This is a genomic window from Peribacillus sp. NPDC097264 (assembly GCF_050277925.1).
In the GTDB taxonomy this organism is placed as follows: Bacteria; Bacillota; Bacilli; order Bacillales; family DSM-1321; genus Peribacillus.
Genome location: NZ_JBNNSR010000008.1, coordinates 115,343 through 173,013, shown reverse-complemented (window position 1 = coordinate 173,013; position 57,671 = coordinate 115,343). Strand labels below are relative to the sequence as shown.

The following is a 57,671-nucleotide window of genomic DNA, read 5'->3' as shown; positions in this document are numbered from 1 at the left end:
CTTCCACCTGAGCCTGTGACATGCCGTATTTCTTCGCCAACATCTCACTTTGGCTCATATTGATATCCCGTTCCGCTTCCGGATTCAACTCAAAACTACGGAATTCAACCTCGACCTGATCCTTATTTTCAAATTGATTCAACGCATCCTCGAAACGACGCTTTCCAATATAACAAAACGGACATTGATAATCCGACCAAATTTCCACCTTCATGTTAAGACCCTCCTTGAATTAAATGCAATTACTTTAAGCACATTATATAGGGCAGAATATCCTTCTGCAAGGATATTAGCCTAGGTACGCACTTTCGGAAAAATCAATTTTGTCCATGAACTGTTCTAGCGTGTACCCTTTCAAGAGCTTCAGGGTTTCCTGTTCTGCCTCATTCATGATTTCTTCCAAAGCACGATCAAGCTGTTTCCCGACTTCCCCGCATTCACTCGTATCCAGGAAATCAAGACATTCCGGTCGCACTGCCAGATATACATCTGCCAAGGTCAGGATATCGGCGGGTACATGAAGACTATATCCACCTTCACGCCCTTCCTTGGTCTCGACGATTCCAGCTACCGCAAGCTGGGCCATCACCCTCCGTAAAAACGTAGCATGTGAATGGACCTTTGATGCAATCACGGAACTCGTCAGCAGCTTCCCACTTTGCGCCAGCCAAACCAGAGAGTGAATAGCAACGGCAAACCGAGCGGGACCGATTTGGTTATTTTTAGTACTTGATGACATCACTATTTCCTCCTATATCTTCTATGAACTACTGTGAGACTAGTATACTATGTTCCTATCTCCCGAACAAATGGCCTTTCTCTTCGATTTTCGCTCAAATAGTATGGTAAAATTATCAGAATAATGAATCTATACCAATAGGAGAGAGTAAATGAGGGATAAGTCTGGGTATCTGTTCGTCATCATGGGTGCCATGCTGTGGGGAACGACGGGTACCGCCCAATCATTCGCCCCGGATGGCGCCCATCCCTTTGCAATTGGTGCGGTCCGCCTCGCTTTCGGAGGAATTGTTCTCGTACTTATCGCTTTCTTGCAAAGGAAAGTAACGGTCCATAATTGGCCAGTAAAGGAAACACTCTTGGCCACGCTAGGCATGGCTTGTTATCAACCGCTTTTTTTCATGGGTGTCAGCCTCACCGGAATCGCCATTGGTACCATCATTACACTGAGCAGCGCTCCGATCATTGCCGGTTTCCTTGAATGGGTGATTGAAAAAAAACAACCTTCCATGATTTGGTGGTTGGCGACAGGTTTATCGATTGCGGGATGCTTACTTCTGTTTGCCAATGAAGGGCAAGGACCAATTGACCCAATCGGCATCCTACTTGCACTTGGTGCCGGGGCGTCCTTTAGCGTGTATACACTCGTAAGCAAGAAAATTCTGGGCAAACAGCCTCCAGAAGCAACGGCTGCGGTCATCTTTACTTTAAGCGCCTTGCTATTGTCGCCTATGCTATTCATCTTTGATAGTAGCTGGATCATAACCACTAATGGGTTGGCCATCAGCCTTCACCTTGGCCTTTTTGCGACAGCTTTGGCTTACTTGCTTTTTAACAAAGGTCTTCTATCCGTCCCATCATCAACTGCCGTATCGCTGTCATTGGCGGAACCATTGGTAGCGGCACTTCTTGGTGTCTTTCTTGTCGGCGAGAGCCTGAGCTTGTTGAACTGGTTTGGTGTTGGACTGCTTTTATGTGGAATTGTTTCACTGACCTTTTCACCGAAGGCACCTGCTCCAATCGAGAAGACTTCCCTATCATAAATAGAAAGAGCACCGCTTTCGGCGCTCTTTCTATTTATTTTTCACCATATAATACAAAAACCACACGGCGTGGTTTTGCTCATCTGCGGCAGCACGACGAAATGCCTTTCTTACCGACCGGTCTGCTGCACCATCTGCTGTTTCCAAATAAAAATCCACGGTTTTCTGTTCATCCACAAGGGCAAACTCCAAGCCTGCTTTATATGAATCCGGGCATGTTTCCGTCACTTTCGGTGTTGGCTGGTATCCTGTCAGATTGATGTAGATTTGTGAAAACACCTGAAAATGTTTCATCTCATCTTCCCTGATCTCAAGGATTTGCTTCCGCTCTGTTTCGTTAGGAGCCATCCTAGCTAGTTTCTCGTAACACAAGATGGCGCTATACTCCCCATTAATCGTCTGTTCTAACTTGTGTATCAAGTCCTGCTGGCGATTCTCTTCCTGATCATTCGCTATATAATCATACATCTAAAAAGACCTCCCCATTCCATATACCCTTATCTTATGACAAGTGACGGAACATGTGCCTAGTATATTAACGACCAATCTCGCATTTGTACGGCTGGTAAAAAGGATTCTTCTATAAAATTAGCTTTTCCATCCCTTTTTCACCGATTACCCGGACTATCATTAGCTGTACAAATGTTAAACGCATTTATATATGAATAAAAAAGGCAGAAACGTTGACTCACCTCACCAACGTCTCTGCCTCATGACAACCTCCCACTCTAATCAACCAGCACCATCTGGTTTTTTGGAAAGACCAGAACGATTTCTTGACCTACATAATATGGTTCTGTCATCTCCCTATTCACGATAAAATCCCCGAAAGGTGTCCCCACACTATATTGATAACTTCTTCCTAGATATGTACGAACCTTAATTCTTCCCGGTAAACAATTATGTTGCAGATTTCCCGAAGGACTTTTTGCTTGCATCATTAAAGCATCCGGCCTGATCGTACCTGTTTTCCCAGTCAAGTTAGACATATGCGCATCCTTTTGGAGAACAAATACGTACCCTGATTTAATCAGTACGATATGGTCTCCGTCATCATTCCGCTCATCGAAGGAAATGAAATTCTTATACCCGATAAAGTCTGCGACAAATTTTGTTCGAGGATAATTGTAAATCGCCGCCGGACTATTAAACTGCTCGATGGCACCTTGATTCATGATCGCCACCTGATCGGATATCGCTAAACATTCTTCCTGATCATGAGATACGTACACCGTGGTAATCCCTAAATTTTGTTGAATCCGCCGTATTTCCGTCCTCATGTTCACCCGTAAGTTTGCATCGAGGTTACTCAATGGTTCGTCAAATAAAAGGATATCCGGTTCGATGACGATGGCCCTTGCAATCGCAATGCGTTGCTTTTGTCCACCGGAAAGCTCATGCGGATACCTCATTTCAAACCCTGACATATTTACGATTTCCAGCACATCCATGACACGTTTTTCTATCTCCATCTTGGAACATTTCCTAAGCCTCAGTCCGAATGCAATATTATGAAAGATCGTCATATGCGGAAATAAGATATAGTTTTGAAACACAAAGCCAACATTCCGCTTCGTAACAGGGACTTTCGTATAATCTTTCTCGTTATATAGAACCTTCCCTTCACTAGCTTGTACAAGCCCCGCAATTAAACGCAATGTCGTTGTCTTCCCACATCCGCTTGGCCCCAGTAGGGAAACCAGCTGTCCTTTTTCAACTTCAAGTGTGAGATCTTTTAAAATCCTTTGTTTGTTATACGCTACCGCTATCTCTTGCAAAGCAAGTAAAGCCATCAGCTCTTCTCCTTTTTTATCGTTACCCGAAATTAACCTATCATCCCGAACGTAACAGCCATCCGACTATGTAGTAGTATGGACTTTTTTAATGAAACGCATGTAAAAAAACCCCATTTTACACTAACCACTTATTCGATTAGTGATTGTGACCAATAATAAAAAGAAATTTCAGACAATTCATCTAAAGAATTTCCAATGGATCCATGATAATCTAATAGTATGTTATATAAACTTACATGAAAAGTTACTTAACAAAACATATATTGATAAAAATCGTCCATGAAAGGAATGAATAGATCATGAGCATAGAAACATTAACCAAACAAGTTAGAACTGATTTGTCCTACCTTTCGATTGGTAGCAACGATCGAGTGGATCCATCCAAGCAACCGGCAGGACATATCTATGATGCAATCATTGTTGGGGGCGGACAAAGTGGGTTAGGTACGGCTTTTGGACTTTTCCGTGAGAAGATATCCAACATTCTTGTCATCGATGAAAATAGCGAAGGGTTGGAAGGACCATGGAGAACCTATGCTCGCATGGTGACATTGCGGACGCCCAAGCATTTGACTACCATCGACCTCGGCATCCCTTCCTTGACTTTCCGTGCATGGTGGGAAGCGCAATTTGGTCAAGAAAGCTGGGAAGCGATGGATAAGATACCCCGGCAGGAATGGATGAATTATCTTCAGTGGTATCGGGAAGTCCTCCAATTGCCTGTCATCAATAAGGTGAAATTAAAGCTGGTAGAGCCTACAGAAGAAGGAATCCACAAATTGCATATCGAAGGCCAAGGAGCCCACACGCCCCTACTGCTTGCTCGCAAGGTCATTTTAGCCACTGGGATTCAAGGTGGGGGCGAATGGCATATTCCACCCATGATAACAGAGAACTTGCCTCGCCACCTCTATGCACATACCTCGGAACCGATTGACTTTTCCACCCTCAAAGGGAAAAGGGTCGCTATTTTGGGTGGCGGAGCCTCTGCTTTTGATAATGCCCATTTTGCCCTCTCTGAAGGCGTCGCAAAAGCCCATGTCTTCATCAGGCGCAAAGAGATTCCCCGCATCAATCCGATCCGGCATATGGAGGCTTCCGGCATAATCGAGCGTTTCCATACCCTACCCGATGCTGATAAGTATGCCGTGATGAGCCATTTCTTTAAGCATAATCAACCACCGACCACAGATATGTTTCAACGTGCCTCCTCATGGCCCGGATTCGACATGCACCTGGGCTCCCCATGGCTTCAAGTAAAGAACGTAAATGATCAAGCTGTCGTGACAACGCCTAAGGGGACATTCACTTTTGATTTCTTGATCATCAGTACCGGCCTTCTCACAGATCCTTCTTTACGGCCGGAATTACGGCTTGTGGAAGAGCACATTGTCCGCTGGAGCGACCGCTATCACGCCCCGGAAAATCTGGCTAATCCTACAATTGATGCACACCCTTACCTAAGCCCCGGCTTTGCTTTCCAAAGCCGTGATGATAAAGGAAAAGGGCGACTGCATGGAATTTTCGCCTTTAACTATTCCGCCTTGATCAGTTGCGGCATTTCAGCTTCAGCACTTTCAGGATTGAAGTTCAGCATACCAAAACTCGTAGCGGCGGTAGCTGAACAGCTCTTCACCGACAATCGAACAGACATCCTCACAACATTCTTTGACTATGACCAAGTAGAATTCACCGAAGAATGGCCAAGAAAAGAACAAAGGACGGACTCCACACCCCAATCGTTCATACACTCGATACCCAGTTGACGATTCGGATAGCCCACCTGATATTCTCAAATAAATGGCTTGCTGGCACATTTAAGGCAGCAAGCTTTTTATCATCCTGGAGAAAAAGCCAAAGGCATTTCATCCATTATTCATTTCTTTCAACACTAGATTCCCACCCTGTTGTACAATGAAGGTAACGCTTACATTCCATTTACTTTCCTTACATCATCTGAACACAGGAGGTTCTCATGGGTTTTCTAGAGATTAGTCTATTATTTGAAACAAGGAATCAATTAATCGAGGAAATTTCAGGATTGAACAGTCCCATGATGGATTACAAGGCTTCACCTGAAAGCTGGAGCATCGCCCAAATTTGTCATCATCTATTCCTTTCTGAAACTGTTTTTACCGAGGCCATTATCCGCGGCTTAAAAGATCGGGACTATAAACAGATCATCCAAAAAGACATCTATTTAACTGCCGATCTGACAAAAAGATTCAAAGCCCCCAAAATGGTGGTCCCTTCAAAAGAACGTTTGGAATTACCAAAATTACTGGATCGTCTATTTGAATCAAGAAACCATTTATTGAATGTAATTTTCGAACAGGAAGACCGGAGCGTTTTCCGTAGAAAAAAAGCAAAGCATCCACTATTCGGCCATCTTTCTTTAGATCAATGGATCGAATTATTATCCTTACATGAGCAACGGCATATTGCACAAATAAAAAGCATGAAACTCCAATTCGGGTAACCCCGATTGCATCCTAAAAACATCCAGGCCATCACATAAAAAAACCGCCCCTCATCATCCGGTGCGGTTTTCCTTATTAGTTCACTCTTATTCTTTCTCCAACAAACTCTACGGCATTCATGAATTCGGAGACAAAACCTTCCCGGTCGACACCGTGCAGCACATGGACATTTGGCGTTTTGCCACTGCGCCTTGCATAATCCACGACGGTTGTCCCTGCCGTTAAACGACCTTCCAATTCAACTTGCACATAATAGTCCTGTCCCATGAACAGCTCTGGCTTTATTACATACATCATGGCACAAAGGTCGTGAAAACGTAACACTTCTGCAAAATGGTCTTCGTTAAATGGCGTTTGTTCCGCAACATTCAGGTAGAATGTTAGCATTTGGTACACTTTATCCGAAAAGTCCGTCCCCATATCCAAAATGAGATGGGCTTCTTCCAACGTTACATAGGCTTTATGCGTTACATCCAATCCGCTCATTACGATAGGGACACCTGAACGGAGAACGATTTCGGCTGCATGCGGGTCGACATACGCATTGAACTCAGCGGTCGGTGACATATTGCCGCCGACTGCCGCACCTCCCATCCAGGAAACACACTTGATTTTCGGTTTTACTTCAGGGTGTGCCAACAATAGGGCTGCCACATTCGTCAACGGTCCTGTAGCAACGATTGTCACTTTTTCCTCACTCGCCATAATGGTCTTTAGCATCGCGAATATGGCTGGACGCTCACTGACCAGCAATGTCGGCTCCGGAAACACAACATTCGCAAAACCACTTTCACCATGAACATCCTCAGCCACTTCTAGATCACGGAATATCGGGTGCTCCAGTCCCCTGGCTATTTCTACGTCCGCACCAATGTAGCTGAGGAAGGTCCGGGCATTGTAATTCGTTTTATCCTGCGAAATATTCCCTGAACAGGTTGTGACTAAACGTACGTCTATCGCCTCACTTGCAAAGGCAAGTGTCAGCATCATGGCATCATCAATTCCAGGATCTGTATCGATGATGACGGGCATTTTACTCATATAAGAAACCACCTTTTTAATAATTCACATACTTCTCCCATCAAGGGGCTCATCACCTTTGTGATGCTGTTTTATCTTTTGGGCAACCTTAGAAAAAAGACGTATGTGAACCTGTGTTATACCTTTTTAACAAATTGGGATTTTAACTTCATCGCACCAAAACCATCTATTTTGCAATCGATGTCATGATCGCCTTCCACCAATCGGATACTTTTCACTTTTGTCCCCATTTTCAAGACGGATGAACTTCCCTTGACTTTAAGGTCCTTGATGACCGTTACGGAGTCACCATCATTCAAGACATTGCCGTTGGCATCTTTAATGGTCTTGATCTCTTCCGTTTCTGATTCTATGGACCACTCATGTGCACACACCGGGCAAACATAGAGGCTTCCATCTTCGTATGTATATTCTGAATGACAGGTTGGACAATTAGGTAAATCGGACATTATTTTCATTCCTCCATTCAACATTGCTCATTCTAATATAACAGCATCTTCCAGGCAATAGGTATTGGAGAAGGGAACCATGCACATATGGTTCCCTTCTTTGGCATTTTGGCCTTATTTAAATTCACCTTTAAGTAAATACACCACATCGAAATCCTTTAACTCATCCATATTGCTTTTTGGATCTTCATAAAAATCACTGGATAGGGAAGTTGCACCTTCCTCATCAAGTGTATAACAAATACTCGCTAGCACCATTTCATCCTTTATGGGAAGGGTTTCTGATATTTTTCCCGTTGTAATCGAAGCCTTTTCAAGATCCCTCTGCTCTGTCACTAAACTGCTAAAACTCGAATGATCACTTTCATCATCACCCTCCGTTTTTATTCCAGTCATGAAGGTAAACTGGTTCTCATTGTCCGGATTTTGGGTTCTGGCGAACATCAATGAACCATTTCCGTAAACCGGAGCAGTAGCATCATTGATCTTTTTACCAACCAATTTACCAGATTCATATTTTTCAATCCAAAAAGAAACTTCTTGATATGTATCATCGATATTGAAATCGAATAAGAATGCGTCACTCGTGGTCAGGGAAAGAATATCCTCTTCCCTATCCGTCAAATCCGCCACCGAGATGGTATTTGTTTGATTACCGGTACATGCCCCCAAAACGATGACCAGCATGGTCAATAGTGCCGTGTATAAAATCTTCTTCATGCGTTTTCCTACTCCTTTATCAACTAAAATTCACAAAATCTTACATATTATATCATTGACTGAATAATTATGCATTATCTTTCAGAATAGGTACTTTTCCATATGGAACAGGGAGCTGGTTCGTCATCCCTTCCGTAAAAAAAAGCAGCACAGTGTCAACTGTACTACTTTATACCATAGGCTCGATGATGATTGATCAGATGAATAGTTTAATGGTAAGAATCACTCCGATCGTTATAAAGATCGGTCCCCAAAATTGCATTGGAATGAAGAATAGACTATGGCGGGTCCCCATTCTATAGGCAGTACCTGTTTCTTGATCGACAAGAACCTTTTCAGAACCCCCATTTAGTTTTCTACCCAGAAACCAGACAATGATCCCGGCCACAAACAAACCGATGATTAATGAAGTATCTTCGGGCAGCGACCGGTCAACCGTCATCTCCAAGATCCAACCGAATAAGAACACCAATGGCACCATAATGACAAATACTAAAAAACCTAGTCCTCTCCATATAATCATACACGAACCTCCCTTTCACCTCCGAGTCGTTTATTATATTCACCCACCAATCATTTTATGGATGGGGTCAATCCTTTATGTTAGATGGCGAGTTCCCCTGTAGAACAAATATGTTCCCATTTTCAGGCATAGCCCCCCCCTACGTAGCAAAAATGATTACATAAGCCTTTTGTTATGCAGGGGAGATACACTAAAATTATTCAAAGACTATGTTAAGTCAGGCGCTTTTTTCAATTTCTTCATTTCTTTGAAAGACGGGTTTATATTTATTGATAATCCATTTGAAAGGCAATATACAATAGTCTACTATTTTCCCTTCAATTAACGGCCTCATAATCCAAGTCACAGGCTTCGAGCTGAGTATTAGTACTAGTAGAACGGCATAAACAGGAAGCTGTATATAATCCCAAATTGAATTGAAATCTTCCGGTCTAATGTAATGCACATAAAGTGTTTTAACAATAGCACCGTGAAGTATATAAATATAAGCCGTTCTTTGCCCTAATTTAGTAAAGAATGTCTTTTTCTTCGGAACAAAACATAAAAAGGCAAAGCCCACTAAAAGTGAAAATGAATAGAACATCGCCCGCTTCAAGCCGATATACCATTCTTCGTGTCCATTCGCAACATATGAACGGTTTGCTGCCAACCAAGATTGGACTTCTGCTGGTGGGATTTGAGATACAAGAAACCACACTATTAAAACGATGACCATTCCTATTAATTTAGACGATTTCTTTTTAACGATTTCGAATTGTTCCTTCTTCAAATAAAAACCTAGCAGGAAGTACGGGAAATAGGTGAATGTTCTCTGGATATTCATATAATGACCAGCTGATTCAACATATCCTATTCCAACCCCAAAAACAAATGCCCAAATGAGTGGATGCGAGAGCCTAGTAAATATGAATAGAAGCATTTTCCACATAAATAAACTAAATATAAACCATAAAGAAAATTGCGGTTGGAAAAAGTCATATGTAAAGATACTTTTGTCATATAAAATATAATAATAATATGCAAATATTATTTGAAATAATAAGTAGGGCACAAGAATTGCTTTGACATTTTTCTCAATATACCCTGGCCGATTAAAACCCTTGGATAAAAAACCTGTAATGACTACTAGCGAAGGCATTCTAATTAAAGAGAGGAAATTATTGAATTCGAAGATTAACCAATGATGATGTTTCACTTGTACAATAAAGTGACCTAATACAACTAGAAATACGAGAATAAATCTAGCGTTATCATAAAATGGATCACGTTCTTTAACCGTTTTAATATTTAGCACCCCTTAAATACTTTTTTACAAGTTTAGCCCACAATAAAAAAAAGACGTCAATCTTGAGTCTTAAAAAGAGCTATTATATTGTATAAAATTATCATTTCAATATAATTATAACTTTAATAGAATTCATTTCAATGGAAAAAAATAGTAATAAGTATCATACCCAAAGCCTATTTTCATTATTCCTATTTCTTCTCATAATTGAATTAAGTCGGTATAAAATGGACTTTTCTTTTCAGTATTTCCTTACCAGATATACCGCGTCACCATTTTTTGTGGATCTTTGCTTCGGTCCTGCGATAAAAATGAATACGTCTTACAAATCTATTTGGGAGAGTTGTACACTTCCGATATCCCTCTTTTATCAAGTTGATCTCGTTGAATAGAATTATATTTCGACTGCATCTCCTCACTCCAAGTTATAATACTTCTACTTTAAAACAAAAAGACTGTAGCAAAGTCGATTTTCAACGAATTTGTCTACAGTCTGATTTATTCTTCATAACATTAATTGCTCTTTGTAATATTTGGAAACACCCTCTAGTCCCTAGGAGAATCAAGGGCTTGATAGGCCTTCTGGTACTTTCCGCCATCAGCAACCTCTGCATGATATAAAGCCTTAAGGGCAAAATTCTTCTCTAGATTGTGTTCTTTCATCAACACTTTCAGTTGCGTTTGTAGTTCCGAGTGTTCTTTCATTAGCTGTTTCATTTGCGTCTTGAAGTACTTCATTATTATCGTTACTTCCTTTCAGGTGCTAAAAACTCACCCATCAAGTATACCATTTACGCATTTTTTCACCAGCAACCCTAAAGTTTTCTCAAAAGGGAAAAGTAGTTTCATACTATTGATAACATCACAAAGTTCAATCGTAGTGGCTTTTCTAAAAGAAAATCCAGTAAATGCTATGTTATAATGGATAATAAAAATCACATGAATTCGCATACGATCAAAAGGGGCTGTGTTACATATGAATAATGAACTTATTATGCCAGTTGAAATTTCCATCAAAGAAAAAAAGAAACTCTCACAAGGGAAAGTGATGCAAGTCGTCGTATTCTCACGATGTACGATGATTGAAGTAGAATCATCATTAAATGAAAATTATTATCTCATTTACTATAAGAATAATCTTGTATATGGTGAAAAGGTAGAAAAGATAGAGAAACATTCATTTATCGATAAAATACGGAAAATGGGTATCGTCTTACACTCAGACCATCCGTTCCTCTCCGCAATAATCCCCAGCCAAACCGCCACTATTCCAAATAAGAATAAGCTTTTCTCCCAACTTCAAAATCAATATTCCCTCCAGGAAGTAGCCTACATCGCTACGACGCTCGACTCATTTTTCACAAAGAAACAACTGAGCAATGTCATATACAAAATCTTTTACCACTATAGAAGAAACGGCAACTTCATGCAGGCCTTTCAAATCATTAAGATCTTGGCAAACTTCGCTCCCGACCTGAATTCTGCGAGAGAGATTAAAAACTCATTGGAGTTCCATTCCTATATGGAATTTTACACATCCTCGTCACTATCTACCATCCAGGAGAAAGATTCCCTTTTTGTTGAATGGCATTGCTTCAAATATCGCTTACAACCTGATGAAGGAAAAATGTTAGAAGGTTTATTGAGGAAACAGGACTCTTTCTTGACCCTTCTCTTATTCTGGATGGAGAAAGTCGAAAAGTATTCGAAGGTGACTTCCATTGAAGCATATACCACGATGGCCTTGCAATTCGTATCCATGGAAAAGTGGATCGTAACCTTAGACTATTTACACATCAACCCATTTCAGGTGCTACCACAAACCAAATCCATGATTGAAGAGATGCTTCAGGAGGAACACTATGAAACAGCCGCTCTCTATTTAATGAATTTCCTTAATGCCCTCCCGGATACCTATGAGGAGATCTTGCATACATTATGGGAACATTTAGATCCGACGTTTATTGCCACCCATATAGATACCTTCATGGTTATGATTCAACAGCTCGTCCTAGAAGATGGCGAGAAGCAATCCGAACAAAGGTTACTACAACTTATTGGTAAATTGCTTGAAACCTATGATCTTAAAGAGGTACATGAAAAGCTGCTGCCTATCCAAAAATCAGCTCCCCATTCTCCGGTGTTCCGGAAAATAAACAAGATGATGACCTTGCTGGATGATCCCGATCAAATGATGGAACTCGGACAATATTATGCAGAGTTTAAGCAATACGATGAAGCCATCGAATGTTTCTCATGGGAGATGGAATTGTACCCGGATGACCCCGCTCCCGTATCGCAGCTGTCCAAAATGTATCAAAACAAAGGGATGGTTAAAGAGGCCTTTGCTTACCATCAAATATTAGATCAAATGAAATAACGTGCAATGAAATATAAAAAGGATTAGAACTCACCCTTCTAATCCTTTTTTATACGGTTTAAGAGTTTATTTAAGAAATAAAGCTCATTTCATATGGCTCGCTTAATTGATCCGAAATATGGAATACTATCCATGTGAGGCTTTGAAGATTTATAAAACGTACACATAATTCGACAAAAAATGCACTATATCGACAAATCTATTTGACATTTAATCCGTTAATGTTTAGAATCTTTATGATATTCAAAAAAAGAATTGAGTGTTTAAAATGAAAACGAACTTATTTCGAAAAAAATCCGTGAATCAACTTTTACAAAATCATGGAAAAGTACAATTACAAAAGACACTAGGAGCGTTTGATTTAATCCTACTCGGTGTCGGTGCCATTGTGGGTACAGGAATTTTCATCCTTCCAGGTACCGTTGCAGCCCAGCATGCAGGACCTGGGATTGTGTTCTCTTTTATCATTGCCGCCTTTGTTTGTGCATTTGCCGCAATGTGCTACTCTGAATTTTCTTCATCCGTTCCAGTTACAGGGAGTGCATACACATACTCCTACATTGTCTTTGGGGAGATCATTGCTTGGCTAGTCGGCTGGTCCCTATTACTTGAATACGGCTTGGCTGTTGCTGCCGTTGCTACAGGCTGGTCATCCTATTTTAGCTCGCTACTTGCCGGGTTTAATATTTTGCTTCCTCACGAAATATCCGGTTCATTTGATCCGGCCAACGGCACATACATTAACCTGCCAGCTATATTGATCATTTTCCTTATTGCCGCCTTGTTGACATTAGGCATTAAAGAATCGACAAAATTCAATACGATTATGGTATGTGTGAAAGTGGCCGTTATTTTACTATTTATTATAGTCGGCGCATTCTACGTTGAACCGACAAACTGGAAGCCATTCACCCCATTTGGTACAAGCGGGGTCCTAAGTGCCGCGGCCTTAGTATTTTTCGCCTATCTTGGCTTCGATGCAGTATCATCTGCAGCCGAAGAAGTTAAAAATCCACAGCGTAACATGCCAATCGGTATTATTGGTTCGCTCTTTATCTGTACCTTATTGTATGTTGCTGTATCCCTTGTATTGACGGGTATGGTTTCTTACACACAGTTAAATGTAAGTGACCCTGTAAGCTTTGCCATGAAAGTGGTTAACCAAGATTGGGTGGCCGGTATTATCTCCATAGGTGCCGTCGTTGGGATGATGACCGTAATCCTTGTTATGCTTTACGGTGGTACTCGCCTAGTATTCGCATTCGGTCGTGACGGCTTACTACCAAAATTATTATGCGAAGTTCATCCGAAACGTAAAACACCAGTAAAAAACACATGGATTTTTGCGACTCTCATTGCCTTATGCGCAGGCTTCGTCCCATTGGATAAGTTAACAGAGCTTGTAAACATGGGTACTCTTTTAGCCTTCACTGTTGTATCAATCGGCGTCATTTACTTACGAAAAAACAAAGAGATTCCGAATGATGGATTTAAGGTACCTTTCTTCCCAGCCATTCCAGTCATTTCATTTATCCTATGCATATTCCTGATGACCCAACTATCCGCACACACCTGGATTGCGTGCCTTATTTGGATGATCATCGGTATAATCATTTACTTTACTTACGGTAAAAAGCACAGTATTTTGAACAAATAACAAATATGGCTGTTGCAGTGTGGACGTTCACATCTGCAGTAGCCATTTATTTTTGGAATCATACATGACCAATCAACTACGCACTTTCGTACACGGCAATTTATGGAATTGCTACCAATTAGTGAAGAGCGCCTACAAGCGCAAAAAAACTAGACACCCTGTGTGCCTAGCTTTTCCATCATTTATTAAAAGCAATGTTCTCTGTACCTTGTCCCAGATTAATGGTCGTTTCCCTTGGCTTTGTTTCGGCTATCACGTTCCCGTTTCTGAAGGAATAGCGTACCATGGCCTGTTTACGGACTGCTTCGTATTCATTTTCTGCCGCTAAAACAATAAAGTTGGCAGGTTTTCCCGCCTCGATTCCATAGTGGTCCTCGATTTGCAAGGTTTTTGCACTATTGGCGGTAATTAAATCGATAGAATTGACGATTTGCTCGTAACCCATTAGTTGAGAAGCATGAATGCCCATATGCAGCACTTGCAGCATGTTTCCCGTTCCTAGTGGATACCATGGGTCGAATATGTCATCGTGACCAAAGCATACGTTTAGTCCTGATTCCTGTAATTCTTTGACACGTGTTAAGCCTCTTCGTTTCGGATATGTATCGAATCTTCCTTGAAGATGAATATTCACCAATGGATTGGATACGAAGTTAATGGACGAAAGCTTCAATAAGCGAAACAACTTATAGGTATAGGCATCATTATACGAACCCATTGCCGTCGTATGGCTGGCTGTCGTTCGTGTACCTAGTCCCCGCTCGTAAGCTTCTTTTGCGACGACTTCGACAAAACGTGATTGCTCGTCATCGATTTCATCACAATGTATATCCACGAGGCGATCGTATTTTTCCGCTAAATCAAACGCAATCTTCATCGATTCCACGCCATATTCGCGAGTGAACTCAAAGTGGGGGATGCCCCCTACAACATCGGCCCCCATTTTTAGCGCTTCTTCCAGTAATCCCGTTCCATTCGGATAAGAGAGAATTCCTTCCTGTGGAAAAGCCACTAACTGCAAATCAACGAAATCCGACATTTCTTCTTTTACTTCGAGCATGGCTTTTAGTGCCGTAAGTTCCGGATCGGTCACATCGATATGTGTACGGACATGCTGGATTCCTTGAGCGATTTGCCATTTTAAAGCCGTTTTTGCCCTGGTTTTCACATCTTCATTCGTCAAAGACTCTTTTCGTTGGGACCACCGCTGGATTCCTTCAAATAACGTCCCACTTTGGTTCCACTCTGGCTCTCCTGCAGTCAACGTCGTGTCAAGGTGGATATGCGGTTCAATAAAGGGAGGGAGAACAAGTGACCCCTCCACATCATAAATCGGCTGATTCAACTCGTTCTCAACGTTCTCATTTAGGCTCTGCGTAACCGATTCTATCATTCCTTCTCTGACGACAATATTCCAAAGACCTTCTTTTCCTCTTAATTTAGCATGTTTAATAAGCATCTGACTGTACACCTCTTCTTAGTATTTTGTTGACAGGTACATATTTCATCAAGGCAACATACAGGATGATGGTCCCGATTAGAGCATTAATTGGCACGATCCCAGGTGCGAACTGGGCCAAAGCGACGCCTCCTGCCCAAGCAATCATCGATAACCAATTGACCTTTTTGAAAGACATCTCTTCGAATTTCCCATATTTTCTACGTTTCACGATAAAGTAGTCTGCTAAAATGATGGCCCCAATGGACGGGACTGCTGCTCCTAGTACATTCAAAAAACCGACGAAATTAGTATACAGCCACATTGCTAGCAATGTGCCGATGATTCCATTAACCACGACAAGTTTCTTCTTGGAAATTTTCGTAACATTGGCAAATCCCAATCCCGAAGCGTATAGCGCATTATCATTCGTTGTCCAAATATTCAGTCCCAATACAATGATTGCCGGCAAAATCAGCTCTTGCAAGAACATGACTTCAGAAATATCCGAAACACCGTACGTCATTGCCCCAATCGCCCCAAATATGAACATAAGTGAATTGCCTAGAAAAAAGGCAATCACCGTTGCGACAACGGCTGACCGGGTCGTCTTGGCAAAGCGGGCAAAGTCTGGCGTCAAGGTACCCCCGCTGATGAATGAACCAATGCAGATGGTTAAGGCAGCGCCCACTCCCATCATTTCAGTAGGCTGATAATCTAATAACCCCTGAAACCCACCGATTGTTTCGGTTGCCTCAAATACCGAGTAGCTACCCAGAATGGCAATGGCCGGCACAGCAACGAACCCTAACAGCACGAGTGCCTTAATTCCATAGATGGCTGATATCGTCATCATTATTCCGAAACCCAAAATCAATAGATAGATATTAATCCCTGTTGCCTTTTCGACCGGAACCGCGAACATCGCTACCCCCACTCCAAACCAACCTACTTGCGTTAACCCCAGCAATAAGGAGGGCACATAAGAGCCTTTATCACCAAAGGCATACTTTGCAAGCAGATGTGTAGAAAGGCCGGTCTTCGCGGCAATATGGGCCAACGCCCCCGTATACAGGCCCAGTACACAATTGCCCGCCAATACGATGAGAAGGAATTGAACCAATGTTAATCCCGTTCCCAATTCCCCTCCCGACCACATGCTTGCCGAGAAGAAAGTGAACCCCAGCATAATGGAAAGAATCTTCCAAAAATTATTACGATTTCCTTGCGGTACAGCTTGCCATGAAAACTCTGCATCTACTTTTCCCATAACGTTTCCTCCATTTTTAAACTGATACCCACAAAGAAAAAAGAGGTCTATTGTCATCAACCGACAATAAACCTCTTCTGCATTATGACGAGTAGTAGTAGCCAGGCAAAAAATGCATGGACGTCTCCCACATCATAAAAATCCGTTGTCCTTGTCAGCCTCACGGGACTGAATTAAAGATACCAATATTTGATTATTAACATTATTCCAAAAAAGAGACGGTAAGTCAATACTAATTTTCTATGCGATTCCTTTACAAACCAAAAAGGACTACATACAGAGACTCAGATGAAATTCAAACATGGGTGTTTTTTTCAGGAAATGGATGTCACCTTTTGTAACTAGATCCCACCCTAAATCTCTTTCTCCTCTAGAACCTTAAATGAATTTACTATATACTTTCATTAAATTGATGAAAAGCGTGGTGACCCTTACTTGTTTAAACTATTGTTAATTGAAGATGATACAACATTATTCAATGAGATTAAAGATAGATTGGCACAATGGTCCTATGATGTATATGGAATCAACGATTTCAGTAAGGTGATGCAGGAATTCACTGCCATTAAACCCGACTTGGTCCTCATCGATATCCAATTGCCAAAATTCGACGGGTTCCATTGGTGCAGGATGATTCGCACCCACTCGAACGTACCCATTCTCTTTTTATCATCACGCGATCACCCGACCGACATCGTGATGTCCATGCAGTTTGGGGCAGATGATTTCATCCAGAAACCCTTTCATTTTGATGTACTGATTGCCAAGATACAAGCGACGCTTCGTCGTGTCTATAATTACAATACAGAAAAGATCGAACTAAAAACCTGGTGCGGCGCCACCTTGGATTATGAGAAGAATACCGTTGTAACCGAGACAGGAACAATCGAGCTGACAAAGAATGAAGTGTTCATCCTAAAAAGGCTGATTGAACAGAAGAATAAAATAGTGAGCCGCGATGATTTAATCAATAGTTTATGGAATGATAAGCGCTTTATCAGCGATAATACCTTGACGGTCAATGTAAATCGATTGAGGAAAAGGCTCGATGAGGTGGGGTTGGGACAGTATATCGAAACAAAAGTAGGACAAGGTTACATTGCGGTCGAAGAGGATCATGTATGATTAAGAAATTCATATGGGAAAGGTTTAGCTGGATTACTTTCTACATCCTCTTTCACTTATTCATCATATTCGTCGCCTATCTTGATTCGGCCATTCCTTTATCCCCCATTCTCTACATGGTCTTTTTATCATTCATCATGTTCATCATCTTTTTGGTGGTCCGCTACCACAAGGAAACGAAATTCTATCGAAGTTTAGTGGAACGGGAAGATAATTTGGATGTAAGCCAATTAGCGGAACCGGGAAGCCCTTTTGAAGAGATCATCGAACGTAGCATCAGCAATCAAATCGAATACCTGAAACGGACGGCTTCATACGGACAAATGACATTGGAGCAGGAAAAGGACGAACTATTATCTTGGATTCATGAAGTGAAGACGCCTTTGACGGCCCTACGTTTAATGATTGATCGCATACAAGATGAAGAACTCAAATCCCATATGACGTATGAATGGCTCCGCATCCACCTTTTGCTTGATCAACAGTTGCATCAACGGCGGCTACCCTTCATGGAAAATGATCTATATATCGGTAACGCCGATTTGGAAGGGATTATTTTCGACGAGATTAAGACGTTACAATCTTGGTGCATGCAAAAAGGGATTGGATTCGATATCCAATTGGAAAAAGCCGAGTGCTTAAGCGATAGTAAATGGGTCGCATTCATTATTCGGCAACTATTGACCAATAGCATCAAATATAGTGAAGGATCCGATATTTTGATACAGAGCCACGAATCCTATGGACAAACGATCCTTGAAGTGAAGGATGCTGGCCGCGGCATCGACCCAAGGGACCTTCCCCGCATTTTTGATAAAGGATTCACATCAACGACCAATCATCAAGACCAAGGGGCGACGGGAATGGGGTTATACTTAACCAAGAAAGTGGCGGATTCCTTATTCATCGATATAACCGTCCGGTCCACTCCCGGAATCGGGACCACTTTCATCCTGACTTTCCCGCAAAAAAATCAATTCGTTAAATTCCTTAGCATGTGACAAAGATGTCACATGCTTTTGTTCTTTGTTCGGCCAATCGAAGGAAAAGAAAGGGAAAGGCTTTTATAATAAAGATATCGAAATAAAGGGAGTGTATTGGAATGAATATACTAGAAGCGAAAAAGATCCATAAAAGCTACGGCAATAAATTCAATAAACAAGAAGTCTTGAAAGGCTTGGATATCAACATACACGAAGGGGAATTCGTCAGTATCATGGGAGCGTCCGGTTCAGGAAAAACCACGCTTCTGAATGTCCTTTCCTCGATTGATAAGATTAGTAATGGAACCATCGTCATCGAAGGAAAAGAAATTTCTGGCATGAAAGAAAAGAAACTGGCTGAATTTCGTAAGAATCACCTAGGATTCATCTTCCAGGATTATAACTTATTGGACACTCTGACGGTCAAGGAAAATATTCTATTACCATTATCAATCACCAAAACGCCGAAAAAAGAAGCCGAGCAAAAGTTCGAAACACTCGCAAATGAACTTGGCATATATGAAATCAAGGACAAATATCCGAATGAAATTTCCGGCGGCCAAAAACAGCGTACCTCTGCGGCACGGGCCTTCATCCATGAACCAAGCATCATTTTTGCCGATGAGCCGACAGGCGCCCTTGATTCAAAAGCCGCTTCCGATTTATTGAACAAGATGAGCGAATTGAACAAAAAGCGTAATGCCACCATCATCATGGTTACGCATGACTCAGTGGCAGCCAGTTACTGTAGCCGCGTCATCTTCATCAAAGATGGACAGATCTATTCTCAATTGAATAAAGGGGAAGAAACGAGACAATCCTTCTTCAGAGATATCATGAAAACACAAGGTGTACTAGGAGGGGTGCATAATGAGCATTAATCAACTCATCTTTCGCAGTCTGAAAAAGAACCTGAAGAATTATTATCTATACGTTTTCGCTTTGGTCTTCAGCGCCTCCCTTTATTATGCTTTTGTTACCTTGCAATACGATCCGTCAATGGATCAAGTAAGCGGGGGGATTAAAGGGGGAGCTGCCATTCAAGCAGCCTCCGTCCTGTTGATTGCCATCGTTTCCATCTTTCTTTTATATGCGAATAGCATTTTCATTAAACGTCGCAGCAAGGAAATTGGCTTATTTCAATTAATAGGCATGACCAAAAACAGGATTTTCCGCATCCTGAGCGTCGAAAATTTAATCCTGTATTTCTGTTCCGTATTCCTGGGGATATTCGTAGGGTTTGCGGCTTCAAAATTGATCATCATGATATTATTCAAGCTTACGGGAGTCCAGGCGATCGCCGCCCTTCACTTTACCATGCAACCATTCATTCAGACACTTATCGTATTCAGTATCATCTATCTATTCATCATGTTGATGAACTTTGGTTTCATCAAAAGACAGACCATCTTATCACTTTTTAGGGTGACTTCGAACACGGAAGGAAAATTGAAGAGGGTTTCGATTTTTGAAATGATCCTTGGGATAGCTGGAATCATTCTTATCATTGCTGGCTATTATGTTTCAACGAAGTTATTTGATGGTTCTTTCTCTCAGGCGAATTCCCTTTTAATAGCCATGCTATTCATTCTGGGGTCCGTCATCATCGGAACCTACCTATTTTATAAGGGATCGGTGTCTTTCCTCTTTAATATTGTCCGCAAGAGGAAGAATGGATACCTGAACATCAATGAAGTGCTTTCGCTTTCATCCATCATGTTCCGGATGAAATCCAATTCCGTTTTACTGACCATCATCACGACCGTTTCCGCTCTTGCAATCGGATTATTATCCTTGACCTATATCTCCTATTACTCATCGGAGAAAATGGCCACATCCTATGTACCTACTGACTTTTCCCTGTCCAATGGCGAGGATTCAAACAAGTTAAAAGAGGCATTGGCAGCAAAATCAATCGGATATAACGAAAATAAGATAGAGGTCATTCGGGCAAAGGTCAATATAAAAGATATACTGGATAGCGCCATAGAAGAAGCGGGCTTTGACCCGAATATCATGAATCTTGCCATTGTCAGTGATCGGTCGGTGAAGAGGATCGATGTCACACCGAAAGAGACCATCTTCAGCGGGTATAGTCCAACGCTACAGAGTTTAACATCTCTTAAAGATTCCGGGCAAATCGAATTGAAGGGAAAAAACATGAGCATTCCCCAAAACTATTTAGGGCCAGAAGATGACTCCATCCTTCCCTATTATTTAACGAATGGCGGAATGCCAGTAGCCATTGTGGATCAAGCAGTTTTTGACCGTCTTAAAAAGGATTTGGACCCTGAACTCCAACTGGATTCTCCCGTTTATTATGGGATTGACTTAAAGAATAAGGGTGATATCGAAAAGGCGAATGAGATTTTCGATACGATTTCCTTCCAGGATAAAGAATATAGTGGTTCACAATACCAAGAACTGCAAAGTATAAAAATAAACATGGGTCTTACGATGTTCATCGTCGGCTTTTTAGGATTAACGTTCTTGATCACATCAGGATGCATCCTTTATTTCAAACAGATGGATGAGAGCGAAAATGAAAAAGCGAACTATACCATCTTACGAAAACTTGGTTTCACACAAGGTGATTTGTTAAAAGGGATTCAGGCCAAACAGGTCTTTAACTTTGGGATTCCTCTAGTCGTTGGGTTATTCCATAGCTATTTTGCCGTTAAATCCGGCTGGTTCTTCTTTGGTACGGAAGTCTGGACACCTATGATCATTGTCATGGTCCTCTATACGATACTGTACTCGATCTTCGGTATCCTTTCCGTTTTCCATTACAAAAAGGTGATTAAGGAATCCCTTTAAATACACGCAAAAAGCTCCAGCCCATAAGGGGACTGGAGCTTTCTGCATGTCTTATCGCGTCATCATCTGTTGAACGATTTCCCTATTACGTCTTTTGAATATTTCATTATGTGAAGAAACCATTCCCACCTTGTGCGCATCAGGCTGGATGAACTGTTTTGCTTGATTGACTGCATTTGCGGCATCCTGGAAGGTACCCGCTATTAAGTTCACTTTCCCATCATACTGAAGAATATCCCCTGCGGCATACATCCCTTCTACAGAGGATTCGCTGGTTGCATTGCCTGCAATATAATAATGATCGGCCATATCCACCTTCACTTCACTGTTTTCCAGGAGCGAGGCATCACGCTCATACCCATGGTTGATGATCACTTCATCGATTGATAAATGGGAAACCTCCCCTGTTTCATGACTCGTTAGTTCTACACGTTCAATGACTTCATGATTGGTACAAGCGACCAGTTTTGTAATGGACGTATTGAACAGGCATTCCGCAGAACTTTTCATCAATTGGCTTATCTGTGATTCATGACCCGCCAATGCATTTTTTCTATAGGCCACATAGACCTTTTTGGCGATAGGCTCCAATTCATTCGCCCAATCGATAGCAGAATTCCCGCCACCTGAAATGATTACCGTTTTATCCTTGAATCGTTCTAAGGACTTTACCGTGTAATTCAGATTGGACACTTCATAACGCTCTGCCCCATCGATTTCCAGCTTTTGTGGATTCAATATCCCGCCACCGACGGCCACGATGATCGTTTTCGAATAGTGCAGGCCGCCGGAAGACGTAAGCAAGACAAACATCCCCTCTTCATCCCGCTTGATCGACTCCACCTTTTCATTCAATACTACCGTTGGATTAAAGGTTAATCCCTGTTCCACAAGTTGATCAATTAACTTAGCTCCCGTAATAGGTGTCTGTCCCCCAACATCCCAAATCATCTTCTCAGGATATACATGGATCTTCCCACCTAATTGTGGCTGATATTCAATGATCTTTGTCTTCATTTCTCTTAATCCACTATAAAAAGCGGAATAAAGGCCAGCAGGCCCTCCCCCAATTACGGTTACATCATAGACATCGTACTGTTTCACTCATGACCACTCCTCGGAAACCAAATGTAATTGATTCTCATTCTCATAAATTAAATGTACACTCTTTTCTTCTTTTTTACAATTTTATCTACTAAAGTTCTTTTCTCTTTTTTTACTTGTCGTCGCTTAAACCTGTTGCACCTTTGGCTCAGATTGTACGTGATAAGGAGATTCATAGGATGCAGAACCGCTTCTTTTTGCAATTTTTCGATTTATTTAAAAATAAAAGCTTTGACTTAATGATGAAAATGATGTAAATTACCAATGGGCGAACAATTTCATAAAAAAATATTACAACATTCGTATATAGAGGTGTAAACAATGGAAAATGTGTTTGATTACGAAGATATTCAATTAATTCCCGCTAAATGTATAGTTAATAGTCGTTCAGAATGTGATACTACTGTAAAGTTAGGCAAACATACCTTCAAGTTACCTGTGGTACCTGCGAATATGCAGACCATTATAGATGAGAAAGTCGCTACATCCTTGGCTAAGAATGGGTACTTCTATATCATGCATCGTTTTGAACCAGAAAAGCGCAAAGCTTTTATTCAAGATATGCATGCGTGTGAGTGTATCGCTTCCATCAGTGTCGGAGTCAAAGAAGAAGAATATGGATTCATACAAGAATTGGCTGAAGAGCGTATTGTACCGGACTACATTACGATAGATATCGCGCATGGCCATTCCAATGCTGTAATCAATATGATCCAACATATCAAACATCACTTACCTGATAGTTTCGTAATTGCAGGTAACGTCGGTACTCCAGAAGCCGTAAGAGAATTAGAACATGCCGGGGCCGATGCTACAAAAGTTGGAATTGGACCAGGTAAGGTTTGCATCACGAAGATCAAGACAGGATTTGGTACGGGTGGCTGGCAGTTAGCAGCGGTGCGTCTATGTGCAAAGGCCGCAAGTAAACCGATTATTGCGGACGGTGGCATTCGTACACATGGGGATATAGCGAAATCTATTAGATTTGGTGCCACTATGGTGATGATTGGTTCATTATTCGCTGGCCATGATGAATCTCCAGGCGAAATAGTTGAGAAAGATGGAAAGATCTATAAAGAGTACTTTGGTTCAGCTTCAGAGTTTCAAAAAGGTGAAAAGAAGAATGTAGAAGGCAAGAAAATGTTTGTGGAGCACAAAGGTGCGTTAAAAGACACATTAAAAGAAATGGAACAAGATCTTCAATCCTCCATTTCTTATGCTGGTGGAACGAAATTAGAAGCGATTCGAACTGTAGATTATGTCATCGTGAAAAATTCAATTTTTAATGGTGATAAAGTTTATTGATCATTCAACCCCATACAAAAAACGGTGCAGCGGCTAGGCGTTGCACCGTTTTTTCTTATTCAATTCACAAATAGATACAACTTCTTATCATGATCATCAAGCGTTCGCTGGCTCTTTTCCGTAAAATCCAGCCATTTCACTTTTTTACATCGTTCTTCTAGCCGTGCGTTCAACTCTTCTTCGATCTCACACATGAACCGAATGATTTCTTCATAAGGCATATTAAAATGTCGGGCCGCGAGTCGCGGCGGAGAATGCTTCACTAATAATCTCATAAATTGATCGACCGTTTCCGCTTTTGAAGCCAGGTAATCTTCTTCATACACGATAAATTCATATACTTGCCGCTTCATGCCCGTAAGTCTGGACACTTCGTCCCGCAATAGAAACTCCATTAATCTTTCGTTCATATGCTCTACCTCGTATATGGTTATATTTCAATTCTAAAAGAATCATCTTGAAGTGTACTTCCTTACAAACCATCAAGTTCATCTCATACTCTATGATAATGGTACTGTAAATATCATAGTATATGTTGGTTGCCGAGGAAAGGTTATCTTCACAAAAGGACATGATCGTTTAGAAGTGGAGTGAATTTTTCCCTTACCCATGAATATTCCTTGGAATTTTTGACAAAATAAAGGCATGCTTTCATTCTACCCTGAAATTCATTTATTTTTGAATGTAAATGAATATTTTGGTTAAAAAAACTATATAATAGATGTAATATTTAGTTAATTCTAAAATTTGGTATGGAATTTAGATATGTATAGGGGTAAAATAAAGCATATGGCATCTTGTTTTTTCTTAATGTTTCCGAGGAGTTAAAGGGTGGGTATAGTACGTACATAGTGGCAGCTGAAATGCTGTCCGACATATCGGTTGTTTTCATTTGTTCAGAATAACAATGAAAAGAATAGGAGTGATTTTGTTTGAAACCTTCAACAAATCGCATGTTAACCCGTATTAAATCCGTTTATATGTTCATTAGTAACAACGGTACGGTTTCTACTCAAGAGCTTGTAGAAGAATTTGGCATCACTCCTCGAACAGTGCAACGCGATTTAAATGTCCTAGAGTACAATGACCTTGTTCAAAGCCCAAGCCGTGGTGTTTGGACAACAACAAGCAAAAAAGTGAAGATGTCATCTTAAAAAAAGAATGACCACCCGAACAAAATCGATATGTAAAAAGTAATTTGAGGCGGACTACTAGTCCGCCTCATTTTTTGTTATTTATTCAGCAGGCTGACCTGCCTTCAGCTGTTCAAGTTCTTCTGCCGTTAACTCCCGGTATTCCCCAAGTTCAAGATCCTCGTCTAGTTGCAGGCTTCCCATCGAAAGACGCTTCAGATATACGACTTTCTTTCCGACAGATTCAAACATCCGCTTCACTTGATGGAACTTCCCTTCCATTATCGTCAACTCGATATCAGAAGTCAGGCCCGATTTTAAAATGTTCAATTCGCCTGGTTTCGTTTCATACCCATCGTCCAGGGTGACACCGTTACGGAATGCTTCAATATCCCGTTCCGTGACTTCACCATCAATGACCGCAAAATATGTTTTCGGCACATGTTTTTTCGGGGATAGCAGCTGGTGTGCAAGCTTGCCGTCATTCGTGATCAACAATAGCCCCTCTGTATCTTTATCCAATCTGCCGACCGGGAATGGTTCAAAGACCGCATCCTCCGGCTCAAGGATGTCGATGACCGTCTCTTGGTGTTTGTCTTCCGTTGCCGACAATACGCCCGGAGGCTTATTCATCATTAGGTAAATGAATTCTCTATATTCAACCCGTTCGTCATGAACTGTTACGATTTCAACATCAGGGTTCACCTGTTCCTTCCCGTCCTTCAATATCCGGTCGTTGACCTTCACGGCTCCGGACTTCAGGAGCTTCTTCACTTCTTTCCTGCTTCCGTACCCAATATTGGATAAAATCTTATCAATTCTCATTGTTTCCTCCTAAAGCCTTTTCAGTAAAAAGCCTTGCCCATTTTCATGACAGGCAAGGCCAATATATTTTAAATCAGGGGATAATATAACATTACCCTTTTTCTTACATTTAAAACACAATCTTTTTATAATCCCAACTTCTTCTTCAACCTATCAATCCTCGTACCGAATAGGCGATGGGCAAGTTTGCTCTTCAAGGAGAGCGCCGCGTAGATCAGTGCCCCAAAAATCGCACATACGGCGGAAATCAAGATTGCCTGGAATCGGCCTTCCGAAGTTAACCAAAGGGATAACAAGCTGTGCAGACCCCAAACGGCAAGTCCCATTATCGCGGAAAAAGTCGCCATCAAGACGGTCCTTCTTATCGTAAGGCTGTAACGATAGCCCGTAAAGTAGGAGATGACGTACAAATTCAATAGGACTGCGGCCAGATAGCCCAGTGCCGTCGCATATACGGAACCTTCCGTTTCAAATAATTTGATCATCGGAATGTTCAAGCTCAACTTCACCAAAAATCCGACTAGCAAACTGAGCACCGTGTATTTTTGCTGATTGATTCCTTGTAATACAGCGGCGGAAATCGAAAAGAGCGCAAATAGAACCGACACGGGCGCATAAGCCTTAAGTACACTAATCCCAAGCAAATCGTGACTGTAAAAGGCACTATAAATCGGATCGGCAAGCACCGACATCCCAACGACCGCCGGAATGGTTATGAATAATAAGATTTGAAAAGCCTGATCAAGCTGGCGGGTGAACTCGGTTTGATCCTCGCTTACAAAAGCTTTCGTCACCGTTGGCAATAACGCCATCGAAAATCCGGTAGCAAGCGTCATCGGAATCACGACAAGCTTTTGGGCATATACGTTGAGAACCCCTAGTGCCTCCTCGGCCACATGCAGTAAGCCAATCGAAGACATTGCCCTGTTGAAGGTCATCAAGTCCGCGAATTGGAACAGAGGCATCGCGATCCCGACAAAGATGAATGGAATCGATGATAAGAAAATCTCTTTATAAATCTGGATCAAAGAGATGGACATCGTCCCCCGGTCTCTCTCCTTCAAGCTGTCCAAATACGGTTTTTGTTTCTTCCAATACCAAAACAAAACGACTAAACCGCCGAGTGCTCCGACAGTCGCCGCAAATGTTGCGATCTGGATGGCTCTCACCAATTCACCGTCAAGGACATGCAGGACAATATACACACCGGCCAGTAGAAATACGATTCGGACGATTTGTTCGACGACCTGGGAAATCGCCGTTGGCTCCATGGCTTCATGCCCTTGGAAGTACCCGCGGATGATGCTCATGAATGGCACAAGGATCAAAGCGAAGCTGATCGCCCGTATGACAGAGGTGATATCGCTCACGCTGTTCTTATTGACGCCAAGCATGGTAGTGAAAACCGGTGCCATTGTAAAAAGCACCACAAAGGCGAGGAACCCGGTGATCATCATTAACTTCAAGCTCGATTTGAATAGCTTCTCCCCCACTGCATATTCCTCGAGCGCATTATACTTCGATATAAATTTAGAAACGGCAAGCGGCATGCCAGCCGTGGCGAAACTAATGAATATCGTATAGGGAACATATCCATATTGATAGAGTGTAGCCCCTTTATTTCCAACCATATGTTCAAATGGGATGACGTAAAATAAACCAAGAACCTTGGAAATAATCGCTCCCAGGGTTAATATAAAAGCCCCTTTTAAAAACTTAGACGACATTTTATCCCTTCCTGCCTCTTTCAGTTACGTTTCACACGCTCTTTATCTTAACATAATAAAGGATTTTTTCTATAGAAAACTACACTCAAGTTTATCGTTTTCACGGATTTTATACAAACAAATCATTCCTTTTTATTGTAGTTCGCATTCTGACAGGGTCTTGCTATATAATGAAGAGACTGAAAAAAATAAAGGCGTGATCATTTTGAAATATGATGTAATAGTAATTGGCGGTGGCCCTTCCGGATTGATGGCAGCCATTGCGGCTGGCGAAAAAGGTGCCCACGTATTATTAGTGGATAAAGGCGAGAAATTAGGCAGGAAACTAGCGATATCAGGTGGCGGGCGCTGCAACGTGACGAACAGGCTCTCCATCGATGAAATCATTCAGCATATCCCTGGAAACGGGCGATTTTTATATAGTGCGTTTTCTGAATTCAACAATGAAGACATCATACAGTTCTTCGAAAAGTTAGGCGTGGCCCTAAAGGAAGAAGATCATGGAAGGATGTTCCCGGTCAACGATAAAGCACAAAGCGTTGTCGATGCCCTATTGACGCGCCTGGCCGATTTGAAGGTGAAGATCTATAAGAATTCCCCTGTCGCTGAGGTTCTCTATGATAATGGGAAAACGAGCGGCGTTCGCTTGAAAGATGGTCAAATCTTCGAAACGGATGCGGTCGTGATTGCCGTCGGGGGGAAATCAGTCCCGCAAACAGGCTCAACCGGTGACGGCTATGCTTGGGCACGTAAGGCCGGACATACAATCACCGAGCTGTTCCCGACGGAAGTCCCGGTCCTAAGTAATGAAACATTCATTAAAGAAAAGACGCTACAAGGGCTCGCACTTCGAGATGTTTCATTAAGCGTACTGAACCCAAAAGGCAAAACGTTGATTACGCATAAAATGGACATGCTCTTTACACACTTCGGAGTATCCGGACCAGCCGTTCTTCGGTGCAGCCAATTCGTCGTCAAGGCAATGAAAAAGTGGAACCTCGCTGAAGTGACGATGAAAATCGATGCCCTTCCGGATCGGAACAAAGAAGAAGTCTTCCAAGATATCTCAAAGGAAATCAAGTCCGAACCGAAAAAGGCAATTAAAAACACGTTAAAAGGACTTGTACCGGAACGGTATCTCCACTTCTTGCTGGAACGAAGTGGAATCGACCTTCAAGAACAAGGTGCGACGATCTCCAATGAAAAAATCCGCCGCTTCGCCGAACTATGTAAGGATTTTCAATTTGGTGTCCATGGAACCCAGTCGATTGAAAAGGCCTTCGTAACGGGTGGCGGCGTATCCGTCAAAGAAATCCAACCTAAGGAAATGGCCTCCAAACTAATGGACGGGCTGTATTTCTGTGGCGAGATTTTGGACATCCACGGATACACGGGTGGCTATAACATCACTTCTGCATTAGTGACCGGTCGACTTGCCGGCATGAATGCTGCATTATATGCTCGTTCATAGAATGTAAAGAGGCTGATCCCGTTCGTTACGGGATCAGCCTCTTTTGTGTAGCTATGATTTGTCCTTGATAGGAATTCAACCACAAATGGCCATTATTCAACCACAACGCCGATTTATTCAACCACGCCTAGCCTTAATTCAACCAGATTTGCGTTTTTTCAACCACGATCCATATTCCGTCCCTCGGCTTCCTCAGGGTGATGGCGGTACACCTCAAGGTCGACCTTGCCATGTTCCGTGATGTGGATTCCTTCACTCTCTAGTAAGAAGATTTGTTGGGAAGCCAGCCCTTCCTGTTTTAAGCCAATTTCACCCTTCGCATTGATCACCCGATGCCAAGGAAGGTTATATTTCTTGCTGCTTGAATGAAGAATGCGGACGACTTGCCTTGCACCTCGCGGGTGTCCAGCCAGTTGGCCGATTTGCCCATACGTCATGACTTTCCCAGGGGGAATATGTTGTATGATACCGATTACCTCTTCAGTAAAGCGCTCCAACTATCTCACCTCTGCCTGGTTTAGTTAGCTATGATTGTGCACGTTTCATCCGTCATGAACACGCCATGGTGCTTCATTAACATGGATTTCAGTGTCGGGGTCAGCCTACATTCATCATAGGCACAAACAGAAACCATGCCCTTTTTTGCAATGATTTGATTGACGCCCTTTTCATATTCGCTAATGCTCTCGAACACGACTTCCTCACTTCCCCCCCATTCAACGTGGCCCCAGGTTTGCAGGGAAACATCATTCGCCATGTATTCCTCCACATTCCTTAAAAAATAATCGACCATCGTGTTAGGATGAAAGTTTCCTTCAAAGCAGTAAAAATCAAAATTATTAATATGGTGCACTTTCTTCAGCTGTTCGTCATTTAATTGTCCTTGTAATTTCTTATATACGAAAGGAAAGATTCGATCATTTTCGACGACCATTATATCGTTTCCCTGTTCAACACCGGAAATAATGAATAAGGTTTCGTTATGAATATAAGTCTCCAGTTCATCGAAACAGTAGAACACATGGCCTCCGTTTGATTTCTGTAGTTCTTTCATGAGTTGCTTTATTTTGTTATCCAAAATGGATCTCCCCTTTTAATACACCATCACACTGTATTACGTCTAACTTTACCTATTCTCTTCGCAGAAGACAAATTCCTTGAACAGTATGGCCTGTTTTTTTACATGTAAAAAAACCCGACACCAAGTCATATGGGTCGGATTTCACCTTTTTTTATAAATGATCATCGCACTAAAACAATAAATCTGTTCATGTTCCTCTTCACCGGTCGTGGCGACATTGTATTTAATATCGACGATTTGACTATCACGGATATCGACGAGAAAGTCATTCATCTCCTCTTCCAAGTCCTTTTCATGCTCATAATCAAACAACTTCACTTGAATCATTGGCTCTCCCCTGCCTTTTTAAACGATTGATGGTTATTGAGCAGGGTGCCCATTTTATTCATGGATTATACGTGTTACTTATAAATCCGATAGTAAAGCCACCGCTTCATTGCCGACTTCTTCAGTAGAACTATTTCCTCCCATATCAGGAGTGAGCACCTTTTTATCGACCATCACTTGTTCAATGACACCCAGTACCTTCTTGCCCCAATCTTCATGACCGAAGAAATCAAGCATCTGGCACGCAGACCAAATGGCGGCAAGCGGATTGGCGATGCCTTGCTGCGCTATATCCGGTGCAGAACCATGGATGGGTTCGAACATGGACGGATACGTTCGTTCAGGATTTAAATTAGCCCCGGCAGCCAGCCCCATCCCTCCAGCAATGGCGGCGCCTAAATCGGTGATGATGTCACCGAACAAATTGGAGGTGACGACGATTTGAAACCTTTCAGGCTGTTTGACAAAGAACATGCTCGCCGCATCAACCAGGTAAGAATGCGTTTCCACTTCCGGATATTCCTGTCCAATTTCCTCGAACACCTCATCCCAAAAAACCATCGAATAATTCAAGGCATTCGCTTTACTGATGCTCGTTAGCGTTCTTCCCGACTTCCGTGCCAATTCATAGGCGTAACGGATGATCCGTTCCGTACCTTTACGGGAAAAGACGCCTGTCTGTAACACCACTTCCTCTGGCTTTCCTTTAAATAGCCAATCCCCTGCACCGGCATATTCTCCCTCGCTGTTTTCGCGGATGACCACCATATCGATTTGGTCGTGGGTCACATCCTTCAGTGGACAAGGTGCACCCTTCAGCAACTTAATGGGACGGACATTCACGTATTGATCGAATTGCTTCCTTATTTTCAATAACAGTTCCCGTAAGGAAATATGATCCGGAACACCAGGATAACCGACTGCCCCAAGATAGACGGCCTCGAATTCCTTCAACCGTTCCAGCCCATCATCAGGAAGCATCTTCCCATGCTCCAGGTAATATTCGCACCCCCATGGAAAATAGGTGAATTCAAACGAAAAGTCGCCCGCTAATTCAGCTACTTTATTCAATACTTTTATACCTTCATCAATTACTTCAGGACCAATTCCATCTCCCGAGATGACCGCTACTTTATGTACATGCACTTGACAGATTCCCCTTTGTCTATATATTCTGACTTAAACACCCTTATTTTAACATATCCCCAGAAAAAAGAGCCCTCCGAAAGAAGGGCCCCACTCATTTAGCTCGGAAATATGCGCGTCTTTCCGCATACCCCTTACACTGTGCACAAACATGTATCTTTTTTCGATCTTCGTTCAGATAGGTCGTGACGTCTTTCGTCTTCCGTTTGCAAAAGTAACAAGGCTTCTTGAAAAACCCCATCACTTAACGATTACTTCTCCTGTCCAATGCATCATTCCGCCATCCATGTTTGCCACTTTATAGCCTTGCTCCTGAAGATAATGGCATACATTCTCACTGCGGCGTCCTGAACGGCAGATGAAGATATATTCTTTATCCTTATCGAAGTAGTCAAGGTTGGCCGGGATATCATTCATGCGAATGTGCTTCGCTCCTTCAATCATGCCTTCTTGCACTTCTTCGTCTTCACGGACATCGACAAGCTCAATCGCTTCTCCTGCCTCAACTTTTGCTTCAATTTCTTCTGGCGTAAAAATTTTAATTTGTTCCATTATAAGCACCCCAAGTTATCGTTTAATTTGTCTTGTATATTATAACAAAACTTTCAGGAAAACATGACTATTATGGATGGCATATCACAGACCAGTTCATTGAAAGGATACTTTTCTCCACCTCTGGCATGCCATCGTTATCGTAACATTGATTGGTTGCTTCCATGAATGCCCGGTGGTTGAAGTATGTATGGATAAACAGCAGAGACAAAACCAAGAAAAACGTCAAAAAACCAGTTACCACCATATAGTGTTTTCTATTCACTTATGCGGCCCCCCTTCTTCATTCAAGGATACCAGTCCCATTATACAGTTGGGCACACCATACGATTCTTATATCGTGCTAACGGCCTTTTTTCTGTAAACCATCCTTGCCAAAAGTGCACCTAACAAGGCTGCTATCATGAGAATGCCAAATAGGATGGAATAACTCGCAACAATCCCTATGAGCGTGGAAGAGGCGATGCTTCCGAAATATCGGAACGTCGAGAAGATGCCCGATGCCGAACCGGAGACTGACTCATCCACCGCTTCAAGCGAGGCAACCTGCATACTGGTCAGTCCCAACCCGATAGCCAACCCATTTAACACGAGTGTAATGGCCAAGTAGATAAGAGACTGGGAGGAAATCACGAAAAATAATAAGAAATTCGTTACCACCGTTACGGCGAAAGAAAAGAAGATGACTTTTGCCGATACGAATTTTCGGTTTAGTTGCCCACCCATCATATTGCTGAGTGCCATGGAAATCGAGAACAGGGATAGCATAATTCCGCTCATGGATGTTGACATGTTCATTTTTGTCGTCATGATCAACGGCATGACAAGCAAGATTGCATACATGATGAAATTGTTTAGCAAGACCGATATATTGGCATTCGCAAAGATAGGACTCTTAAACAATTGGAAATCGATGATCGGCGACGGAACGGAACGCTCGCGCTTCACGAATAACACAATGAATAAAAGGCTCACGATTGCAAGAATGATAGACACCCTTGTCGAGTTTGTATGTGTCAACGATATTAATAAGGTTATTGATATGGCCAAATAGATGGAACCGAGTACGTCCAACGGTTTATTGGATGACTTTTTCTCAAGCTTAGGTATGAGGAACATACCGCCAGCAAGGGCACCGACTAAAAAGGGGACATTGACCCAAAAGATCGCTTTCCAACTAAGTACCGCGATTAACAACGATCCTACGAGAGGACCGACAGCTGCGCCAAGACCCATCCCCATCCCGAATAGTCCCATGACGCTAGATAAACGTTCACGTGACACCGTATGCCGAATCAAGGCGACCACATTCGGTATCAGCAATCCTCCACCGATTGCTTGAAGAGATCGAAAGACAACAAGCATGATCATATTTGGAGCCAGTGCACATCCTATGGAAGCCACAAGAAATAGAGCTGCACCGACTATATAGATCTTGCGGTTTCCATAAATATCACCCAATTTGCCCGCAATCGGCTGAGTGACGGCCATGACAATCAGATAAATCGTAACCACCCAGGTCGTACTATGTATATCCAATCCATAAAATCCCGATATGGAACCGAGCGCAATGGATATCATCGTTGAATTGATGGGCACGAGGAACGCCCCCATCAATGTTAGTGCTATCATCAGAAATTCTTTTTGTTTACTCATTACTTTCACCTCTAAAATTCTCTAAGCAGCAGGGTAATTACTCGATCCTCGTAACGGTTCCTGTATTGCCGTCTACAATGACCCATTCCCCATCTTGTAATCGTTCCGTTCCCACTTTCGTTCCTAAAACGGCGGGAATCTGATACTCCCTTGCAATAATTGCGGAATGAGATAGCATGCCCCCTGTGTCCGTAACGATCGCTTCTGCATCCTGGAAGAAAGTCGTCCAGACAGGAGTCGTGTTTTTACAGACCAATATATCTCCCTTTTGGAACTTGGATGCTTCCTGCATGCTGGAGATCACTCGGACCGGGCCTTCGCTAATACCTCCGGAAGCCGCGATACCTTTCATCACATTCCCCGTATTCTCCTTATCTTCTTCGAGTGAGCCGAATACCATTTCCACGAAGTTCCGCTCTTCTTCCGACGGTTTCCCAAAATAAGAAGGAGCTTTTATTTTACCTTGAATCTCATATTGTTTCTTTCGTTCCTTCACGACTTCCATCAAGGAGTGAGGCTCATCCAGTGCAGCGAGGATCTCATCTTTATATACAAACCAGATATCTTCCTTATCGTCCAGCACTTGCTGCTGCACTAGAAGCTCACTCACTTTCAATAAATATAACCGAGCCTTCGCGTCAAACATGGCATCGATATAAAAGTGATGATCATCTGTGATAACAGCCGCATCCAAAGCCAATTTGTACTGTTCTTCAAATGCTTCCAGATCATTGGGATCCTTGATTCCGTTGATGATCTTTTGATACATCTGTTTTCTGGCCGTGACAGCCGACTCGAATTCTTTGTCAAAATCATGATCATTCAGTACAAAGTTCTTGATGATTTGTAACACATGCTCATGATTCTCAATCCATGTATCTTCTATAAAATCGTGTGACTTGGTGGAACGGTATCCGTACACACTGACGAAACTTTCCACACGGTTCAGGAAGTCCTTGCCCCTGCCGATGGTATTGAGGTTCTGTAACAGGCTTCCTTCTTCCGATTCCATGAACACCTTCATCAAGGACGGTTCCGCTTTTACTTTCAATGATAACTCCCAAAGCAAACGGTCGGATTCCAGTGACTTATTCATGACGCCAGCCAAAGATTGATAGAGTTCATGTAAATGTGCATCTCCCGTTGCCTTTTGATAAATGCTCTCCAATTTCCTGTTAATATGATTGCTCGGGAAGACAATCATGAAGTGCCAGAAATACACATCCTTATAAAAGGCCTCTAACTCTACTAATCCCTTTTTCACTTTGTCGACCGTAAATGCTTGAGCCCTTTCCCCATCTAAATACCGATAGATGGGAATCAATTTATCAAAGATGATTTCATACATCCGATCCCTCATTTGCGGATACATTTCCTCCATTAGTTTCTCTTGTTCTGCTAACAATTGGTTTGGGTCGGTTTCAAAGAAAGTCTGTTTCCCATAATAGTATCCGTTCTGAGCTTTCATATTGGTATACCCCGTAGGTTCCTTCAATGCATCAACGGCCATGGCCATGCCTTCATAAAAAGGCTGGGTGACGATGGAAGTGAACAATGGCGAGATTGGATTCGGGAAAAACGTATCAAGCAAAAACCAGAATTCATCCTCGTCTTTCCGTTCCAACAGGTAACCTTTCCTGGCTTCTGGCACGGATTCCTTTTTCTTTACTTCAGTCGTAATCGGCCTTGCTTGTAAAAGGTAGACTTGTTGGTCATGAATGCCGAACTCCAAATCTACAGGATGATTATAATAGTTTTCCACTTTCAAGGTCATTTCTATTAATGTATGAATCAACTTATCTGATAAGCAATAGGCATTCCGTTCAGTCCGGTTCGTCGCCACTTCCATTGTTCCAGAGGAGTCGGAAATGATTTTCATTTCTTTACTGCCCTTGGTTCTTTCTATTTTCGTTCCATCTCGACTGACCAAATAGGTATCCGGTGTGACCAAGCCCGATACGACGGCCTCACCCAATCCATAACTGGCATTGATCAAGATACACTCCGGGTTATATGTAACAGGATCTTGACTGAAAATTACCCCTGAAATATCTGAATAGATTTGACCTTGAACGACAATCCCCATTGAAATGCTATCTGACCCTTCAAAAATATTCTCGGTATATTGCTGTACCCTGTTCTCAAAGCAAGATGCCCAGCATGATTTTACCTTACCTAAGAAATCCTCTTCCGTTTTTACATTCAAATAGGTTTCATATTGACCCGCAAAGGAGGCCCCTTCCAAATCTTCCGCACCAGAAGAAGAACGAACGGCCACGGCAGGATAACGTTTCCTCAATTCCTGGAAAGCGGTCAATACATCCCTTACTAAATCATCCGGGATGACCGCCTCCATAACCTCCGTTTGGATGGATTCGCTCTTTATATCTAATTGATTCTTTTCGAGGAAGTGTGAAAAGGCCTCACTTGTGATGACGAAACCATCAGGTACAGGCATGCCCAATTTTGACATTTTGATTAGATTTAGCGCTTTTCCTCCTACCATTTCATTACACTCGGTTGCATGATTGAATCTAGCTGTAAACATCTACGCTTATCCCCTTTCATTCATAACCCATAAATAACGACACGAACAAAACCAATGAACAGGTAGGAAAACCCATACATTGGTTTTGAATCCTTTTTTAACAATAAAGGAAAATGCTTTACATTTCACATGAAAACTTGCCAAATCACAACAATTGGTAAAATGTAATCAAAATAAAAAAAAGGGACTTCCATTGAAAGTCTCTTTATTTTTCCAACCACTTGTGAGCACAGCACTTCTTTTACCACTTCTCAACCAAAGGCGGTAAGGATCAGGGCAATGGCATTGAATGTACCGTGGATGATCATGCCGGGAACGACTGATTTGGTTTTTTCATAAGTCCAAGAAAAGAGGAGGCCGGATATAAAAGTGACCGGCAAGACATTATAGTTTGGGATATGAACGATCATGAAGATGAAGGAACTGAGAAATAATCCAGCCTTCAAGCCGTATTTACTCCTTAGCCACCTATAAAGAAAACCCCGATATAAGATTTCTTCGTAAATAGGTGAAATGATTGCCGCCGACACGAAACCGAGAACGAAATGGATGGGGGTCAAATGAGCCTGAACACTTTCCGTTTTGCTATTTTCATAGCCTATCCCCACTATATCCATCACGATGAGAATCAGGATGCTGACCACAATCAATACAAATGACCAGCCGATGATATTCTTCCAATAGCTTCTCTGAAACTTACGTAACCCCACTTCATTCCATCTTAGGCGTTTCGGCTGTAAAGCAAGTGAATAGACGGCCAGCATAAAGATGATTGACATGATGAAACCGACCAATGTTCCGGAATATAAATCGTCTTGAAATAATTCCAATAAGAAATTCGCCAATAAAAACTCGATAAAAAACGGTACCAGGACTAAAACAAGTACAAGGATGGAAACAAGTTCCCTCCAGGACCATGCTCTACTTTCAAAATATGTATGCAAGACCATTCCCCCTCTAAACGTTATCTTCAGTTTAAAAGGTTACGTAACGTTACCTGCAAGCACTTATTTTCCAAAAATGCCCCAATGATGGTGCATACAAAAAAAGACCGCAAGCAAATGCTGCGGCCACCGGTCCATACTTTTAATGTTTGAATGCTAGTTGATATTGCTTTGGAAGCTCAATCTGTTTATTCAGCGTTTTAGAAGCCTCTAATGTCCAGTAAGGATGACGGAGCATCCCTCTTCCCACTGCCACCAAGTCGGCTTCTTCGTTACCAATGATCGAGTTGGCAAGGATCGGGTCTTCCAATCGGCCTACAGCAATTACTGGGACGTCCAGCGCTTTTTTGATTTCTCTCGCTAATGGCGTTTGATAATTGGCATGCGTGCCCGGTCTTCCATCAGCGCCAATCGGACCTTCTCCACCGGAGCTGACATGGAACATATCCACACCCGCTTCTTTAAAGACTTTCGAAAACTCGATGCTCTCTTCAATTCCATATCCTCCATCCACATACTCTTTAGCAGAGATGCGCATGATCAAAGGCATATCGGCAGGCATTTCACTTTTCGCCGCTTTAATGACTTCCACTCCGAACTTGGTCAGGTCTTTCCCGTATTCGTCTTCCCGCTTATTCGTAAGTGGAGAGGTGAACTGGTGAATTAAATAGCCATGTGCACCATGCAACTCAATGACGTCGAATCCAGCTTGTACCGCTCTTCTGACAGATAGACGGAACTTCTCGACCATTCCCTTCACTTCTTCCGTTTCCAAGGCTCTCGGCGTTTTATACGTTTCATCAAAGGCAATCGCCGATGGGGCAACAGGTGTCTCTGCATCTTCGGCTTTGCGTCCTGCATGGGCGATTTGGATGCCGATTTTTGCTCCATATTGATGCACTTCATCGACAATCTTAGTGAAAGCACCAACTTGATCGTCAGACCATAGACCAAGGTCGCGATTGGAAATCCGGCCATCCGGTTCCACATCGGTCATTTCCACGATGATCAAACCTGTGCCGCCAATCGCTCTGCTTACATAATGATGTTGGTGCCAGCTTGTCGGTACGCCATCTTCAGCCATGACTGAATACTGACACATAGGTGGCATGACGACTCTATTTTTAAGATCGAGATTTTTTATAGAATAAGGGGAAAATAAATCTTTCATAGTATCTAACTCCTTCTCAAAGTATTATAATGCATGCACATGCATTTATATCATGCACAAAAAGTAGTGTCAACTAATTCAAATCGACCGATGCTCAAATCGGCTATTGTCATTGATCCATCCTATTGGTACATTTAATTTAACGAATGGTACATGTAAAATAGGTAAACAGAGGGAGGCAAAAAGATATGTCCCATGAACAATCCCTTATAAATACTTGGTTATCCTTTACACATATACATGCCGAGCTCTCCAATGACCTTGATAGAGCCTTGCAGGAAAAGCACCAAATGCCCTTGAATGAGTTTTACGTTTTATTGTACTTATCTCAGGCACCCGAAAAAAAATTGAGGCTTTTGGAATTACAGCGGCTTGTCGGGTTAAGCCAAAGTGCCATGTCCAGGCTTTCCGTCAGGATGGAAAACAAAAGTTGCGGGGTAATAAAACGGCTCGGATATGAAGATGACCGACGTGGCGTATGTGCCCTCATCACGGATAAGGGTGAGCAGCGCCTTCGCGAAATGTTGGAAACGGTTAACGAAACGCTTAACACATCATTATCCAACAGTGACATGGGTACAGCCCTTGCTTTTTTCATGAATGGTCAATCATCGAGTAAGGACGATTGAATGAAAAAAAGAGATAGACTGCAAGCTCGTCTATCTCTGCCTTTCCTTAAAAATCGAAGTTGTCAGGATCTGGTCCGACTCGATGATTCTGATTCATTTCATTCATTCGCGCCATATCTTCTTCCGTTAGTTCAAAATCAAATACCGAGGAGTTCTCCACGATTCGATGCTCTTTTGTCGACTTTGGAATCGTCACGATTCCATTTTGTAAATCCCAACGTAAGATGACCTGGGCCACGGATTTTCCATACTTGGATGCAATCTCTTGAAGGTCCTTATTATCTAATAATTCACCTTGCATTAATGGAGACCAAGCTTCCAATTGAATGCCTTCTTGTCGGCAAAATTCCAGCAATTCCCTTTGAGTTAAGCGCGGATGACATTCAACTTGATTGACCATTGGCTTCACTTCTGCCTCATTCAATAAATCCTTCAGATGGTGGATTTGGAAATTACTTACCCCGATCGCTTTTACCTTTCCTTCTTTATAAAGAGTCTCCATTGCTCTCCAAGCCTCTTTATATTTCCCTTCGACTGGCCAATGAATCAAGTAAAGATCAAGATAATCCAAACCTAGCTTCTTTAAGCTAGTCTCGTAAGCAGCGATTGTCGATTCGTAGCCTAGTTCGGAATTCCAAACTTTTGACGTTACAAACAAATCCTCTCTTACAATGCCCGCTACCTCTAGACCTTCGCGGATTCCTTGCCCTACTCCCTCTTCATTCGCATAAATGGCTGCAGTATCAATGCTGCGATACCCGTGTTTAATGGCTACTTTGACTGCATTCACTAACTCTGGGCCTTCCTCCACTTTAAATACACCTAAACCGAACCAAGGCATTTCGACGCCATTATGTAATGTTGTTGTTGCTTGTAAACTATTGACCATAATCAGAAACCTCCAATTTTTATTATCCACTATAAGAAATGTCTACTGCTTTTGAGGCATCATCCACCTCACCATCCATTATGATATATTTTAGTAGTAAAATACAGTAATGTACTTTAAAGGATAAGACGTATGATGATTTACAGTGCTTGAAAGAAAGTGTTGAGCGAGAAACTGAAGATTGACAAAGGAAGGAACCCTTATGTCCCATGTAGAAAACTATATACAGCGGGGGAACATTAGGAAATGATTAATAGGAGGAAAACATGAGAGTACTATTTGAGTTAATCCGGATTCTTTTATTATTCGGTATTGTCGGGGCATTGTGTTCCGTTCTGTTAGAGAATGTGTATCAGAGTTTCGGAATAGATTATAATCAGTATAGCTACTTCGGTTCTGTGGCCATACTTATATTATTGTTTGTTTTATATAGAAACAAGTTGCAATTCAGTGGGTGGTACAAAGGGAAAAAAGAAAAGCTGCCAAAAAGGGTTACCCAGGTCCTTTTCTTATTCTCCATCGTATTGTTATCTTTACCTCCCCTATTACAGCTTATGAGCTAATCATTGGGAACGTAATTATATGTGAGTTGGGGTGAACGATGTGCGGAGTGTGATTAATCTATTGATTCTCTTTCTTCTTCTCGGCGGATTTTGGTATGGGTATGGAAAAGACATTCAGGAGTCGGGATTAAAGGCGGGAATCGGATCTTTCACGACGGATGTTCGCTCTCTCTTAACCAAACCTGAAGTATCAAATGCCATTGAAAAACTGAATACCAGAGTCAACCAGTTGATAGGCAAATTGACGGATACATTCGATCAAGCAAGAGATGAGGAACAAACCGAAACGAAAAAGGTGGATAAACCTGACTTGAAGGCCCCTGCTGAATCCTCCTTTTCGGTCCGTAATATCGAGCTTGGCGACACAAAGGAATCCGTCGAAAAGCAGGCAGGTGAGGCCAAACGCCATTCCCTGAACGAATATGGAGTAGAGTGGTTTGCCTATCATGAAAATTATCAAAATTTCTTCATGGTGGCCTACGACAGCAAGAATAGAGTCGTTGGTCTCTATACAAACCAGGATTTGATTTCATCCAAGCAAGGAATCAAACGAAATACACCCAAGGAAACCGTGACGAAAAAATTGGGTAAACCAATAACAAAACTGCTTAAAGGAAATGTATATTACCAGATTCAAAGCAATGGTGAATATGATACGTTCAAAATGGATAACAGCTTCGTCACGATTTTTTATGATAAACACGAGGATAATACAGTCACATCGATCCAAATCATCAGTGCAGGTCTTGAACAGCAAAAAAGCACCTATTTTGCCCCCTCCAGCCCGGAGCTTAAAAAGGGATTTGAATATCAACTATTCGACTTGACCAATGCCTCAAGGGTCAATCATGATCTTTCCGTCCTGTCATGGGATAAGCAGGTGAAAGTGACGGCCCAAGATCACAGTAAAGACATGGCCGTCAACCAATACTTTAACCATACTAATCTTGATGGGGAATCCCCCTTCGATCGGATGGAAAGTGACAAAATCTCTTTCCGCATGGCCGGAGAGAACCTTGCCGCTGGTCAGAACAGCAGTATCTTCGCCCACGAAGGCTTAATGAATTCCATCGGTCACAGGGAAAATAAATTACAAAAAGACTTTTCTTCACTGGGAGTGGGCGTCGCCTTTGAAGAAGATGAAAAGCCGTATTACACAGAAAACTATTTAAAAAGATAAGCCACTTTACATGCCGTAATCAGGAAAAGCCTGATCGGCTTTTTTATTTTCTTTAATATTCTGTTAATTTAGCATTTTAACTTGACTCCTACTTTATCACTGTAAGATAATACATAAGAGTAATAACATGGAAAAAAGACAGGATAACAGCCGCATCACTACATAGGAAAATGAGTAATGACACTCACGAATAAAGGCCCCATTTGCGAAAAGCCTAATGAATATAAGGGAGCCCTGACAAAAAACATCCGGAAAGTCACATAGAAGAAATTGAAAGTACGGAACAGCACTAAAACCCAAGAAGTCATTTTACTCTCTAACTTGCGCTGCTCTGGGTGAAAATAAAAAATACAAGAGGTAGATTGGGAGGGTGATCATGGAATCCGGGAACAGATTGAAACAGGAGCAACTCGATAAAATATGGCTGGCACTTATAATGGAAGCCAAAAAAAGTGGCCTAACGATAGAACAGGTCAAAAAATTCATCGAGAAGAACTCAAGTGACGAGCCTGCCCAAAAAATACGTTAAAAAAGTGGACTTCCAGGAGTCCACTTTTTCATCCAACAGCAAAAGGTGTGCGCAACTATGAATCAATGTACCTGGGATATTACGAGCTTGATTGGTCCCCTCACGAATCCATCCCTTTTCTAAACACTTTGGAGAATGGATGTACAGATAACACCTATATCATCTGCATGGGGAAAAGGCCGCCTACCAAACCAGGTTATTCAAGAACCGATGAACATCTTCATAAACTTGCTCCCGCTCTTTCCCCAATGTGATGATATGCCCTGATTGCTCATACCATATCAATTGCCTATGTTGCGTATCGACATCATTGAAGATCATGGGTGCACTTTCCGTATAGTCGGAATCGTCCAACCGGCCCTGTTGAACAAGAGTCGGTGCCGTAATCAAATCCAAATTTTCACTAGTATCTTCTATGACATGCAAAACATCTTTCAACGAGTGCATAGGCTCTTTTTCTAACCGTTTTATTTCTGCATCGATTTGGTCTGCGTCTTTGCCTTCGAATTTTTTGTAGGCCCTGGCATAACTGATCATACGATTATGTAATCGACTCACGTCTCTCCCTTGCATCGGGGCACACATGGAAACGACACCTTTCACAGGAAATTCCGTTCCCACTTTTAAAGAAAAGACCCCACCGAGGGAAATCCCGACAACGGCGATATCCTCGTACCCTCCTTCTTTAAGGTAACGGTACCCATCCACTACGTTTTTCCACCATTCCTTTGGACCTGTATGGATAAGTTCCTCAGCTGGCAATCCATGACCTTTATATAGAGGTGCGTGGCAGGTATAGTCGCGGTCATTGAGATAACGACCCAACTTCTTCATATCTGCTGTGCTTCCAGTAAATCCGTGAAGTAAGAGAACTGCTCTATCTCCACCTTTGTATGTGAATGACTCAGGTGCAATGACTTTCATACTATCTGCTCCTTTTCCTCAAGTTGTATATATTGAAATTTCTGATAAAATCATTAACTATTTAAAATAATCACCATTACCCCGATTATAGTACCTATGCCTTACTTAGGACAAGTGATGCGGTCCGAAGGACATTTTACTATGACTGGTTTTATTTAGCAATCTAAATTTTCCTTTTTTAGTTTAGCAATGATGTACCTTATATTTCGAGGTACATCCTGTTAATAAAAAGGTACGTAATCATACCGTACCTTTTCCCTTCTTATTATCGATAACCTTGTTTGACTACGCAGGACAGGAATCTAATTTCCTATAAGAAAAACCCGTTTAACAACGGGTTTTGTTTACTCGCATTCTCTCGATTCTAGCTTATCAAGGTTATGCTTTCTGTAGTTGGCACAAGAAAGCTTCAAGCATTCTCCCTGGACTTGCGGACCATATTTCTCGCGAAAAGCCTCCAAGCAATAGCACTTATCTTCTTCTTTAGTATCATCCACCAAGCGCATTCCCTCCATTATTGATCCGCTTATCAAGCCTTACATGGATTTTCCCCAATAGAATGGCCCCCATTGACTGAATGACCGTTTTGACAATAATCTGACCAACAATCGCGGCAGGTACAGAGGACCACGGCAAGATGTTCGCCCCCAGTGGACTAAGCCCAATCACCACAAATATTGCGGAATCGAAAAAGCCTCCAACTACCCCTGAGTAAAATACCCTCCAACTTAATGGTAGCTTCAATCGAGTATATATTTCCGTATCTGCCGTTTCCGCCACCACGAATGAAAGGGCTGAAGCAAATACGATTAATAATGTATCCCCTAACAAGAATGATACACTGGCTGATAAAATTAATGCCAGGATAATGCACAGATAAGTCCTTGCCCTGCCAAACTTATTTTGAACTAAATCACGGAAGATGAAGGTCCCTCCGATCAACAATGTCCCCATCGGGATGATGAACATACCAAATTGCAATGGCATAAAAGCGGCTGTCACCACATTCGCGGTCACAATGGACAATAAATACAATAGAACTCTAAACATTTCTTACAATCTCCTTTAATAGGAAAAAACAGCACCCTAAGAAAGAGTGCTGTTCTCCTTAGTTTTTTTGAGAGGGTAGCTAGAACCTCTTCCGCCTCAAGCGGATTATCTTTTTTCCTTTTTCATCTTATCTTGGATACGGGAGTAAATCAAGGATAAAAGTACCCCCTCGCGTATCTAAAAGTAAAGAACATATAATAGAAGAGAAACGGCATTCAATAGAAAGTATGACCTCCCCATCCTTTTCCTTACACGCCCCGTTTATTTCCCCAGATATACGTGTGCAGCTGGGGGAGCACCTTCACATCATTCAGTTCGTCATCGGCAATCACCCGATTAATTAACTGTTCATATTTCCCCAACAGTTCACTGACCAACTGCCGGTCGTCCGTCGTCACGCTGTCATCATTGCCTACCTGCAGGTAATAAGGAATGCCTGGATAGCGCGCATGTACAGTCTTCGCATATTGATAATCAGCTTCATCAAATACGACAATCTTCAAAGAGATTTGATTTTCATCCCTTCTATTGGAAAGCTTGGATAGGATATCATCAAGCACTTCAAAATCGGTCTTCATCCTTGAACTTGGCGGTTTTGGTGATATCGTCAGTTCATCAATATCGAGAAACCAATCCTGCCACCGGCTACCTTGTGTCTCCACGCCAATTCTGATGTTCTTCTCTTTTAAAAGGGTGATTAACTCAGCCATATTCTTCAAGAGGCCGGGATTACCCCCGGATATCGTCACGAAGGAGAAACCCTTGCCTCCCTTGAGTTTTAGCTCCTCCCATATTTCTTCAGCTGTCATGTGGACGATATCTTCCTTTCCTGTCCCATCCCAAGTGAAGGCGGAATCACACCAAGCACATGAATAGTCGCACCCAGCTGTCCGGACGAACATCGTCTTTTGCCCGATGACCATGCCTTCCCCTTGAATGGTCGGCCCGAAGATTTCCATGACGGGCAGCTTACTCACAGTCCATCCACTCCCGTCTTGCTTCAGCATAACTCGTCGGCGTTTCATAAAGACGGACAAATTCAACCCTAGCCCCTTTATAGTCCTTGTTTTGCAGGGCATCAGCCATCTTTTCATAAATCCAGACGACGATATTTTCAGCTGTTGTATTCATAAGTGGCAGCGTTTCATTCAAATAGCGGTGGTCAAGATGAATGTCGATTTCTTTTTTCCAGATCTCTTTGATGTCGCCAAAGTCAATCATCAACCCTCGGGAATCATTATAGCCGCTTATGCCAAAAATGACCTTATACGTATGGCCATGCAGATTCTTGCATTTCCCTTCATAATCATGAAGATGATGAGCTGCATCAAACGTGAATTCTTTGCTCACGAGCACCCGTCTTAGATGATAGTTCAATTGATTACGATGAATGTCCTGTTCTATTTTTTGAAGCTTATCGACAATCTTGAACCCATACATTATAGGTTCACCTGCCGTCTAATCACATAGTCATCCAGACCCTTTTTTCGAAGCTTGCATGCCGGACACTCCCCACAGCCATCGGCTATGATTCCGTTATAACAAGTCAGCGTCTTTTCACGAACGAAATCAAAGGCACCCAGTTGATCCGCCATTTCCCATGTTTCTTCTTTATTCAGCCACATAAGCGGCGTATCTATAACAAAAGACTGATCCATCGAGAGATTCAAAGTGACATTCAACGATTTAATGAACACATCCCGGCAGTCTGGATATCCGCTAAAGTCCGTCTCACAAACACCCGTTACAATATGCTTCGCCCCAATTTGGCTTGCAAGCACTCCTGCGAATGACAAGAACAGTAAATTCCTTCCCGGTACGAATGTAGACGGTAACTCCCCTTCTTCCCCTTCCGCCACGGCAATGTCACTTCTCGTCAACGCATTCGGCGCCAACTGGTTCAACAACGACATATCCAAAACATGATGCGGGATGTCCAGTTCCTTTGCAATATTCCGCGCACAATCAATTTCCAAGCTATGACGCTGATTATAATCAAACGTCACTGCCTCCACTTCCGAAAAATGCTTCATGGCCCAGAATAAACACGTCGTACTGTCTTGTCCCCCACTAAACACCACTACTGCCTTTTCTTTCTTCAACATTATGAAAAACTCCTTTTTTACGGAAAAAAGCAGCACCCTAAGAATAGAGTACTGCTTTTCCTTAGTTTTTTTGAGAGGGTAGCTAGAACCTCTTCCGCCTAAAGCGGCTTATAATCTTTTCTCTATAATCATAACGCAATATGCGGGATCATATCAATATATTCCATAAAAACAAAGAGATTCCCTGTCTTTTCAGCCCAATTTCCCCATTTCTCTTTAAATATCGGTCCCCATTTCCGATAAACAGAAGGTAAACTAATCTACCGAAAAAGGGGCCGTACACTTGAAAAAGATTAAAACAAAGGTATTGTTAGCATTTATGCTAGTCATATCTTTATGCATCATATTAGGAGCCTATAGTATTTACAGCAGCAATAAGTCTCTTAAACATTCTAGAGATATCATCGACCATGAATTGCCTCTTCTTATTAAAGATGAACAATTACTCTATAACCTTTCGCAAAGAATGGCATTTGTTAGAGGGTATATCCTATTTGGAGATGAACAATATAAAGAGGATTTCCTAGCTTATACCGAAGAAAGCAAACACCTACAAGAAGAGCTATTAGCCTTATCCGACTCTGAGAGAACGAAAGAAATCATTGAAACAAGCATTGATTGGAGAACCATGATTGAAGAACGCGTCTTTACCCAGTATGAGCAAGGAGATGAAAAACAGGCGAAAGAAATATTGCTGAATGAAGTAGCGCCCATAAGCACGGAAATAATGGATGGCTTCAAAGAGCTCGCTTCCGAGCGCGAAAAACTGATCGTCGCTTCCGGAGAGACCGTCATCAGCAGTGGAAAATCCGTTAAAACGACGAGTATCATTTTATCCATCATTACAGTCATAGCAGGAATTGGCCTTGCCCTTGTGACAGCCAACCTCATTACCAAACCGATCCTAAGGATCCGAGACAGGATGAAGCTAGTGGAAAAAGGTGAACTGAACCATGCACCACTTAAGCAGACATCAAACGATGAACTCGGGGAATTGACGTTTTCTACAAACGAGATGCAGAGAAACCTTCGCAATATCATCGAAAACATGCTGAATGTATCCGAATCCGTTACAAGCAAAAGCGAAAAGCTGACCCAATCGGCAAATGAAGTGCAACAAGGAAGCAGTCAAATTGCAACCACTATGTACGAGCTGTCAGAAGGCTCTGAGTCACAAGCCAACCAAGCAACGGAAATCGTCCGTATGGTGGAAGAATTCTCAGGAAAGATCCAAAAGGCACACAGTGAAGGAGAAGAAATTTCCCAAACCTCCACCGAGATCCTGTCCTTAACAAAAGAAGGAACAACCATGATGCACAAATCCGTACAACAAATGCAAACGATTGATAGGATTGTGAAACAGGCAGTCGATGAGGTAAAAGGCCTTGATTCACAATCCCAGGAAATTTCAAAGCTCGTTCAGGTCATACAGGACATTTCCAATCAAACCAACTTACTCGCTTTAAACGCAGCCATCGAGGCGGCACGCGCCGGCGAACATGGAAAAGGATTTGCCGTCGTCGCCGAAGAAGTTCGGAAACTCGCGGAACAAGTTACAGATTCTGTGGGTGACATTACTGGAATTGTTACAGCCATTCAAACAGGTTCAAAAACCGTCGTTCACTCCTTGGAAGATGGATATACACAAGTAGATGAAGGCACCCAACAAATTACCATTACCGGCCAATCCTTTGAAACCATCAACCATTCAGTGGGAGCCATGAGCACAAAATTACAACACATAACCAATGACTTACACTATATCTCTTCCAATAGCATAAAAATCAACCAGGCCGTCGAAGACATTGCAGCCGTTTCCGAAGAGTCAGCAGCAGGCATTGAACAAGTGTCCGCCTCAGCACAGCAATCCAGCTCTTCAATGGATGAAATCACCAATCATGCCAGTGAACTTGCATCATCGGCTGAACAGTTAACAGATCAGGTTAAAAGATTTCAATTATGATGAAAGCCGCTTCCCACGCCTACCTTGTGGGAAGCTTTTCCTTGCATTTAGCTATTCCTATGAAGTTAATAACAAATATATCCTCTCCATTAAAATTGTTTCAATATAGTGAATACGGGGAATAAACTAATAACAACACAAAACAAACTATAATAAAAAATTCACCATGAATCTTATACAGAGAGAAATAATTCAACTAACACTATTATTTTCTGAATATTCAATGTATAATTAATATTACTCTAGTAATATTTACATCAGTAAATAGTAGAATAACTACTTCCTCTCTAGAAGTGTCAGCACACTTTTAAAAAGCATTTGAACCAACTCTTAATCACTCTCATTTGAAACCAAATCAACAGGAGACTCTCTAAACAAACGAGATGGTCTCACATCAATATCGTATTCCAAACCAGAAAACTAAGTATATACAACTACTATACTAATTTATTATTTCCTATTTTTTAATAAAAGGTTAATTTTCACCTAAAGTGTGTTACTATTAACCTAATACTTTCTAACCAAACAAGGAGGAATTCATATGAAACGATTTTTCAAATTCATAGCAAAGTTAAACGAAGGGAAAGCCCAAGAAGAATTCTTTCGCAACGAATACGAAAATTACTTGAAGATGAATTCTGCCGATAAAGGAAACAGAAGATTAGCCCCTATGCTTTATGTTATAGATGGCGGTAAAAAGGACTCACATCCTGAGCTTTTAAATAGAATAAAATCTAGCTAAAGATAGCATCATCTTAAAATTGATTCGAGACTATCAATTTACAAAAAATACTCTCATCTATAAATAACATTTCATTTGATCCCTTATTATAAATGAATGTAAAAACACTCCAAAAACTCAGAATTTATTCTGGGTTTTTTTTAGTTCTACTATTAACACTATATTAATAGAAGAAACTAGTCTTTTTTTTAAAAACCCTTGTTTCCAAAAACTTTTAAGAGAAGGATTTTGACAATTTATTGATGTCACCTCATAGCCCCTCGGGTATTTCATATTAAAAAAACCCAAAAAGTATGGGGGGGTGATTTTACTCATCTTTATCCAATCCCAAAAAAGTAGCACTAAATGAGTCATTAGAATCAAAATACAGGAATAAAGAAAAAACAAACTAGTAGATTAGAAAATAAACGCATAAATAGGTATAAACAATTATAAAACAGGAAGGATCGTCTACATTAAACTCCTACAGTAGATACTAGGAATTGGGTTTTTATCCTTATAAAAAGAATTCATTATCCTATAAACATTATTTTTTATTCTCCATCTCATAATAGAATCATCATGAAATGGGGAATCCATAGAGTATTTGTCCTTACATGAATATTATAGCCATTAGTTACCATTACCCTCATTTATAGATTAATTTGGAAATTATTAAAATAAGCTATCTTGCTATAGAAAAACGACCCTTGCTTAATAAGTTTAAAATCATGTAGTGTGTATTCAGTAAATCAAATACATAAATAAAGAGAGGTTAAAAAATGGCACCGATATTTATATGTGCATTATTTTTGCTTGGCTATGGCATAGTCGAACAAAAACGCCATCAAAAGCGTCTCGACTCCATCCCCGTACGTGTCAACGTAAATGGGATCCGAGGGAAATCCACTGTAACGCGTCTTATTACAGGTGTGATCAAGGAAGCGGAGTACAAGACAATAGGAAAAACAACCGGAACTTCCGCAAGAATGATTTATTGGTTTACGGACAAAGAAAAACCGATCATACGTCGTCCAGAAGGACCGAATATCGGGGAACAACGTCGCGTAGTTAAAGAAGTAGCTGACTTAGGAACTGAAGCATTAGTTTGTGAGTGCATGGCCGTGCAGCCTGACTATCAACTAATCTTCCAAAATAAAATGATTCAGGCAAATATTGGGGTTATCGTAAATGTGCTTGAAGATCACATGGATGTCATGGGACCAACATTGGATCAAGTTGCAGAAGCATTCACTGCAACCATACCCTACAATGGGCATTTAATAACCATCGAGGGCGAACATTTAGAATATTACAAAGAAATTGCCAAACAACGTAATACGAAGGTAATCGTAGCCGATAACTCAAGGATCTCAGAAGAATTTCTACGTGAATTCGACTATATGGTATTCCCTGATAACGCCTCCCTTGCCTTGGCTGTTGCAGAAGCATTGGGCATCGATGAGAAAACGGCATTCCGTGGCATGTTAAATGCACATCCAGATCCAGGGGCCATGCGTATCACTAAATTTGGAGATGCTAGGCAACCGACTTTCTTCGTTAATGGATTTGCCGCCAATGATGCGTCATCTACATTGAATATTTGGGACAGGGTAAGTACCTTCGGATACAGCACGGAAGCCCCTATCGTAATCATGAACTGCCGTCCTGACCGTGTGGACCGTACAGAGCAATTTGCAAGAGATGTATTGCCTTACATAAAATCCGAAATCGTCATTGCCATCGGTGAAACCACTTCACCAATAACGAAAGCATTTGAGCAAGGCAAGTTAGATACAGTGGAATATTGGGATTTAGAAGAATGGTCAACGGAAGAAATCGTTGCCAAACTGCGTCCAGTCATGAAAAACCGAATCGTTTATGGTGTCGGTAACATTCACGGAGCAGCAGAACCATTAATTGACGCAATCATGAAAACTAAAACGAAGCAAAAAGCGAGTTAAGTAGGAGGAACCTTAATGTTTGGATCGGATTTATACGTAGCCCTAGTACTAGGGGTAACACTGAGCCTTATTTTTTCAGAAAAAACGGGTGTTGTGCCCGCCGGACTTATCGTGCCAGGTTATTTGGCATTAGTTTTTGATCAATGGCAAGTCATGCTGGTTATTATTATAGTAAGTATCTTAACTTATTTCATTGTCGCTCACGGACTTTCAAGATGGGTAATCTTATATGGAAGAAGAAAGTTTGCCGCAATGATGATAACGGGGATTTGTCTAAAACTCGTTTTGGATTTCGTCTACCCCGTCATGCCTTTTGAAATCTATGAATTCCGTGGTATTGGTATAATCGTCCCTGGCTTGATCGCTAATGCCATTCAAAGACAAGGAATGCCATTAACACTCGGCAGCACGCTTTTATTATCCGGAGTAACTTTCGGTCTAATGAACGTGTATTACCTATTCTGAGGTGGATAAAATGAAACGTACTTTAAACGCAAAAGAAAAAACACTTATCTTTACAAAGCGGACGAAGAAAAAGAATCTCAAATACACTGCAATCGTTCTACCGATATTGATCATCGTCTTAGTCGTAACATCTTGGTTGGGACGCACGAAAGACGTGGAGGTTGTTGCATCAAAACCAAACGATACCCTGACAATGTCAATGGTCGGGGATATCATGATGGGACGTTATGTTGAAGAAGTGACAGACAGCCATGGTTTTGATTACCTCTTCCGTTACATGAAGCCCTATTTCAATGCTTCGGATTATGTAAGTGGCAACTATGAACATCCTGCTCTAGCAAAGGACGTTTCTAAATATGAAGAAGCGGATACAGCCATTCGTCTAAATTCGTATGCAGATGGCGTGGAAGCTGTTAAAAATGCTGGATTTTCTGTCATGACTCTTGCGAATAACCATATGATGGACTTTGAAGAACAAGGATTGCTCGACACAATCGATGAATTCGAGAATGCCAAAATGGATTATGTTGGTGTAGGTCGGAATATTACAGAAGCGAAAGAAAACATCAATTACCAGGATGTTAAAGGCGTACGTATCGCTACTCTGGGCTTTACCGATGTATATGGTAAAAATGCGGTAGCCAAAAATAATCAAGCCGGATTATTGAATTCCAATCCTGACTTATTATTTGAAATGATCGGTGATGCCAAGGATGCTAAAAAAGGAAACGCAGACTTAGTTGTCGTCAACATGCACTGGGGCCAAGAATATGCAACTTCTGCGACAGGTCGTCAAACAGAATTAGCGAAAGCGGTGATCGATGCTGGTGCAGATATCATCATCGGCCATCACCCCCACGTCGTCCAATCATTCGATGTATATAAAGATGGACTTATCTTCTACAGCTTAGGTAACTTTGTATTTGACCAAGGCTGGACACGTACAAAAGATTCTGCGATGGTACAATACCATTTAACTGATGACGGACAAGCAACCGTTGATGTGGTTCCCTTGCAAATCAAGGAAGCTACACCAAGACCTGCTACATCTTCTAGTGATATATCGCGAGTTTTCCGTTGGTTGACGAAAGAAACAAGTGATAACGTGCAATGGTCTAAAAAAGATAATAAGATAGAGATTAAATTGGATCATAAACGTGTAATAGACCATAAAGAACAGCGTGAACAAGAGGAAAAAGCAGCCCAAGAAAAGAAAGCTGCTAAAGAAAAGAAAGTAACCCAAGAAGAGACAACTACTGAAGAATAGAAACATGAAGCACCATCATACAACTAGATAATACGTGAATAAGAGTCTAATAGCAGGTATGCTAGAAGACATACATCTTAGAAGATCACACCGAAAAGAGGCGATCAATCAGTGTTTTATCCTTTCACACGGAAAGTACTCCTTTCCCTTTGTTTGCTCATTTTTATAGCAGGATGTTCAAAAACTGATCCTCTTTCTGACACGCATGATACCAATGAATCATTAAACGATAAATCATATGGAGTTAGCTCTTCCAACCCTATCGCCGTAGAAGTAGGGATGAATATATTAGATAACGGTGGAACAGCTGCTGACGCATCAATTGCCATTTCTTATGCATTAGGTGTAACAGAGCCCTTTGGGTCGGGAATCGGCGGCGGTGGCGGAATGCTGATTGTACCCGAATCTGAGGAGCCTAATTTTATTGATTATCGTGAAACAGCTCCTGAACGTTCAAATTTAAAACATAATACCGGTGTCCCGGGCTTTGTAGCTGGGATGCAGGCTGTCCATGATAACTATGGAACCATTCCGATGGAAGACCTTCTTCAGCCGGCCATCGACCTGGCTGAAGATGGATTTGAAGTCGATAAAATGTTGGCCTCCCGCCTAAAGGCAGCCAAAGCAAGAGTTTCTTCACAGGAAACTCTCTTGTTTTATCCTGATGACGATTCGATTGAACCAGGAAAGGTTTTGAAACAAGAAGATCTTGCTGACACATTGAAACTGATTCAGCAAAAAGGGCCTGATGGGTTTTATAAAGGGAACATCGCACGGAATATCAAAAAAAGAACAGACGTAGACTTAATGGACTTAAAGCATTATGAAGTAAAAGAACGAGAGCCAGTCCAAGGCAAATTCGCCGGATATGATGTTTGGACCGCTCCCCCTCCCTTTTCAGGGATAACCGTCCTTGAAATGTTAAATCTCGCTGAAGAAGTCGACTTAAGCAATGCTTCAAATAAGGCAGATTATATGGAGTTACTAGGAGCCATTACCAACGCCTCCTATAAAGATCGAATTAACTATACCGGGGACGGAATCAGCGCAGACAAAGCTGAACAATTAGTATCTCCCCTTCATTTGGACAACCTGAAAAAAGAGATAAATAAAGGTGATTGGTCAAATGTAGAGTTCCAGTCTGAAGAACATGAAAGCACGACTCATTTCGTCGTCATGGATAAGTATGGCACAGTCGTTTCTACGACCAATACACTCAGTAACTTTTTTGGTTCCGGTGCCTATACGAACGGCTTTTTCTTGAATGACCAATTGAAAAACTTCCGCTCTGGCCTGAATAAAATCGATGAGCATAAACGCTCAAGGACCTTTACCGCTCCTACCATTCTTAAAAAACAAGGGGAAAAGACAATCGGAATCGGTTCGCCCGGTGGTGATAGGATACCGCAAGTGCTCATGCAGGTCCTGTATTCATATACAGAAGGTGAGGATACGTTCCAGAATATCATAGATCGCAATCGATTCGTATTTGATGGTAATACCATCTATACAGAATACCGCCCTTCGCCTGAAACAGCCTCTGCATTAGAAAGAGCCGGTTACAATGTCGTACAAAAAGTCGCCCCTGTGTTCTATGGTGGCGTACAGGTACTCGTTAGAAATGAAAAGAACGGTCGGTTATCAGGTGCAGCCGATCCTCGGAGAAATGGCAGTTGGCAAGCACAGCAATAAAGAAAACGCCTATACATCTTGAAAACATCTAAATTTTTATAGATCTATAAGGGGACGAGAAAATGAAGATATTAAAAAAAGTAGTAAGCTGGGTTATCCCTGTTGTTCTGATAGCAGTCCTGCTTGTAACAATGAATACGTTCAAACGGTCTGAAACACTGACTCCCGATGAACAAAAGAAAATAGAACAATATACAAATATCCAAGAGTAAAAAAACAGGTTGAACCTCATGAGGTTCAACCTGTTTTTCAATTGGAACTTAACATACAGATAAGACGTCCCCCCCATCCCATCAATCTCTACACCTTGGGTAATATAGACTCTCTAACTTGTTCTTTTTCTCTTTTCAGTTATACAATACAAGGAGAACGCAGGACAAGGAGGCAAATATGATGGAGAATGGATACTCAAGTTTCACGGAATTACAGCGGAATGAAAAAGAAAACACCGATTATAGCATTACGACTTTTCATCGTAATCCAGAATTAGCGATCTTTGCGATCCATGGCGGCAACATCGAACCGGGAACTAGTGAAGTAGCCCTCGCCCTTGGAGAAAGACTCCATTCAAGTACATATCTATTTGAAGGTCATAAACCAAGGGATAACAGCAAACTGCACATCACCTCCACCTCCTTCGATGAACCAACCGCCATACTGATGGCAAATAACGCAAATACGATTCTCTCCATACATGGTTATCGCGATTCCAATGAATCGTTAATCTATATGGGTGGCAGGAACGAGACCTATAAACATGTGATACAAGTAGCCTTAAAGGAAGCTGGATTTCAAACAGCTGAAGCACCGAAGCATTTGTTGGGGATGAATGAAAACAATATTACCAACCGTTGCAAAACCGGCGCTGGCGTACAATTGGAAATATCCAGGACTTTACGAAAACATTTTTTCCTAGACAGTGACCTTAAGAGGAAAAACAGGCATAACCAGACCGAAGTGTTGAGTCAATTCATTAGCGCTTTGGAGAAAGCCACCATTCACTACATGCTTAATCTGAATAAAAAGCAATTCTAGTGCAACGATTGGAATGGCTTGATCACTTATCAGGAGCTTGTCCTGCATCTTCCACACTTATGATTAAAACAATCTTTCAACCCTCAGAGGAGCCTTCTTGGGGGTCTAAAAGATTGTTTCAAGTCCCCTCCCTCCACTACTTCTTTTTCGATAAACTATGATACCCACATCCTTTGAGTCATAATATTATTCTGTGACTTCTACACAAAAGAAATTTATCGCACAAGCCTCATTTTCTTAATAAAGGTCATTCAACTTTGAAAAACTTCATTGAAAAAGAGGATATAAAAAAGAAGATAGATAGGGCCAGTTTCTAGCCCCCTCTATCCTGTCTCTTGCATTTAATTCATGATAAGTTGTACTTGGCCATAGCTTTCGAACTTCTGGGCAAAATACCCGGAAGAAAGGTCAGATATATGGACACCGGCTTTCTCGGTTGTATGGATAAAACGCCCATTCCCAAGATAAATCCCTACATGGGTTACACCTTGTCTTGTACCTGTATCCCTAAAGAAGACTAAATCGCCCGCTTTTGGTTCTGATATAGCCGGCAACCACTCATAGTAGTCGGCAGCAGAGCTACGTTTTATAGAAATCCCCTGCTCCTTCATGGCCCAGTAAATAAATCCACTGCAATCCATTCCAGTTAGCGGATCAGCCCCACTGAAAACATACGTGAACCCTCGTAAAGTATAAGCATATCTGATTACATCGTATGCATTGTCATATGCTGTTTCTTGTCCTTCGTAGAACGGGAATAGAAGATCACTGTATATTTGAAGGTATTGACCTTCCATCACTTCATTAGTCGGTAAAGCATTACGTTGTTTGATGGAGTTCATGTGAATGCTGTAATTGTTTGAAATGCTACTTAGCGTTTCACCCGGTTGTACGATATGTTCCCCTTTAGGTGTATACGTTTTATAGATAACTTGATATTTAGCAAAGTACTTTTCCGTACTATTTCTTATTTGAACTGTTTCTGCACCATATCCAGAATTGACGAATTTGTCTTTTCCTAGATAAATCCCTGCCGTCACCACTTTTGATGTGTCTTTTTCAAGGAAAAAGATGATGTCTCCCGCCTTAGGAACAGCCGTTTCCATCCCAAGTTTATAAAATCCGTCTACGGTTAAACGATCCACAGCCACATTCTGCTGAGAAAGGGCCCAATGAACCAATCCACTCGAATCAAAGCCTTTAGAAGGGGTCTCTTCTCCTGCTGTTTTTTTGAATCCAACAAATGTTTTTGCATAGTTGGCAATTCGTTTCCCTCTCTCCGCCCACTGATAGATGGAAGGAGTATATGCTGTCTGTATGATTTTAAGCTTTTGTCCTACATATAACTGGGTATCCGGTAAACCATTGATATTCATCAATTGTTCTGGCGTTATATTATAAATCGATGCAATGGATTCTACCGTTTCTTGCGAGGAAACTGTATGAATCCGATCTGCCGCATCAACTTTTGTACCAGGTGTAAAGGTCACTCCAACCATGACTAGTAATACAAGCAGCATGCTGACTAATAATTTTCTTCTCATTTTGAACCCTTCCTTTATGACTGGAAATACATACATAGAGCAGTTCCAGATTATTGGTAATATATATATCAGTTTATTAGAATGAGACTTTTTACTTACTTTCTCCAATAATATCGGTGATACTTATATATCCTTTAGACTATATATGACAAAAAGTTTATTTATATTAATCCTTTTTTAACAAAAACGACACATTTACATAGTATATTATACTCATATATTTATATACTAAATCTCGAAAGGACTTAGTGCCTAGTTAATAAGATTTATCTAGCCAGAAAGTTTTTCTAATATAACGGCGGAAGAACAAAAAAAGAGCTTGTTTTCTAAAAGGGGCAGCCTACCCTTTTTATAAACAAAAAAGGGAGAGGCCGGTATTCTGGCTTCTCCTTTTTATGGAACATGCACCGTTTGAA

59 protein-coding genes and 2 riboswitches (2 of these 61 running past the window's edge) are annotated in these 57,671 nt (G+C 41.7%); of the genes, 24 read left to right on the top strand and 35 right to left on the bottom strand.

Annotation, left to right across the window (positions count from 1 at the left end; genetic code table 11):
- Positions 1 to 214, bottom strand: the 5' portion of a protein-coding gene (locus ACQKL0_RS14790) for a DsbA family oxidoreductase (protein WP_402874783.1). 491 nt of this gene lie to the left of the window's left edge; the window shows 214 of its 705 coding nt (coding positions 1-214); it begins with the start codon at positions 212 to 214; the stop codon falls past the left edge of the window.
- Between the two features lie 75 nt (positions 215 to 289).
- On the bottom strand, positions 290 to 739 hold the full coding sequence (locus tag ACQKL0_RS14785) for an RrF2 family transcriptional regulator (RefSeq protein ID WP_402957801.1): 450 nt from the start codon (positions 737 to 739) through the stop codon (positions 290 to 292).
- Between the two features lie 151 nt (positions 740 to 890).
- Here ACQKL0_RS14785 and ACQKL0_RS14780 point away from each other — a divergent pair, with 151 nt between their 5' ends.
- Positions 891 to 1,781: a DMT family transporter gene (locus tag ACQKL0_RS14780; RefSeq protein ID WP_402957803.1), complete on the top strand. Its 891-nt coding sequence runs from the start codon at positions 891 to 893 to the stop codon at positions 1,779 to 1,781.
- 30 nt (positions 1,782 to 1,811) lie between these two features.
- Here the strand turns inward: ACQKL0_RS14780 and ACQKL0_RS14775 are convergent, their stop codons facing one another.
- Both ACQKL0_RS14775 and ACQKL0_RS14770 read right to left on the bottom strand, forming a co-directional pair.
- Complete coding sequence (locus ACQKL0_RS14775; RefSeq protein WP_427688338.1) at positions 1,812 to 2,249, bottom strand: ferritin-like domain-containing protein; 438 nt, start codon at positions 2,247 to 2,249, stop codon at positions 1,812 to 1,814.
- A 260-nt stretch (positions 2,250 to 2,509) separates the two neighbouring features.
- Positions 2,510 to 3,574 carry an ABC transporter ATP-binding protein gene (locus tag ACQKL0_RS14770; RefSeq protein ID WP_427688336.1) on the bottom strand — a complete coding sequence of 355 codons (1,065 nt, stop codon included), beginning with the start codon at positions 3,572 to 3,574 and terminating at the stop codon, positions 2,510 to 2,512.
- A gap of 302 nt (positions 3,575 to 3,876) precedes the next feature.
- Here ACQKL0_RS14770 and ACQKL0_RS14765 point away from each other — a divergent pair, with 302 nt between their 5' ends.
- Both ACQKL0_RS14765 and ACQKL0_RS14760 read left to right on the top strand, forming a co-directional pair.
- Positions 3,877 to 5,343, top strand: a complete 1,467-nt coding sequence (locus tag ACQKL0_RS14765; RefSeq protein WP_427688334.1) for an NAD(P)-binding domain-containing protein — start codon at positions 3,877 to 3,879, stop codon at positions 5,341 to 5,343.
- Positions 5,344 to 5,552: 209 nt separating this feature from the next.
- On the top strand, positions 5,553 to 6,056 hold the full coding sequence (locus tag ACQKL0_RS14760) for a DinB family protein (protein ID WP_427688332.1): 504 nt from the start codon (positions 5,553 to 5,555) through the stop codon (positions 6,054 to 6,056).
- Positions 6,057 to 6,132: 76 nt separating this feature from the next.
- On the opposite strand, the gene ACQKL0_RS14755 is transcribed toward ACQKL0_RS14760, so the two are convergent.
- The 6 genes from ACQKL0_RS14755 to ACQKL0_RS14730 all read right to left on the bottom strand — a co-directional run bounded on the left by ACQKL0_RS14755 (position 6,133) and on the right by ACQKL0_RS14730 (position 10,813).
- Positions 6,133 to 7,098, bottom strand: a complete 966-nt coding sequence (locus ACQKL0_RS14755; RefSeq protein ID WP_427688330.1) for a nucleoside hydrolase — start codon at positions 7,096 to 7,098, stop codon at positions 6,133 to 6,135.
- A 116-nt stretch (positions 7,099 to 7,214) separates the two neighbouring features.
- A complete protein-coding gene (locus ACQKL0_RS14750; protein WP_402874746.1) occupies positions 7,215 to 7,547 on the bottom strand; it encodes a zinc ribbon domain-containing protein YjdM in 333 nt (110 codons plus the stop codon).
- 114 nt (positions 7,548 to 7,661) lie between these two features.
- Entirely contained in the window at positions 7,662 to 8,267 is a 606-nt protein-coding gene (locus ACQKL0_RS14745; RefSeq protein ID WP_427688328.1) for a hypothetical protein, read from the bottom strand.
- 196 nt (positions 8,268 to 8,463) lie between these two features.
- A complete protein-coding gene (locus tag ACQKL0_RS14740) occupies positions 8,464 to 8,790 on the bottom strand; it encodes a hypothetical protein (protein ID WP_427590672.1) in 327 nt (108 codons plus the stop codon).
- A gap of 217 nt (positions 8,791 to 9,007) precedes the next feature.
- Positions 9,008 to 10,084: an acyltransferase family protein gene (locus ACQKL0_RS14735; protein ID WP_427688326.1), complete on the bottom strand. Its 1,077-nt coding sequence runs from the start codon at positions 10,082 to 10,084 to the stop codon at positions 9,008 to 9,010.
- A gap of 537 nt (positions 10,085 to 10,621) precedes the next feature.
- Positions 10,622 to 10,813: a hypothetical protein gene (locus ACQKL0_RS14730; RefSeq protein ID WP_402874739.1), complete on the bottom strand. Its 192-nt coding sequence runs from the start codon at positions 10,811 to 10,813 to the stop codon at positions 10,622 to 10,624.
- A gap of 238 nt (positions 10,814 to 11,051) precedes the next feature.
- Here ACQKL0_RS14730 and ACQKL0_RS14725 point away from each other — a divergent pair, with 238 nt between their 5' ends.
- A complete protein-coding gene (locus tag ACQKL0_RS14725; protein WP_427650701.1) occupies positions 11,052 to 12,455 on the top strand; it encodes a tetratricopeptide repeat protein in 1,404 nt (467 codons plus the stop codon).
- A 268-nt stretch (positions 12,456 to 12,723) separates the two neighbouring features.
- Positions 12,724 to 14,112, top strand: a complete 1,389-nt coding sequence (locus ACQKL0_RS14720; RefSeq protein ID WP_427688324.1) for an amino acid permease — start codon at positions 12,724 to 12,726, stop codon at positions 14,110 to 14,112.
- Positions 14,113 to 14,290: 178 nt separating this feature from the next.
- Here ACQKL0_RS14720 and ACQKL0_RS14715 read toward each other — a convergent pair whose 3' ends face one another.
- Positions 14,291 to 15,571 carry a cytosine deaminase gene (locus ACQKL0_RS14715; RefSeq protein ID WP_427688322.1) on the bottom strand — a complete coding sequence of 427 codons (1,281 nt, stop codon included), beginning with the start codon at positions 15,569 to 15,571 and terminating at the stop codon, positions 14,291 to 14,293.
- On the bottom strand, positions 15,561 to 16,820 hold the full coding sequence (gene codB / locus ACQKL0_RS14710; protein ID WP_427688320.1) for a cytosine permease: 1,260 nt from the start codon (positions 16,818 to 16,820) through the stop codon (positions 15,561 to 15,563). The genes ACQKL0_RS14715 and codB overlap by 11 nt, the downstream gene beginning before the upstream one ends.
- 435 nt (positions 16,821 to 17,255) lie before the next feature.
- Between codB and ACQKL0_RS14705 the strand changes: the two genes are divergently transcribed.
- The 4 genes from ACQKL0_RS14705 to ACQKL0_RS14690 all read left to right on the top strand — a co-directional run bounded on the left by ACQKL0_RS14705 (position 17,256) and on the right by ACQKL0_RS14690 (position 21,745).
- Positions 17,256 to 17,945: a response regulator transcription factor gene (locus ACQKL0_RS14705; RefSeq protein WP_402874724.1), complete on the top strand. Its 690-nt coding sequence runs from the start codon at positions 17,256 to 17,258 to the stop codon at positions 17,943 to 17,945.
- A complete protein-coding gene (locus ACQKL0_RS14700) occupies positions 17,942 to 18,946 on the top strand; it encodes a sensor histidine kinase (protein WP_427688318.1) in 1,005 nt (334 codons plus the stop codon). The genes ACQKL0_RS14705 and ACQKL0_RS14700 overlap by 4 nt, the downstream gene beginning before the upstream one ends.
- Positions 18,947 to 19,047: 101 nt before the next feature.
- The gene (locus ACQKL0_RS14695) at positions 19,048 to 19,809 is read left to right on the top strand and encodes an ABC transporter ATP-binding protein (protein ID WP_402986704.1); all 762 of its coding nucleotides are present in this window, start codon (positions 19,048 to 19,050) and stop codon (positions 19,807 to 19,809) included.
- A complete protein-coding gene (locus ACQKL0_RS14690) occupies positions 19,799 to 21,745 on the top strand; it encodes an FtsX-like permease family protein (RefSeq protein WP_427688316.1) in 1,947 nt (648 codons plus the stop codon). The genes ACQKL0_RS14695 and ACQKL0_RS14690 overlap by 11 nt, the downstream gene beginning before the upstream one ends.
- Before the next feature lie 51 nt (positions 21,746 to 21,796).
- Here the strand turns inward: ACQKL0_RS14690 and ACQKL0_RS14685 are convergent, their stop codons facing one another.
- Entirely contained in the window at positions 21,797 to 22,849 is a 1,053-nt protein-coding gene (locus ACQKL0_RS14685; protein WP_403122220.1) for an NAD(P)/FAD-dependent oxidoreductase, read from the bottom strand.
- Positions 22,850 to 23,170: 321 nt separating this feature from the next.
- Between ACQKL0_RS14685 and guaC the strand changes: the two genes are divergently transcribed.
- Complete coding sequence (guaC, locus tag ACQKL0_RS14680; RefSeq protein ID WP_402874711.1) at positions 23,171 to 24,154, top strand: GMP reductase; 984 nt, start codon at positions 23,171 to 23,173, stop codon at positions 24,152 to 24,154.
- 59 nt (positions 24,155 to 24,213) lie between these two features.
- Here the strand turns inward: guaC and ACQKL0_RS14675 are convergent, their stop codons facing one another.
- Positions 24,214 to 24,564, bottom strand: a complete 351-nt coding sequence (locus tag ACQKL0_RS14675; protein ID WP_427688314.1) for a hypothetical protein — start codon at positions 24,562 to 24,564, stop codon at positions 24,214 to 24,216.
- 522 nt (positions 24,565 to 25,086) lie between these two features.
- Between ACQKL0_RS14675 and ACQKL0_RS14670 the strand changes: the two genes are divergently transcribed.
- Positions 25,087 to 25,308, top strand: a complete 222-nt coding sequence (locus ACQKL0_RS14670; RefSeq protein ID WP_402874705.1) for a DeoR family transcriptional regulator — start codon at positions 25,087 to 25,089, stop codon at positions 25,306 to 25,308.
- An 81-nt stretch (positions 25,309 to 25,389) separates the two neighbouring features.
- On the opposite strand, the gene ACQKL0_RS14665 is transcribed toward ACQKL0_RS14670, so the two are convergent.
- Positions 25,390 to 26,112: a pseudouridine synthase gene (locus ACQKL0_RS14665; RefSeq protein WP_427688312.1), complete on the bottom strand. Its 723-nt coding sequence runs from the start codon at positions 26,110 to 26,112 to the stop codon at positions 25,390 to 25,392.
- A gap of 125 nt (positions 26,113 to 26,237) precedes the next feature.
- On the bottom strand, positions 26,238 to 27,839 hold the full coding sequence (locus ACQKL0_RS14660) for a putative polysaccharide biosynthesis protein (RefSeq protein ID WP_402957837.1): 1,602 nt from the start codon (positions 27,837 to 27,839) through the stop codon (positions 26,238 to 26,240).
- Positions 27,840 to 28,044: 205 nt separating this feature from the next.
- On the opposite strand from ACQKL0_RS14660, the gene ACQKL0_RS14655 reads away from it, so the two are divergent.
- On the top strand, positions 28,045 to 29,310 hold the full coding sequence (locus ACQKL0_RS14655) for an NAD(P)/FAD-dependent oxidoreductase (protein ID WP_427688310.1): 1,266 nt from the start codon (positions 28,045 to 28,047) through the stop codon (positions 29,308 to 29,310).
- A 158-nt stretch (positions 29,311 to 29,468) separates the two neighbouring features.
- Here the strand turns inward: ACQKL0_RS14655 and ACQKL0_RS14650 are convergent, their stop codons facing one another.
- The 10 genes from ACQKL0_RS14650 to ACQKL0_RS14605 all read right to left on the bottom strand — a co-directional run bounded on the left by ACQKL0_RS14650 (position 29,469) and on the right by ACQKL0_RS14605 (position 38,735).
- Entirely contained in the window at positions 29,469 to 29,807 is a 339-nt protein-coding gene (locus ACQKL0_RS14650; RefSeq protein ID WP_427688308.1) for an MGMT family protein, read from the bottom strand.
- Positions 29,808 to 29,827: 20 nt separating this feature from the next.
- Positions 29,828 to 30,388 carry an MEDS domain-containing protein gene (locus tag ACQKL0_RS14645; protein ID WP_427688307.1) on the bottom strand — a complete coding sequence of 187 codons (561 nt, stop codon included), beginning with the start codon at positions 30,386 to 30,388 and terminating at the stop codon, positions 29,828 to 29,830.
- Positions 30,389 to 30,532: 144 nt separating this feature from the next.
- Entirely contained in the window at positions 30,533 to 30,718 is a 186-nt protein-coding gene (locus tag ACQKL0_RS14640) for a sporulation protein Cse60 (protein ID WP_402874688.1), read from the bottom strand.
- 78 nt (positions 30,719 to 30,796) lie between these two features.
- Entirely contained in the window at positions 30,797 to 31,864 is a 1,068-nt protein-coding gene (locus ACQKL0_RS14635; protein WP_427688305.1) for a tartrate dehydrogenase, read from the bottom strand.
- 240 nt (positions 31,865 to 32,104) lie between these two features.
- Positions 32,105 to 32,416: a rhodanese-like domain-containing protein gene (locus ACQKL0_RS14630; protein ID WP_402874682.1), complete on the bottom strand. Its 312-nt coding sequence runs from the start codon at positions 32,414 to 32,416 to the stop codon at positions 32,105 to 32,107.
- A gap of 70 nt (positions 32,417 to 32,486) precedes the next feature.
- Positions 32,487 to 32,681, bottom strand: a complete 195-nt coding sequence (locus ACQKL0_RS14625; protein ID WP_427688303.1) for a hypothetical protein — start codon at positions 32,679 to 32,681, stop codon at positions 32,487 to 32,489.
- A 68-nt stretch (positions 32,682 to 32,749) separates the two neighbouring features.
- Complete coding sequence (locus ACQKL0_RS14620) at positions 32,750 to 34,072, bottom strand: MFS transporter (protein WP_427688301.1); 1,323 nt, start codon at positions 34,070 to 34,072, stop codon at positions 32,750 to 32,752.
- Between the two features lie 37 nt (positions 34,073 to 34,109).
- A complete protein-coding gene (locus ACQKL0_RS14615) occupies positions 34,110 to 36,620 on the bottom strand; it encodes a PEP/pyruvate-binding domain-containing protein (RefSeq protein ID WP_427688299.1) in 2,511 nt (836 codons plus the stop codon).
- A gap of 251 nt (positions 36,621 to 36,871) precedes the next feature.
- Positions 36,872 to 37,570 (bottom strand): CPBP family intramembrane glutamic endopeptidase, encoded by a 699-nt coding sequence (locus ACQKL0_RS14610; RefSeq protein WP_427688297.1) that lies wholly within the window; start codon positions 37,568 to 37,570, stop codon positions 36,872 to 36,874.
- Positions 37,571 to 37,706: 136 nt separating this feature from the next.
- A complete protein-coding gene (locus ACQKL0_RS14605; RefSeq protein WP_402986720.1) occupies positions 37,707 to 38,735 on the bottom strand; it encodes an NADH:flavin oxidoreductase/NADH oxidase in 1,029 nt (342 codons plus the stop codon).
- A gap of 188 nt (positions 38,736 to 38,923) precedes the next feature.
- Between ACQKL0_RS14605 and ACQKL0_RS14600 the strand changes: the two genes are divergently transcribed.
- Positions 38,924 to 39,364 (top strand): MarR family winged helix-turn-helix transcriptional regulator, encoded by a 441-nt coding sequence (locus tag ACQKL0_RS14600; protein WP_402874668.1) that lies wholly within the window; start codon positions 38,924 to 38,926, stop codon positions 39,362 to 39,364.
- A 46-nt stretch (positions 39,365 to 39,410) separates the two neighbouring features.
- Here the strand turns inward: ACQKL0_RS14600 and ACQKL0_RS14595 are convergent, their stop codons facing one another.
- On the bottom strand, positions 39,411 to 40,253 hold the full coding sequence (locus tag ACQKL0_RS14595; RefSeq protein ID WP_427688295.1) for an aldo/keto reductase: 843 nt from the start codon (positions 40,251 to 40,253) through the stop codon (positions 39,411 to 39,413).
- Between the two features lie 266 nt (positions 40,254 to 40,519).
- On the opposite strand from ACQKL0_RS14595, the gene ACQKL0_RS14590 reads away from it, so the two are divergent.
- From ACQKL0_RS14590 to ACQKL0_RS14580, 3 genes are all read left to right on the top strand, one after another.
- Entirely contained in the window at positions 40,520 to 40,816 is a 297-nt protein-coding gene (locus ACQKL0_RS14590) for a hypothetical protein (RefSeq protein ID WP_427688293.1), read from the top strand.
- Positions 40,817 to 40,856: 40 nt separating this feature from the next.
- Positions 40,857 to 41,996 (top strand): CAP domain-containing protein, encoded by a 1,140-nt coding sequence (locus ACQKL0_RS14585; RefSeq protein ID WP_427688291.1) that lies wholly within the window; start codon positions 40,857 to 40,859, stop codon positions 41,994 to 41,996.
- A 376-nt stretch (positions 41,997 to 42,372) separates the two neighbouring features.
- A complete protein-coding gene (locus ACQKL0_RS14580) occupies positions 42,373 to 42,525 on the top strand; it encodes an anti-repressor SinI family protein (RefSeq protein ID WP_407407404.1) in 153 nt (50 codons plus the stop codon).
- A gap of 183 nt (positions 42,526 to 42,708) precedes the next feature.
- On the opposite strand, the gene ACQKL0_RS14575 is transcribed toward ACQKL0_RS14580, so the two are convergent.
- The 6 genes from ACQKL0_RS14575 to queC all read right to left on the bottom strand — a co-directional run bounded on the left by ACQKL0_RS14575 (position 42,709) and on the right by queC (position 46,601).
- Positions 42,709 to 43,449 (bottom strand): alpha/beta hydrolase, encoded by a 741-nt coding sequence (locus ACQKL0_RS14575; RefSeq protein WP_427688289.1) that lies wholly within the window; start codon positions 43,447 to 43,449, stop codon positions 42,709 to 42,711.
- Between the two features lie 344 nt (positions 43,450 to 43,793).
- The gene (locus ACQKL0_RS14570) at positions 43,794 to 43,949 is read right to left on the bottom strand and encodes a hypothetical protein (protein WP_427688287.1); all 156 of its coding nucleotides are present in this window, start codon (positions 43,947 to 43,949) and stop codon (positions 43,794 to 43,796) included.
- On the bottom strand, positions 43,939 to 44,499 hold the full coding sequence (locus ACQKL0_RS14565; protein ID WP_427688285.1) for a VUT family protein: 561 nt from the start codon (positions 44,497 to 44,499) through the stop codon (positions 43,939 to 43,941). The genes ACQKL0_RS14570 and ACQKL0_RS14565 overlap by 11 nt, the downstream gene beginning before the upstream one ends.
- 52 nt (positions 44,500 to 44,551) lie before the next feature.
- A riboswitch (PreQ1 riboswitch) is annotated at positions 44,552 to 44,594 on the bottom strand.
- Between the two features lie 153 nt (positions 44,595 to 44,747).
- A complete protein-coding gene (gene queE, locus ACQKL0_RS14560; protein ID WP_407408591.1) occupies positions 44,748 to 45,476 on the bottom strand; it encodes a 7-carboxy-7-deazaguanine synthase QueE in 729 nt (242 codons plus the stop codon).
- Positions 45,469 to 45,939: a 6-carboxytetrahydropterin synthase QueD gene (gene queD, locus ACQKL0_RS14555; RefSeq protein WP_427688283.1), complete on the bottom strand. Its 471-nt coding sequence runs from the start codon at positions 45,937 to 45,939 to the stop codon at positions 45,469 to 45,471. The genes queE and queD overlap by 8 nt, the downstream gene beginning before the upstream one ends.
- Positions 45,939 to 46,601, bottom strand: coding sequence for a 7-cyano-7-deazaguanine synthase QueC (queC, locus tag ACQKL0_RS14550; RefSeq protein ID WP_427688379.1), 663 nt, complete (start codon positions 46,599 to 46,601; stop codon positions 45,939 to 45,941). Before queC ends, queD begins: the two co-directional genes overlap by 1 nt.
- Positions 46,602 to 46,659: 58 nt before the next feature.
- Positions 46,660 to 46,702: riboswitch (PreQ1 riboswitch) on the bottom strand.
- Between the two features lie 185 nt (positions 46,703 to 46,887).
- Between queC and ACQKL0_RS14545 the strand changes: the two genes are divergently transcribed.
- The 8 genes from ACQKL0_RS14545 to ACQKL0_RS14510 all read left to right on the top strand — a co-directional run bounded on the left by ACQKL0_RS14545 (position 46,888) and on the right by ACQKL0_RS14510 (position 55,711).
- Positions 46,888 to 48,567, top strand: coding sequence for a methyl-accepting chemotaxis protein (locus tag ACQKL0_RS14545; protein WP_427688281.1), 1,680 nt, complete (start codon positions 46,888 to 46,890; stop codon positions 48,565 to 48,567).
- Between the two features lie 541 nt (positions 48,568 to 49,108).
- Entirely contained in the window at positions 49,109 to 49,309 is a 201-nt protein-coding gene (locus ACQKL0_RS14540) for a hypothetical protein (RefSeq protein ID WP_427688279.1), read from the top strand.
- A gap of 761 nt (positions 49,310 to 50,070) precedes the next feature.
- A complete protein-coding gene (gene pgsB, locus ACQKL0_RS14535) occupies positions 50,071 to 51,252 on the top strand; it encodes a poly-gamma-glutamate synthase PgsB (protein ID WP_402873896.1) in 1,182 nt (393 codons plus the stop codon).
- 15 nt (positions 51,253 to 51,267) lie between these two features.
- Positions 51,268 to 51,717, top strand: a complete 450-nt coding sequence (pgsC, locus tag ACQKL0_RS14530) for a poly-gamma-glutamate biosynthesis protein PgsC (RefSeq protein WP_402957872.1) — start codon at positions 51,268 to 51,270, stop codon at positions 51,715 to 51,717.
- A 10-nt stretch (positions 51,718 to 51,727) separates the two neighbouring features.
- Positions 51,728 to 52,984, top strand: coding sequence for a CapA family protein (locus ACQKL0_RS14525; protein ID WP_427650712.1), 1,257 nt, complete (start codon positions 51,728 to 51,730; stop codon positions 52,982 to 52,984).
- Between the two features lie 111 nt (positions 52,985 to 53,095).
- Positions 53,096 to 54,676 (top strand): gamma-glutamyltransferase family protein, encoded by a 1,581-nt coding sequence (locus tag ACQKL0_RS14520; RefSeq protein ID WP_427688277.1) that lies wholly within the window; start codon positions 53,096 to 53,098, stop codon positions 54,674 to 54,676.
- Positions 54,677 to 54,738: 62 nt separating this feature from the next.
- The gene (locus ACQKL0_RS14515) at positions 54,739 to 54,888 is read left to right on the top strand and encodes a CapE family protein (protein ID WP_402957878.1); all 150 of its coding nucleotides are present in this window, start codon (positions 54,739 to 54,741) and stop codon (positions 54,886 to 54,888) included.
- A 181-nt stretch (positions 54,889 to 55,069) separates the two neighbouring features.
- Positions 55,070 to 55,711, top strand: coding sequence for a poly-gamma-glutamate hydrolase family protein (locus ACQKL0_RS14510; protein ID WP_427688275.1), 642 nt, complete (start codon positions 55,070 to 55,072; stop codon positions 55,709 to 55,711).
- 341 nt (positions 55,712 to 56,052) lie between these two features.
- Here the strand turns inward: ACQKL0_RS14510 and ACQKL0_RS14505 are convergent, their stop codons facing one another.
- Together ACQKL0_RS14505 and ACQKL0_RS14500 are read right to left on the bottom strand one after the other, a co-directional pair.
- Positions 56,053 to 57,255 carry an NlpC/P60 family protein gene (locus tag ACQKL0_RS14505; RefSeq protein ID WP_427688273.1) on the bottom strand — a complete coding sequence of 401 codons (1,203 nt, stop codon included), beginning with the start codon at positions 57,253 to 57,255 and terminating at the stop codon, positions 56,053 to 56,055.
- A 393-nt stretch (positions 57,256 to 57,648) separates the two neighbouring features.
- On the bottom strand, positions 57,649 to 57,671 hold the 3' portion of the coding sequence (locus ACQKL0_RS14500; RefSeq protein ID WP_427688271.1) for a DUF2642 domain-containing protein. Its footprint extends 649 nt past the window's final position; the window shows 23 of its 672 coding nt (coding positions 650-672); the start codon falls outside the window, past its right edge; its stop codon occupies positions 57,649 to 57,651.

What these genes read in the sequence shown, in the direction of transcription:
- ACQKL0_RS14740 (WP_427590672.1), bottom strand. Translation starts at nt 8,790, where the DNA reads ATGATTATATGGAGAGGACTAGGTTTTTTAGTATTTGTCATTATGGTG.
- ACQKL0_RS14770 (WP_427688336.1), bottom strand. Translation starts at nt 3,574, where the DNA reads ATGGCTTTACTTGCTTTGCAAGAGATAGCGGTAGCGTATAACAAACAA.
- ACQKL0_RS14675 (WP_427688314.1), bottom strand. Translation starts at nt 24,564, where the DNA reads ATGAACGAAAGATTAATGGAGTTTCTATTGCGGGACGAAGTGTCCAGA.
- ACQKL0_RS14775 (WP_427688338.1), bottom strand. Translation starts at nt 2,249, where the DNA reads ATGTATGATTATATAGCGAATGATCAGGAAGAGAATCGCCAGCAGGAC.
- ACQKL0_RS14640 (WP_402874688.1), bottom strand. Translation starts at nt 30,718, where the DNA reads ATGATTCAAGTGAAGTTGTTTGATTATGAGCATGAAAAGGACTTGGAA.
- ACQKL0_RS14755 (WP_427688330.1), bottom strand. Translation starts at nt 7,098, where the DNA reads ATGAGTAAAATGCCCGTCATCATCGATACAGATCCTGGAATTGATGAT.
- ACQKL0_RS14565 (WP_427688285.1), bottom strand. Translation starts at nt 44,499, where the DNA reads ATGTTTAGAGTTCTATTGTATTTATTGTCCATTGTGACCGCGAATGTG.
- ACQKL0_RS14785 (WP_402957801.1), bottom strand. Translation starts at nt 739, where the DNA reads ATGTCATCAAGTACTAAAAATAACCAAATCGGTCCCGCTCGGTTTGCC.
- ACQKL0_RS14605 (WP_402986720.1), bottom strand. Translation starts at nt 38,735, where the DNA reads ATGAAAGATTTATTTTCCCCTTATTCTATAAAAAATCTCGATCTTAAA.
- ACQKL0_RS14505 (WP_427688273.1), bottom strand. Translation starts at nt 57,255, where the DNA reads ATGAGAAGAAAATTATTAGTCAGCATGCTGCTTGTATTACTAGTCATG.
- ACQKL0_RS14590 (WP_427688293.1), top strand. Translation starts at nt 40,520, where the DNA reads ATGAGAGTACTATTTGAGTTAATCCGGATTCTTTTATTATTCGGTATT.
- ACQKL0_RS14615 (WP_427688299.1), bottom strand. Translation starts at nt 36,620, where the DNA reads ATGTTTACAGCTAGATTCAATCATGCAACCGAGTGTAATGAAATGGTA.
- ACQKL0_RS14720 (WP_427688324.1), top strand. Translation starts at nt 12,724, where the DNA reads ATGAAAACGAACTTATTTCGAAAAAAATCCGTGAATCAACTTTTACAA.
- ACQKL0_RS14695 (WP_402986704.1), top strand. Translation starts at nt 19,048, where the DNA reads ATGAATATACTAGAAGCGAAAAAGATCCATAAAAGCTACGGCAATAAA.
- ACQKL0_RS14580 (WP_407407404.1), top strand. Translation starts at nt 42,373, where the DNA reads ATGGAATCCGGGAACAGATTGAAACAGGAGCAACTCGATAAAATATGG.
- ACQKL0_RS14745 (WP_427688328.1), bottom strand. Translation starts at nt 8,267, where the DNA reads ATGAAGAAGATTTTATACACGGCACTATTGACCATGCTGGTCATCGTT.
- ACQKL0_RS14715 (WP_427688322.1), bottom strand. Translation starts at nt 15,571, where the DNA reads ATGCTTATTAAACATGCTAAATTAAGAGGAAAAGAAGGTCTTTGGAAT.
- ACQKL0_RS14630 (WP_402874682.1), bottom strand. Translation starts at nt 32,416, where the DNA reads ATGGAACAAATTAAAATTTTTACGCCAGAAGAAATTGAAGCAAAAGTT.
- ACQKL0_RS14765 (WP_427688334.1), top strand. Translation starts at nt 3,877, where the DNA reads ATGAGCATAGAAACATTAACCAAACAAGTTAGAACTGATTTGTCCTAC.
- ACQKL0_RS14730 (WP_402874739.1), bottom strand. Translation starts at nt 10,813, where the DNA reads ATGAAGTACTTCAAGACGCAAATGAAACAGCTAATGAAAGAACACTCG.
- ACQKL0_RS14610 (WP_427688297.1), bottom strand. Translation starts at nt 37,570, where the DNA reads ATGGTCTTGCATACATATTTTGAAAGTAGAGCATGGTCCTGGAGGGAA.
- ACQKL0_RS14525 (WP_427650712.1), top strand. Translation starts at nt 51,728, where the DNA reads ATGAAACGTACTTTAAACGCAAAAGAAAAAACACTTATCTTTACAAAG.
- ACQKL0_RS14665 (WP_427688312.1), bottom strand. Translation starts at nt 26,112, where the DNA reads ATGAGAATTGATAAGATTTTATCCAATATTGGGTACGGAAGCAGGAAA.
- ACQKL0_RS14750 (WP_402874746.1), bottom strand. Translation starts at nt 7,547, where the DNA reads ATGTCCGATTTACCTAATTGTCCAACCTGTCATTCAGAATATACATAC.
- ACQKL0_RS14620 (WP_427688301.1), bottom strand. Translation starts at nt 34,072, where the DNA reads ATGAGTAAACAAAAAGAATTTCTGATGATAGCACTAACATTGATGGGG.
- ACQKL0_RS14540 (WP_427688279.1), top strand. Translation starts at nt 49,109, where the DNA reads ATGAAACGATTTTTCAAATTCATAGCAAAGTTAAACGAAGGGAAAGCC.
- ACQKL0_RS14760 (WP_427688332.1), top strand. Translation starts at nt 5,553, where the DNA reads ATGGGTTTTCTAGAGATTAGTCTATTATTTGAAACAAGGAATCAATTA.
- ACQKL0_RS14660 (WP_402957837.1), bottom strand. Translation starts at nt 27,839, where the DNA reads ATGTCGTCTAAGTTTTTAAAAGGGGCTTTTATATTAACCCTGGGAGCG.
- codB (WP_427688320.1), bottom strand. Translation starts at nt 16,820, where the DNA reads ATGGGAAAAGTAGATGCAGAGTTTTCATGGCAAGCTGTACCGCAAGGA.
- pgsB (WP_402873896.1), top strand. Translation starts at nt 50,071, where the DNA reads ATGGCACCGATATTTATATGTGCATTATTTTTGCTTGGCTATGGCATA.
- ACQKL0_RS14780 (WP_402957803.1), top strand. Translation starts at nt 891, where the DNA reads ATGAGGGATAAGTCTGGGTATCTGTTCGTCATCATGGGTGCCATGCTG.
- ACQKL0_RS14575 (WP_427688289.1), bottom strand. Translation starts at nt 43,449, where the DNA reads ATGAAAGTCATTGCACCTGAGTCATTCACATACAAAGGTGGAGATAGA.
- ACQKL0_RS14700 (WP_427688318.1), top strand. Translation starts at nt 17,942, where the DNA reads ATGATTAAGAAATTCATATGGGAAAGGTTTAGCTGGATTACTTTCTAC.
- ACQKL0_RS14515 (WP_402957878.1), top strand. Translation starts at nt 54,739, where the DNA reads ATGAAGATATTAAAAAAAGTAGTAAGCTGGGTTATCCCTGTTGTTCTG.
- pgsC (WP_402957872.1), top strand. Translation starts at nt 51,268, where the DNA reads ATGTTTGGATCGGATTTATACGTAGCCCTAGTACTAGGGGTAACACTG.
- ACQKL0_RS14510 (WP_427688275.1), top strand. Translation starts at nt 55,070, where the DNA reads ATGGAGAATGGATACTCAAGTTTCACGGAATTACAGCGGAATGAAAAA.
- ACQKL0_RS14595 (WP_427688295.1), bottom strand. Translation starts at nt 40,253, where the DNA reads ATGGTCAATAGTTTACAAGCAACAACAACATTACATAATGGCGTCGAA.
- ACQKL0_RS14600 (WP_402874668.1), top strand. Translation starts at nt 38,924, where the DNA reads ATGTCCCATGAACAATCCCTTATAAATACTTGGTTATCCTTTACACAT.
- guaC (WP_402874711.1), top strand. Translation starts at nt 23,171, where the DNA reads ATGGAAAATGTGTTTGATTACGAAGATATTCAATTAATTCCCGCTAAA.
- queD (WP_427688283.1), bottom strand. Translation starts at nt 45,939, where the DNA reads ATGTATGGGTTCAAGATTGTCGATAAGCTTCAAAAAATAGAACAGGAC.
- ACQKL0_RS14690 (WP_427688316.1), top strand. Translation starts at nt 19,799, where the DNA reads ATGAGCATTAATCAACTCATCTTTCGCAGTCTGAAAAAGAACCTGAAG.
- ACQKL0_RS14725 (WP_427650701.1), top strand. Translation starts at nt 11,052, where the DNA reads ATGAATAATGAACTTATTATGCCAGTTGAAATTTCCATCAAAGAAAAA.